Source organism: Xenophilus sp. Marseille-Q4582, assembly GCF_916700565.1.
Classification (GTDB): domain Bacteria; phylum Pseudomonadota; class Gammaproteobacteria; order Burkholderiales; family Burkholderiaceae_C; genus Xenophilus.
On record NZ_CAKAKO010000001.1, the window covers coordinates 227,070 to 283,034 of the forward strand.

General features: G+C 69.1%; 50 protein-coding genes (2 of these 50 running past the window's edge). 26 read left to right on the forward strand and 24 right to left on the reverse strand.

Annotated features, from left to right (window positions below):
* Both LG388_RS01005 and LG388_RS01010 read right to left on the reverse strand, forming a co-directional pair.
* Positions 1–126: the beginning of a ribonuclease catalytic domain-containing protein gene (locus tag LG388_RS01005; RefSeq protein WP_225780989.1), read on the reverse strand. 1,953 nt of this gene lie to the left of the window's left edge; only the first 126 of its 2,079 coding nucleotides appear in the window; it begins with the start codon at positions 124–126; its stop codon lies off the left edge, out of view.
* A gap of 48 nt (positions 127–174) precedes the next feature.
* Entirely contained in the window at positions 175–774 is a 600-nt protein-coding gene (locus LG388_RS01010) for a YqiA/YcfP family alpha/beta fold hydrolase (protein WP_225780990.1), read from the reverse strand.
* Between the two features lie 49 nt (positions 775–823).
* Between LG388_RS01010 and rodA the strand changes: the two genes are divergently transcribed.
* The 5 genes from rodA to LG388_RS01035 all read left to right on the forward strand — a co-directional run bounded on the left by rodA (position 824) and on the right by LG388_RS01035 (position 6,813).
* Entirely contained in the window at positions 824–1,978 is a 1,155-nt protein-coding gene (rodA, locus tag LG388_RS01015; protein WP_225780991.1) for a rod shape-determining protein RodA, read from the forward strand.
* A gap of 106 nt (positions 1,979–2,084) precedes the next feature.
* Entirely contained in the window at positions 2,085–3,410 is a 1,326-nt protein-coding gene (locus LG388_RS01020; RefSeq protein WP_225780992.1) for a serine hydrolase, read from the forward strand.
* A gap of 134 nt (positions 3,411–3,544) precedes the next feature.
* Positions 3,545–3,880, forward strand: a complete 336-nt coding sequence (locus LG388_RS01025; RefSeq protein ID WP_225780993.1) for a YegP family protein — start codon at positions 3,545–3,547, stop codon at positions 3,878–3,880.
* Between the two features lie 81 nt (positions 3,881–3,961).
* Positions 3,962–5,422 (forward strand): metalloprotease TldD, encoded by a 1,461-nt coding sequence (tldD, locus tag LG388_RS01030; RefSeq protein ID WP_225780994.1) that lies wholly within the window; start codon positions 3,962–3,964, stop codon positions 5,420–5,422.
* Between the two features lie 269 nt (positions 5,423–5,691).
* Positions 5,692–6,813 (forward strand): 3-deoxy-7-phosphoheptulonate synthase, encoded by a 1,122-nt coding sequence (locus LG388_RS01035; protein WP_225780995.1) that lies wholly within the window; start codon positions 5,692–5,694, stop codon positions 6,811–6,813.
* A gap of 58 nt (positions 6,814–6,871) precedes the next feature.
* Here the strand turns inward: LG388_RS01035 and mpl are convergent, their stop codons facing one another.
* A complete protein-coding gene (mpl, locus tag LG388_RS01040) occupies positions 6,872–8,302 on the reverse strand; it encodes a UDP-N-acetylmuramate:L-alanyl-gamma-D-glutamyl-meso-diaminopimelate ligase (protein WP_225780996.1) in 1,431 nt (476 codons plus the stop codon).
* Between the two features lie 114 nt (positions 8,303–8,416).
* Between mpl and LG388_RS01045 the strand changes: the two genes are divergently transcribed.
* The 7 genes from LG388_RS01045 (at position 8,417) to LG388_RS01075 (ending at position 15,143) form a co-directional block, all read left to right on the forward strand.
* Positions 8,417–9,016: a hypothetical protein gene (locus LG388_RS01045; RefSeq protein ID WP_225780997.1), complete on the forward strand. Its 600-nt coding sequence runs from the start codon at positions 8,417–8,419 to the stop codon at positions 9,014–9,016.
* Positions 9,017–9,042: 26 nt separating this feature from the next.
* Positions 9,043–9,597: a TlpA disulfide reductase family protein gene (locus LG388_RS01050; RefSeq protein WP_225780998.1), complete on the forward strand. Its 555-nt coding sequence runs from the start codon at positions 9,043–9,045 to the stop codon at positions 9,595–9,597.
* Positions 9,598–9,699: 102 nt separating this feature from the next.
* Positions 9,700–10,170 (forward strand): acetyl-CoA carboxylase biotin carboxyl carrier protein, encoded by a 471-nt coding sequence (accB, locus tag LG388_RS01055; protein WP_225780999.1) that lies wholly within the window; start codon positions 9,700–9,702, stop codon positions 10,168–10,170.
* A 74-nt stretch (positions 10,171–10,244) separates the two neighbouring features.
* Positions 10,245–11,594 carry an acetyl-CoA carboxylase biotin carboxylase subunit gene (gene accC / locus LG388_RS01060; RefSeq protein ID WP_225781000.1) on the forward strand — a complete coding sequence of 450 codons (1,350 nt, stop codon included), beginning with the start codon at positions 10,245–10,247 and terminating at the stop codon, positions 11,592–11,594.
* 137 nt (positions 11,595–11,731) lie between these two features.
* Positions 11,732–12,622 carry a 50S ribosomal protein L11 methyltransferase gene (gene prmA, locus LG388_RS01065; protein ID WP_225781001.1) on the forward strand — a complete coding sequence of 297 codons (891 nt, stop codon included), beginning with the start codon at positions 11,732–11,734 and terminating at the stop codon, positions 12,620–12,622.
* Positions 12,623–12,707: 85 nt separating this feature from the next.
* Positions 12,708–14,168 (forward strand): zinc-ribbon and DUF3426 domain-containing protein, encoded by a 1,461-nt coding sequence (locus LG388_RS01070; protein ID WP_225781002.1) that lies wholly within the window; start codon positions 12,708–12,710, stop codon positions 14,166–14,168.
* A 72-nt stretch (positions 14,169–14,240) separates the two neighbouring features.
* Positions 14,241–15,143, forward strand: a complete 903-nt coding sequence (locus tag LG388_RS01075) for a carbohydrate kinase family protein (protein ID WP_225781003.1) — start codon at positions 14,241–14,243, stop codon at positions 15,141–15,143.
* A gap of 169 nt (positions 15,144–15,312) precedes the next feature.
* Here LG388_RS01075 and LG388_RS01080 read toward each other — a convergent pair whose 3' ends face one another.
* The 8 genes from LG388_RS01080 to LG388_RS01115 form a co-directional block, all read right to left on the reverse strand.
* Positions 15,313–15,876, reverse strand: a complete 564-nt coding sequence (locus LG388_RS01080) for a hypothetical protein (protein ID WP_225781004.1) — start codon at positions 15,874–15,876, stop codon at positions 15,313–15,315.
* A gap of 183 nt (positions 15,877–16,059) precedes the next feature.
* Positions 16,060–17,271 carry a ribonucleotide-diphosphate reductase subunit beta gene (locus tag LG388_RS01085; protein WP_225781005.1) on the reverse strand — a complete coding sequence of 404 codons (1,212 nt, stop codon included), beginning with the start codon at positions 17,269–17,271 and terminating at the stop codon, positions 16,060–16,062.
* A 188-nt stretch (positions 17,272–17,459) separates the two neighbouring features.
* Positions 17,460–20,402: a ribonucleoside-diphosphate reductase subunit alpha gene (locus tag LG388_RS01090; protein ID WP_225781006.1), complete on the reverse strand. Its 2,943-nt coding sequence runs from the start codon at positions 20,400–20,402 to the stop codon at positions 17,460–17,462.
* A gap of 385 nt (positions 20,403–20,787) precedes the next feature.
* On the reverse strand, positions 20,788–21,402 hold the full coding sequence (ampD, locus tag LG388_RS01095; RefSeq protein WP_225781007.1) for a 1,6-anhydro-N-acetylmuramyl-L-alanine amidase AmpD: 615 nt from the start codon (positions 21,400–21,402) through the stop codon (positions 20,788–20,790).
* Complete coding sequence (locus tag LG388_RS01100; protein ID WP_225781008.1) at positions 21,389–22,933, reverse strand: sigma-54 dependent transcriptional regulator; 1,545 nt, start codon at positions 22,931–22,933, stop codon at positions 21,389–21,391. Before LG388_RS01100 ends, ampD begins: the two co-directional genes overlap by 14 nt.
* 4 nt (positions 22,934–22,937) lie before the next feature.
* Positions 22,938–24,650 carry a PAS domain-containing sensor histidine kinase gene (locus LG388_RS01105; RefSeq protein ID WP_225781009.1) on the reverse strand — a complete coding sequence of 571 codons (1,713 nt, stop codon included), beginning with the start codon at positions 24,648–24,650 and terminating at the stop codon, positions 22,938–22,940.
* Positions 24,651–24,655: 5 nt separating this feature from the next.
* Positions 24,656–24,889, reverse strand: coding sequence for a PP0621 family protein (locus LG388_RS01110; RefSeq protein ID WP_225781010.1), 234 nt, complete (start codon positions 24,887–24,889; stop codon positions 24,656–24,658).
* Positions 24,886–25,704, reverse strand: a complete 819-nt coding sequence (locus tag LG388_RS01115; RefSeq protein WP_225781011.1) for an inner membrane protein YpjD — start codon at positions 25,702–25,704, stop codon at positions 24,886–24,888. Before LG388_RS01115 ends, LG388_RS01110 begins: the two co-directional genes overlap by 4 nt.
* A 177-nt stretch (positions 25,705–25,881) precedes the next feature.
* Here LG388_RS01115 and ffh point away from each other — a divergent pair, with 177 nt between their 5' ends.
* On the forward strand, positions 25,882–27,282 hold the full coding sequence (ffh, locus tag LG388_RS01120; protein WP_225781012.1) for a signal recognition particle protein: 1,401 nt from the start codon (positions 25,882–25,884) through the stop codon (positions 27,280–27,282).
* Positions 27,283–27,449: 167 nt separating this feature from the next.
* Here the strand turns inward: ffh and lspA are convergent, their stop codons facing one another.
* From lspA to LG388_RS01135, 3 genes are all read right to left on the reverse strand, one after another.
* A complete protein-coding gene (gene lspA, locus LG388_RS01125; RefSeq protein ID WP_225781013.1) occupies positions 27,450–27,974 on the reverse strand; it encodes a signal peptidase II in 525 nt (174 codons plus the stop codon).
* Entirely contained in the window at positions 27,974–30,838 is a 2,865-nt protein-coding gene (ileS, locus tag LG388_RS01130; RefSeq protein WP_225781014.1) for an isoleucine--tRNA ligase, read from the reverse strand. The genes lspA and ileS overlap by 1 nt, the downstream gene beginning before the upstream one ends.
* A gap of 158 nt (positions 30,839–30,996) precedes the next feature.
* Positions 30,997–32,130 carry a bifunctional riboflavin kinase/FAD synthetase gene (locus tag LG388_RS01135; RefSeq protein WP_225781015.1) on the reverse strand — a complete coding sequence of 378 codons (1,134 nt, stop codon included), beginning with the start codon at positions 32,128–32,130 and terminating at the stop codon, positions 30,997–30,999.
* A gap of 281 nt (positions 32,131–32,411) precedes the next feature.
* On the opposite strand from LG388_RS01135, the gene LG388_RS01140 reads away from it, so the two are divergent.
* Positions 32,412–32,972 carry an HNH endonuclease gene (locus LG388_RS01140; protein WP_225781016.1) on the forward strand — a complete coding sequence of 187 codons (561 nt, stop codon included), beginning with the start codon at positions 32,412–32,414 and terminating at the stop codon, positions 32,970–32,972.
* Between the two features lie 71 nt (positions 32,973–33,043).
* On the opposite strand, the gene LG388_RS01145 is transcribed toward LG388_RS01140, so the two are convergent.
* The 4 genes from LG388_RS01145 to LG388_RS01160 all read right to left on the reverse strand — a co-directional run bounded on the left by LG388_RS01145 (position 33,044) and on the right by LG388_RS01160 (position 37,630).
* Positions 33,044–33,823, reverse strand: a complete 780-nt coding sequence (locus LG388_RS01145; RefSeq protein ID WP_225781017.1) for an enoyl-CoA hydratase — start codon at positions 33,821–33,823, stop codon at positions 33,044–33,046.
* A 14-nt stretch (positions 33,824–33,837) separates the two neighbouring features.
* A complete protein-coding gene (locus tag LG388_RS01150; protein WP_225781018.1) occupies positions 33,838–35,223 on the reverse strand; it encodes an alpha/beta fold hydrolase in 1,386 nt (461 codons plus the stop codon).
* A gap of 98 nt (positions 35,224–35,321) precedes the next feature.
* Positions 35,322–36,437 (reverse strand): acyl-CoA dehydrogenase family protein, encoded by a 1,116-nt coding sequence (locus LG388_RS01155; protein WP_225781019.1) that lies wholly within the window; start codon positions 36,435–36,437, stop codon positions 35,322–35,324.
* A gap of 11 nt (positions 36,438–36,448) precedes the next feature.
* A complete protein-coding gene (locus LG388_RS01160) occupies positions 36,449–37,630 on the reverse strand; it encodes an acyl-CoA dehydrogenase family protein (RefSeq protein ID WP_225781020.1) in 1,182 nt (393 codons plus the stop codon).
* A gap of 92 nt (positions 37,631–37,722) precedes the next feature.
* Here LG388_RS01160 and purN point away from each other — a divergent pair, with 92 nt between their 5' ends.
* Positions 37,723–38,322 carry a phosphoribosylglycinamide formyltransferase gene (gene purN / locus LG388_RS01165; RefSeq protein ID WP_225781021.1) on the forward strand — a complete coding sequence of 200 codons (600 nt, stop codon included), beginning with the start codon at positions 37,723–37,725 and terminating at the stop codon, positions 38,320–38,322.
* Between the two features lie 112 nt (positions 38,323–38,434).
* Here the strand turns inward: purN and LG388_RS01170 are convergent, their stop codons facing one another.
* A complete protein-coding gene (locus LG388_RS01170) occupies positions 38,435–38,695 on the reverse strand; it encodes a DUF1653 domain-containing protein (protein WP_225781022.1) in 261 nt (86 codons plus the stop codon).
* A 63-nt stretch (positions 38,696–38,758) separates the two neighbouring features.
* Between LG388_RS01170 and LG388_RS01175 the strand changes: the two genes are divergently transcribed.
* The 3 genes from LG388_RS01175 to LG388_RS01185 all read left to right on the forward strand — a co-directional run bounded on the left by LG388_RS01175 (position 38,759) and on the right by LG388_RS01185 (position 43,285).
* A complete protein-coding gene (locus LG388_RS01175; RefSeq protein ID WP_225781023.1) occupies positions 38,759–40,627 on the forward strand; it encodes a M48 family metallopeptidase in 1,869 nt (622 codons plus the stop codon).
* Positions 40,628–40,666: 39 nt separating this feature from the next.
* Positions 40,667–41,938, forward strand: coding sequence for an RsmB/NOP family class I SAM-dependent RNA methyltransferase (locus LG388_RS01180; RefSeq protein ID WP_225781024.1), 1,272 nt, complete (start codon positions 40,667–40,669; stop codon positions 41,936–41,938).
* 132 nt (positions 41,939–42,070) lie between these two features.
* Positions 42,071–43,285, forward strand: coding sequence for a fatty acid desaturase (locus tag LG388_RS01185; protein ID WP_225781025.1), 1,215 nt, complete (start codon positions 42,071–42,073; stop codon positions 43,283–43,285).
* 240 nt (positions 43,286–43,525) lie between these two features.
* Here LG388_RS01185 and rpmG read toward each other — a convergent pair whose 3' ends face one another.
* The 3 genes from rpmG to trxB form a co-directional block, all read right to left on the reverse strand.
* Positions 43,526–43,699 (reverse strand): 50S ribosomal protein L33, encoded by a 174-nt coding sequence (gene rpmG / locus LG388_RS01190; protein WP_007830291.1) that lies wholly within the window; start codon positions 43,697–43,699, stop codon positions 43,526–43,528.
* 28 nt (positions 43,700–43,727) lie between these two features.
* On the reverse strand, positions 43,728–43,961 hold the full coding sequence (gene rpmB, locus LG388_RS01195) for a 50S ribosomal protein L28 (protein ID WP_225781026.1): 234 nt from the start codon (positions 43,959–43,961) through the stop codon (positions 43,728–43,730).
* Positions 43,962–44,277: 316 nt separating this feature from the next.
* Positions 44,278–45,234 carry a thioredoxin-disulfide reductase gene (trxB, locus tag LG388_RS01200; protein WP_225781027.1) on the reverse strand — a complete coding sequence of 319 codons (957 nt, stop codon included), beginning with the start codon at positions 45,232–45,234 and terminating at the stop codon, positions 44,278–44,280.
* A gap of 169 nt (positions 45,235–45,403) precedes the next feature.
* Between trxB and LG388_RS01205 the strand changes: the two genes are divergently transcribed.
* From LG388_RS01205 to LG388_RS01245, 8 genes are all read left to right on the forward strand, one after another.
* Positions 45,404–46,078, forward strand: coding sequence for a Crp/Fnr family transcriptional regulator (locus tag LG388_RS01205; protein ID WP_225781028.1), 675 nt, complete (start codon positions 45,404–45,406; stop codon positions 46,076–46,078).
* Positions 46,079–46,230: 152 nt separating this feature from the next.
* On the forward strand, positions 46,231–48,678 hold the full coding sequence (locus tag LG388_RS01215) for a DNA translocase FtsK (RefSeq protein WP_304956836.1): 2,448 nt from the start codon (positions 46,231–46,233) through the stop codon (positions 48,676–48,678).
* A gap of 215 nt (positions 48,679–48,893) precedes the next feature.
* Positions 48,894–49,535 carry an outer membrane lipoprotein chaperone LolA gene (gene lolA / locus LG388_RS01220; RefSeq protein WP_225781029.1) on the forward strand — a complete coding sequence of 214 codons (642 nt, stop codon included), beginning with the start codon at positions 48,894–48,896 and terminating at the stop codon, positions 49,533–49,535.
* 159 nt (positions 49,536–49,694) lie between these two features.
* Positions 49,695–50,999 (forward strand): replication-associated recombination protein A, encoded by a 1,305-nt coding sequence (locus LG388_RS01225; RefSeq protein WP_225781030.1) that lies wholly within the window; start codon positions 49,695–49,697, stop codon positions 50,997–50,999.
* Between the two features lie 301 nt (positions 51,000–51,300).
* The gene (locus LG388_RS01230) at positions 51,301–52,230 is read left to right on the forward strand and encodes a branched-chain amino acid ABC transporter permease (RefSeq protein ID WP_225781031.1); all 930 of its coding nucleotides are present in this window, start codon (positions 51,301–51,303) and stop codon (positions 52,228–52,230) included.
* An 11-nt stretch (positions 52,231–52,241) separates the two neighbouring features.
* Positions 52,242–53,429 carry a branched-chain amino acid ABC transporter permease gene (locus tag LG388_RS01235; protein ID WP_225781032.1) on the forward strand — a complete coding sequence of 396 codons (1,188 nt, stop codon included), beginning with the start codon at positions 52,242–52,244 and terminating at the stop codon, positions 53,427–53,429.
* Between the two features lie 19 nt (positions 53,430–53,448).
* Entirely contained in the window at positions 53,449–54,219 is a 771-nt protein-coding gene (locus LG388_RS01240; RefSeq protein ID WP_225781033.1) for an ABC transporter ATP-binding protein, read from the forward strand.
* Between the two features lie 10 nt (positions 54,220–54,229).
* Positions 54,230–54,946, forward strand: a complete 717-nt coding sequence (locus LG388_RS01245) for an ABC transporter ATP-binding protein (protein ID WP_225781034.1) — start codon at positions 54,230–54,232, stop codon at positions 54,944–54,946.
* Positions 54,947–55,021: 75 nt separating this feature from the next.
* Here LG388_RS01245 and LG388_RS01250 read toward each other — a convergent pair whose 3' ends face one another.
* Positions 55,022–55,609: a YceI family protein gene (locus LG388_RS01250; RefSeq protein ID WP_225781035.1), complete on the reverse strand. Its 588-nt coding sequence runs from the start codon at positions 55,607–55,609 to the stop codon at positions 55,022–55,024.
* Positions 55,610–55,781: 172 nt separating this feature from the next.
* Positions 55,782–55,965: the 3' end of a LacI family DNA-binding transcriptional regulator gene (locus LG388_RS01255; protein WP_225781036.1), read on the reverse strand. 863 nt of this gene lie beyond the right edge of the window; the window shows 184 of its 1,047 coding nt (coding positions 864–1,047); the start codon falls outside the window, past its right edge — the gene reads right to left on this strand; it ends in the stop codon at positions 55,782–55,784.

Genomic DNA, 55,965 nt, shown 5'->3' on the forward strand with positions numbered 1-55,965 from the left:
CAGGATGTTGGCAGCCTTGACCTTGACGCGCTTGCCGCTGTCAAGCTCCACCTGGGCCGAACTTTCGGCGTCGGACAGCACGCGGCCGCCCAGGAACTTCCCGGCTTCATCGAAGAGAACATACATCCGGCAATTGTCACATGCCCCTTTGGCGCGGCCGGCGGGGCCGGCCGGTCAGCGCGGGTCCAGAAAGCCCATCACGGCGTCCAGGTGCGCGGCCGCGAAATTCGACAGCGCATGGTCGCTGCCCGGCGCGCCGCGCGGCACCACGCGCATCGGGCTGCCGGGGTAGCGCGCCTGCATTTCGCGCCCATCCAGCACCTCGTCGCCTTCGGCGATCACGGCCAGCACCCGCGCCGGGTCGGGCAGCGGGCCGACCGCGAGCGCGCGCAGCTCGTCGATGTAGCCCGGCTGGAAGAAAAAGCGCTCCGCGGGGTCGTGCCAGGACTGCTGCTCGCCGATGTGGCGCGCCAGATCGCGCGCCGGGTCCACGGCGGGGTTCAGCAGCACGGCACGGCAGCCGGTCTGCACGGCGACGTGCGTGGCATAGAAGCCGCCGAGCGAGGAGCCGATCACGGCCATCGTGTCGCGTGGCCAGCCGGCGATGCCCTGCGCCACGAGCGACATGGCCTCGCGCGGGGAGGGCGGCAGCTGCGGGCACCACCAGCTGAGCTGCGGGTGGCGCTCGGCCACGCGCTGCGCGACCAGGCGCGCCTTCATCGATTGCGGGGACGAGCGGAAGCCGTGCAGGTAGAGCAGGTGCGTGGTCGACATGCCAGCACTGTAGTGGGTTGACGCCCGCAGCCCCGATAATCGCGGGCCCATGTCCGCCGTCTTCCAGCAACCTTCCCTGGCGCGCCGCGTGGCGCCCATCTTCCAGGGCTTCGACGGCCTGCTGCTGGCCGCCATCGCTCTGCTGGCGGCCACCGGCCTGTTCGCGATGTACTCGGCCGGCTTCGACAACGGCGAGCGCTTCGGGCACCATGCGCGCAACATGCTGCTGGCCGGCGGCATCCTGTTCGTGGTGGCCCAGGTGCCGCCGCAGCGGCTCATGAACCTGGCGGTGCCGCTCTACGTGCTGGGGGTGGTGCTGCTGATCCTGGTGGAGCTGTTCGGCATCACGCGCAAGGGCGCCACGCGCTGGATCAACCTGGGCATCGTCATCCAGCCCAGCGAACTGATGAAGATCGCCATGCCGCTGATGCTGGCCTGGTGGTTCCAGCACCGCGAGGGCCAGTTGCGCACGCTGGACTTCGTGGCCGCCACCTTGCTGCTGGCGCTGCCGGTGGGGCTGATCATGAAGCAGCCTGACCTGGGCACCTCGCTGCTGGTGCTGGCGGCGGGGCTGTCGGTGATCTTCTTCGCCGGCCTGTCATGGAAGCTGGTGATCCCGCCGGTGCTGATCGGGGCCATCGCCATCGTGCTGATCGTGAGTTTCGAGCCCGCGCTGTGCGCCGACGGCGTGGACTGGCGCGTGCTGCATGAATACCAGCGCCAGCGCGTGTGCACCTTGCTCGACCCGACCAAGGACCCGCTGGGCAAGGGCTTCCACATCATCCAGGGCATGATCGCGATCGGCTCGGGCGGCCTGTCGGGCAAGGGCTTCATGCAGGGCACGCAGACGCACCTCGAATTCATCCCCGAGCGCACCACCGACTTCATCTTCGCCGCCTACTCCGAGGAATTCGGCCTGTTCGGCAACCTGTTCCTGATCGCCGGCTTCATCTTCCTGATCTTCCGCGGCCTGTTCATCGCGATGGACGCGCCCACGCTGTTCTCGCGCCTGATGGCGGGCGCGGTGGCCATGATCTTCTTCACCTACGCCTTCGTGAACATGGGCATGGTCAGCGGCATCCTGCCCGTGGTGGGCGTGCCGCTGCCCTTCATCAGCTACGGCGGCACGGCCATGGTCACGCTGGGGCTGGCGCTGGGCGTGCTGATGTCCATCGCGCGGGCGCGCAAGCTGGCGGAAAAGTAGGCGCGCTGCCGCCGCCCGCGCAGCGCGAACGGGCGAGACAGCCGCGCCGCGGCCTGCACGCCGGCCGTGCGAACATGGAACGGTCATAACGAGAAGGAGACATTCCATGGCGATCCGCCCCCTTTCCCCGGCTTCGTGGGCCTTGGCCTGCGCTGGCCTGCTGCTGGCGGCCGGCCCGGCTGGGGCACAGGCCCCGGCCAAACCCCCGCTCTCGGCCGCGGACAGTGATCCGGTCAAGCTCGGGCTGATGGTGGGATCGCCGCCGCCGGCCGACAAGCAGATCACCTTCCAGAACGCGGGGCAGTTCCCCAACCTCCGCTGGACGCTGCAGCACATGCGCGAGCTGGTGCCCAGCCGCAATGTCTGGCGTGGCACGGGCGCCGCCAGCGAGCTGCCGCGCAGCGAACGCGACTGGACCGGCTTCGCCTTCGACGATGGCGCGGGTGCCCGCCTGGACATCGACGCCTATGCCGAGCGCACCTACACCGACGCCCTCGTCGTGCTGCACAGGGGCCGCGTGGTGCTGGAGCGCTACTGGGCCGGCATGACGCCGGACACGCTGCACAGCGTGTTCTCGGTCACCAAGTCGCTCACGGGCGTGCTGGCGGCGCAGCTGATCGCCGAGGGCCGGCTGGACCCGAATGCGCGCATTTCGCAGTACCTGCCCGAACTGGCCGGCACCGCCTGGGAAGACGCCACCGTGCAGCAGACGCTGGACATGACGGCCGGTGTGCGCTTCCGCGAGGACTATGCGGACCCGACCTCCGAGGTGATCCAGTACGCGATCGCTTCGGGCCTGGTGCCCATGCCGCCGACCTGGGCCGGGCCGCGCGACACGCTGAGCTTCCTCAAGACGCTCAAGAAGGAAGGCGAGCACGGCGCCGGCTTTGCCTACAAGACCGTGCATTCCGAGGTGGTGGGCTGGCTGGTGCACCGCGTGACGGGCAAGCCCTTCTCGCAGAACCTCAGTGAACGCGTGTGGTCGCGCATGGGCGCCGAGAACGACGCGTCCATCAACATCGACCGCCTGGGTTTCGAATCGATGGGCTCGGGCTTCAGCGCCACGGCGCGCGACCTGGCGCGCTTCGGCGAAGTGCTGCGCAACGACGGGCGCGTGGGCGGGCTGTTCAGCCGGCAGGAACTGCTGGCGAAGGCGGCCGTGGAATCCCTCCGCGCCGGCGGCGACCGTGAGAAATTCAAGGCCGGCAACCAGGCGGCGCGGCCCGGCTATTCGTACCGCAACCAGTGGTGGATCACGCACAACGCCGACGGCGCTTACGAGGCGTCGGGCATCCACGGCCAGTACGTGCACATCAATCCCGCCGCCGAAGTCGTCATCGTGCGACTGGGTTCCTCGCCCGTCGCGGCCAACGGGCCGGCGCATCCGCTGCACATGCGGGCCTTCCAGGCGATCGCCGACGCGGTGCGCTGAGCGCCGTCGGGCGCTCGAGGGCGGCACTACCGCACACTCGGTGCGCCCGATGGCGCAGGCCGGACGCCGCAGGCGCCCCACGGGGGGTATGGTGGCGCACCTTCTTCGATTCACCCACTCCACCCAGAGAGATCATGGCAGGCAAATTCGCGCTCAAGAAGACGACCCACGGCAAGTTCCAGTTCAATCTGCTGGCGGGCAACGGGCAGGTCATCCTCAGCAGTGAGGTTTACGAGGCCAAGGCCAGCGCCACCGCAGGCATCGAATCGGTCCGCAAGAACGCCCCGGACGACGGGCGCTACGAGCGGCTGTCCGCCAAGGACGGGTCGCCGTACTTCACCCTGAAGGCCGCCAATGGGCAGGTGATCGGCCAGAGCCAGATGTATGCCAGCACGGCTTCGCGCGACACGGGCATCGAATCGGTCAAGACGAACGCGCCCGGCGCCGTGATCGACGACCAGACCGCCTGACGCTTCCCGCGGCCTCTTGGGCCGATGGGCATCGGCGCCGTGGCGCTGCGCAAAGGGTGGCGCCTTTCTAGAATGGTCCGCATGATCTCCCGCGAACCCACCCTGGAGCGCCTGGCCACGGCGCAGCAACTGCTTCTGACGCCCTTCGGGCTCGATGAATCGCATGTGAGCCGCGCGCTGGCCGAGATCCAGGCGCACCGCATCGACGATGCGGATCTCTACTTCCAGTACACGCGCAGCGAAGGCTGGAGCCTGGAAGAGGGCATCGTCAAGACCGGCAGCTTCAGCATCGACCAGGGCGTGGGCGTGCGCGCCGTGAGCGGCGAAAAGACGGCCTTCGCCTATTCCGATGACATTTCCGAAGCCTCGCTGCTCGACGCCGCGCGCACGGTGCGCACCATCGCCGCAGCGGGCCGCAGTGCGCGCAAGAAGGTGGCCGCGCGCAAGGTCGCGGGCAGCCGGTCGCTGTACGGCGGCGTCGACCCCATCGCCACGCTGGACAGCACGGCCAAGGTGAAGCTGCTCGAGAAGGTGGAGCAGCTGGCGCGTGCGCGCGATCCGCGCGTGTCGCAGGTGATGGCCGGCCTGGCCAGCGAGTACGACGTGGTGCTGGTGGCGCGCGCCGACGGCACGCTGGCGGCCGACGTGCGCCCGCTGGTGCGTCTGTCGGTCACGGTGATCGCCGAGCAGAACGGCCGCCGCGAGATCGGTTCCGGAGGCGGCGGTGGCCGCTTCGGCCTGGCCTACTTCAGCGATGAACAGATCGCCGAGTACGTGGAGCAGGCCGTGAGCTCGGCCCTGACCAACCTCGATTCGCGCCCCGCGCCGGCCGGTGAAATGACCGTGGTGCTCGGCCCGGGCTGGCCCGGCATCCTGCTGCACGAGGCCATCGGCCATGGCCTGGAAGGCGACTTCAACCGCAAGGGCTCCTCCGCCTTCAGCGGCCGCATCGGCCAGCGCGTGGCGGCCAAGGGCGTGACGGTGCTGGACGACGGCACCCTGGCCGACCGCCGCGGCTCGCTCAACGTGGACGACGAGGGCAACGCCAGCCAGCGCAACGTGCTGATCGAGGACGGCATCCTGAAGGGCTACATCCAGGATTCGATGAACGCGCGCCTCATGAAGGTCAAGCCCACGGGCAACGGCCGGCGCGAGAGCTACGCCCACGTGCCCATGCCGCGAATGACCAACACCTACATGCTGGGCGGTGACAAGGACCCGCAGGAAATCGTCGCCAGCATCAAGAAGGGCCTGTACGCCACCAACTTCGGTGGCGGCCAGGTCGACATCACGAGCGGCAAGTTCGTGTTCTCGGCCAGCGAGGCCTACTGGGTCGAGAACGGCAGGATCCAGTACCCGGTGAAGGGCGCCACCATCGTGGGCAACGGCCCCGATGCGCTCACGCGCGTGACCCTGATCGGCAACGACATGGCGCTCGACTCGGGCGTGGGCACCTGCGGCAAGGAAGGCCAGAGCGTGCCTGTGGGCGTGGGCCAGCCCACGCTGCGCATCGACGGCCTGACCGTCGGTGGCACGGCCTGAGCGCCGGCCGGCCCCTTCCTGGCCTCTGCGTGCGCGCACGACGACAGTCGCCAAAACAACAACGCCATTCGAAAGCCTGTGCTAGAGTCGCCTCCCATGTCCGCAGTTCGCGCCTTTTACTTTGCCTACTTTTGGTTCCCGGAATCCGGCGGACGAGTGGCGCGCGCGTAAACAGCAGACAAGCCGAACCCCTCGAAAACCGCCGGTGCGAAAGCCCCGGCGGTTTTTTTCTGCCCTGCCTTTCACCTCTCACTTTCTAAGGAAGCACCATGAGCCCCCAGAGCAGCAGCACCGCCAGCGAGTCCTGGTATCCGTCCGTCGAGAAAACCAGCCAGACCGACGACAGACGCATCCAGGACATCACCGTGCTGCCTCCGCCCGAACACCTCATCCGCTTCTTCCCGATCCGTGGGACGGCCATCGAAGCCCTGATCTCGGACACGCGCCGCAACATCCAGCAGATCATGGCGGGCAAGGACGACCGGCTGCTGGTGGTCATCGGGCCGTGCTCCATCCATGACCCGGCGGCGGCGCTCGACTACGCCAAGCGCCTGAAGGCCGCGCGCGAGAAATACGCCGATTCGCTGGAAATCGTGATGCGCGTGTACTTCGAGAAGCCGCGCACCACGGTGGGCTGGAAGGGCCTGATCAACGACCCCTACCTCGACGAGAGCTACCGCATCGACGAAGGCCTGCGCATCGCGCGCCAGCTGCTGATCGACATCAACCGCCTGGGCCTGCCCGCCGGCAGCGAATTCCTGGACGTGATCTCGCCCCAATACATCGGCGACCTGATCGCCTGGGGGGCGATCGGCGCGCGCACCACCGAAAGCCAGGTGCACCGCGAACTGGCCTCGGGCATCTCGGCGCCCATCGGCTTCAAGAACGGCACCGACGGCAACATCCGCATCGCGACGGACGCCATCCAGGCGGCGGCACGCGGCCACCACTTCCTGTCGGTGCACAAGAACGGACAGGTTGCCATCGTGCACACCCAGGGCAACAAGGACTGCCACGTGATCCTGCGCGGCGGCAAGACGCCCAACTACGACGCGGCCAGCGTCGAGGCCGCCTGCAGGGAACTGGAAGCCTCCAAGCTGCCGGCCACGCTGATGGTGGACTGCAGCCACGCCAACAGCAGCAAGCAGCACCAGAAACAGATCGACGTGGCGCAGGACATCGCGAACCAGATCGCGGGCGGCTCGCGCCGGGTCTTCGGCGTGATGGTGGAAAGCCACCTGCAGCCCGGCGCCCAGAAGTTCACGCCCGGCAAGGACGACGTGAGCGCGCTGGAGTACGGCAAGAGCATCACCGATGCCTGCCTGGGCTGGGACGACTCGGTGCGCGTGCTGGACCTGCTGTCGCAGGCCGTGAAGCAGCGCCGCGGTTGACCGTTCGCAAGGACCGGCGGGTGCCTGCCGCGCGCGTCGCGTCGCGGCCAGGGGCGGGTCAGCGGGGCGCGCGCAGGGCGGCCAGCAGCTTGTCGTGGATGCCGCCGAAGCCGCCGTTGCTCATGCACACCAGGTGATCGCCGGGCCGGGCCGCCGCGCGCACCTCCTGGACCAGCGCGTCCAGGTCGCCCGCCGCATGGGCACGCTCGCCCAGTGGCGCCAAGGCCGCGGCGGCGTCCCATTCCAGGCCGGCCGTGTGGCAGAAAGCCAGATCGGCGTCTTCCAAGCTTTCCGGCAGGAGCGCGGCCATGGTGCCGAGCTTCATGGTGTTGCTGCGCGGCTCGAAGATGGCCAGGATGCGCTCGTCCGATCGGCCCTGGCCGTCCAGCTGTCGGCGCAGCCCGTTGAGCGTGGTGCGGATGGCCGTCGGGTGGTGCGCGAAATCGTCGTACACCGTGATGGGCAGGCCTGCCGTCTGGACCTGGCCGCGCACCTCCATGCGCCGACGGACGTTGCGAAAGCGGCTCAGCGCGGCGGCTGCTTGCGCGGGCGGGACGCCCACATGCTCGGCGGCGGCAATGGCGGCCAGGGCATTGGCCTGGTTGTGGGCGCCGCTCAGGCCCCATTCCACCCGGCCCACCCGTTCGCCCCGGCACAGCACGTCGAAAGCGTCATCGGTGCCTTTTGCTTGCCAAGTGCTGTCTTCGGTGCCGAAAAGCGCCACCTCGCTCCAGGCGCCGCGCGCCAGCACCCGCTGCAGGCTGGCTTCGCCGCCCTGCACCACCAGTCGGCCCTGCCGGGGCACCGTGCGCACGAGGTGGTGGAATTGACGCTCGATGGCTGCCAGATCCTCGAAGATGTCGGCATGATCGAATTCAAGGTTATTCAGCACCGCCGTGCGTGGGCGGTAATGGACGAACTTGCTGCGTTTGTCGAAGAAAGCCGTGTCGTATTCGTCGGCCTCGATGACGAAAGGCGCCCGCCCGGCCAGCGCAGCGGCAGCCGGCGCGGCGCCGCCCAGCCGGGCGGACACGCCGAAGTCCAGTGGCACGCCACCCACCAGGAAGCCGGGGTTCAGGCCCGCCTGGTCCAGGATCCATGCCAGCATGGAGGTCGTGGTCGTCTTGCCATGCGTGCCAGCCACCGCCAGCACATGGCGGCCCTGCAGCACATGCTCGGCCAGCCATTGCGGGCCACTGGTGTAGGAGGCGCCGGCATCCAGGATGGCTTCCATCAGCGGGAACTTGGGCGTGCCATCGGCCAGGTGCGTGCGCGACACCACATTGCCGACCACGAAGACGTCGGGCTTGAGCGCCAACTGGTCGGCGCCATAGCCTTCGATGAGCGCGATGCCCAGCGCGCGCAGCTGGTCACTCATGGGGGGATAGACCCCCGCATCGCATCCGGTCACCTGATGGCCCGCCTCGCGCGCGAGAGCGGCCACGCCGCCCATGAAAGTGCCGCAGATGCCCAGAATGTGAATATGCATGGCTGGATTCTAGAGAGCGCGGCCGGCGCTTTTCCGCATGGGAAAGGCGGGTGCCCGCGGACCGGCAAAGGCCATGACGCCCGAGGACGGGACGCGCGGGCGCACAATCGCCGCATGGACAGCAGCAAGCGTGAGATCGCCGCCGCCGCCGCCCGCCTGGTGGTGGAGGAAGGGCTCGAATACGGAGCGGCCAAGCGCCGGGCCGCGCGCGATCTGCGCCTGCCCTCGCGCACACCCTTGCCGGGCAACGACGAGATCGAGGCCGAGGTGCGCGACTACATCCAGCTCTTCTGTGCTGACACGCAGCCCGCCGAATTGCGCGCGCTGCGCGAGCTGGCCTGCGAGTGGATGCAACGCATGGAGGCCTTCCGCCCCCACCTGGGGGGCGCGGTGTGGCACGGCACGGCCACGCGCCTGTCCGATATTTACATCCAGTTGTTCTGCGATGACTCCAAATCAGCGGAGATCGCCCTCATCGACCACCACGTGGACTATGAACCGCGCACGGTCAGCGGCTTCCACGGCGAATCGGTGGAAGCCTTGAGCGTGCATGCCCCCAGTCGCGCGCTGAACACGGAAGTGGGCGTGCATCTGATGATCTACGACCTGGACGACATGCGCGGTGCGTTGCGGCCCGATTCGCAGGGCCGCGTGCCGCGCGGCGATCTGGCGGCGGTGCGCCGGCTGCTGGCGCAGTCCATGGACGACGCCTGACGCCTCAGCCCGAGCCTTCCCCACCCATGGAATCCAACATTCGACGTCGATGGTTGTTCGCCGCTGTGGCCGCCGTGGCCGCTGCCGGGGGGGCCGGCGGGGCCTGGTGGCAGCAGCGCCGCGGCGCGGGTCCGGTCTCGGCGGGTGCCACCGCACTGGGCGCCGATTTCTGGGCGCAGCGCTTCGAACGCCCCGAAGGCGGCGAACTGGCGCTGGCGTCCCTGCAAGGCAGGCCGCTGCTGATCAACTTCTGGGCCACCTGGTGCCCGCCCTGCGTGGAAGAGCTGCCCATGCTGGACCGTTTCCATGCCGCGCAAGGCGAGCGGGGCATGCAGGTGGTGGGGCTGGCCATCGATCAGCCGAGTGCGGTGCGCAAGTTCCTGGCGCGCACGCCGGTGCGTTTCGCCAACGGCATGGCCGGCTTGCAAGGGACCGATCTTGCCAGGCGGCTGGGCAATGAAGCCGGCGGCCTGCCGTTCACGCTGGTGCTCAACCGGGCCGGCGCCGTGGCCGCCCGTAAAATGGGCAAGCTCGAAAGCACCGATCTGGAGGCTTGGGGGCGTGCGGAATTTCACGGCTAGAATCCGCCACCCTGTCGGCAGATGGCCTGAAAAAGCTGCAATACGCCGACGTTCAGGCGAGTTAAGCCTTATTGATCGGCGATATGCCGGCGCTGGAGGATCATGGATCTGCGCAAACTGAAGACACTCATCGACCTGGTGTCTGAATCCAATATTTCCGAACTCGAGATCACCGAAGCCGAAGGCAAGGTGCGCATCGTCAAGGGCGGCGAAGCCGCCCCCGTGCAGTACGTGCAGGCCATTCCGGCGGCCGCCGCAGCAGCCCCGGCTCCCGCCGTGACGGCCGCGGCGCCTGCCGCAGCAGCTGCCGCGACCCCGGCGCCCACTGCCGAGCCCAGCGGCCACGTCGTGAAATCGCCCATGGTGGGCACCTTCTACCGCGCCGCCAGCCCGGGCGCTCCGGCCTTCGTCGAGGTGGGCAGCCAGGTCAAGGAAGGCGACACGCTGTGCATCATCGAGGCCATGAAGATCCTCAACGAGATCGAGGCCGACAAGTCGGGCACCGTCACGAAGATCCTGGGCGAGAACGGCCAGGCGGTGGAATACGGCCAGCCGCTGTTCGTCATCGAGTAAGTCGTTGATGGGCTGGAACATCCTGGCGCCCCGCTGCGGCGCCCTTATCCCTGCGTGGACGGCCGGAGGGCGCAATGTTTAAGAAGATCCTGGTCGCGAATCGCGGCGAAATCGCCCTGCGCATCCAGCGCGCCTGTTCGGAAATGGGCGTCAAGGCCGTGATGGTGTATTCCGAGGCCGACCGAGAAGCCAAGTACGTGAAACTGGCCGAAGAGGCCGTGTGCATCGGGCCGGCGCCCTCGGGGCAGAGTTATCTCAACATGCCGGCCATCATCTCGGCCGCCGAGGTGACGGACGCCGAGGCGATCCACCCGGGCTATGGCTTCCTGTCCGAGAACGCCAACTTCGCCGAGCGCGTGGAGCAAAGCGGCTTCCAGTTCATCGGCCCCACGCCCGAATCGATCCGCATCATGGGCGACAAGGTGTCGGCCAAGCAGGCCATGATCAAGGCCGGCGTGCCCTGCGTGCCAGGCTCCGACGGGGAACTCTCCGACGATGCGGCCGCCAACAAGCGCATCGCGCGTGCCATCGGCTACCCGGTGATCATCAAGGCTGCCGGCGGCGGCGGTGGACGCGGCATGCGCGTGGTGCACACCGAGGCGGCGCTGGTCAATGCGATCCAGATGACCAAGGCCGAAGCGGCCGCGGCCTTCAACAATCCGGCCGTGTACATGGAGAAGTTCCTCCAGAATCCGCGCCACATCGAGATCCAGGTCCTGGCGGACAAGCACAAGAACGCCGTCTACCTGGGCGAGCGCGACTGCTCCATGCAGCGGCGCCACCAGAAGGTGATCGAGGAATCGCCGGCGCCGGGCATCCCGCGCAAGCTGATCGAGAAGATCGGCGAGCGCTGCGCCGCCGCGTGCAAGAAGATCGGCTACCGCGGCGCGGGCACCTTCGAGTTCCTCTACGAGAACGGCGAGTTCTACTTCATCGAGATGAACACCCGCGTGCAGGTGGAGCATCCGGTGACGGAGCTGGTGACCGGCATCGACATCGTGAAGACGCAGATCATGGTCGCCGCAGGCGAGAAGCTGCCCTTCACGCAGCGCCAGATCCAGATGCGCGGCCATGCGATCGAATGCCGCATCAATGCCGAGGACCCGTACAAGTTCACCCCCTCGCCCGGCCGCATCAGCATGTGGCACCCGCCGGGCGGGCCGGGCGTGCGCGTGGACTCGCATGTCTACACGAACTATTTCGTGCCGCCGAACTACGACTCGATGATCGGCAAGCTGATCGTCTACGGCGACACGCGCGAACAGGCCATGGCCCGCATGCGCACGGCGCTCAACGAGACGGTGGTGGAGGGCATCCAGACCAACATTCCGTTGCACCGCGAGCTGATGGTGGACGCCAAGTTCATGGCGGGCGGCACCAACATCCACTACCTGGAAGAGTGGCTGGCGGCGCACAAGCGCTGAGCGTCGCCGCGCTCTAGGCCGTCCGCCAGGCGACTGACGGGGGGCGCGGGCTGGCGCATCTTTTTCTCGGATGGGGGCCTGGGCCCCCGCGTCCATTTGCAGGGCCGCTGCGGCCCCGAACTTTCAAAGGCTGCCCGATGTTCGAGTTGCGTCTGATGGTCCCTGAGGACCGCGTCGAGGTCATGGGTGAAGCGCTCGATGAACTGGACGCCCTGAGCGTCTCGGTGGAGGACGCCGACGCCCACACCGACGCCGAGCAGGCGCTGTTCGGCGAGCCCGGCATGCCGCCGCCGCGCGAAGGCTGGCAGCGCTCGCGCCTGGTGGCGCTGTTCCAGGACGAGGCGGCCGCGCGCCATGCGGGCCAGGTGCTGGCCGCGCAGGATTTCTTCGAGGGATGCGCCTTGCTGGGCGTGAACAGGCTGCCCGAGCAGGACTGGGTGCGGCTCACGCAGTCGCAGTTTGCGCCGGTGGACATCACGCCCGAGTTCTGGATCGTGCCGAGCTGGCACGAGCCGCCCGAGGCCGCGCGGACCGTGATCCGGCTGGATCCGGGCCTGGCCTTCGGCACTGGCACGCACCCGACCACGCGCATGTGCCTGCGCTGGATCGCCACGCGCAGCGCCGGGCAACTGGGCGCGCGCGTGCTGGACTACGGCTGCGGCTCGGGCATCCTGGCCATCGGGGCCGCCAAGTTCGGCGCCACCGACATCGATGCAGTGGACATCGACCCCGCCGCGGTGCAGTCCACGCAGTTCAATGCCGAAGCCAACCACGTCCGGTTGCGTGCCGCCTTGCCCGAAGGAGCCCAGGGCCCCTACGACACCGTGCTGGCCAACATCCTGGCCACGCCGCTCAAGGTGCTGGCGCCCCTGCTGTGTGCCCATGTGCGCCCGGGCGGCGCGCTGGTGCTGGCCGGCATCCTCGAGCGCCAGGCGCAGGAACTGCAGGAAGCGTATGCGCCCTGGGTGCGGCTGTCCGTGGCCGACTGCGAGGACGGCTGGATCCTGATGACCGCGCAGAAGGCTTGAGGGCCGCCAGGGCCTGCGCCGGCCGCGCCGGGCCGCCGAGGAATGAGGCAGGACGCCGGAAAGCGGCCTCTACAATTGGAGACACATGAGTCTCGTCACGCGTTGCCCGGCCTGCACGACCACCTTCAAGGTGGTGCGCGACCAGCTCCGCATCTCGGACGGCTGGGTGCGCTGCGGCCGCTGCAGCGAGGTGTTCGACGCCACCCTGGACCTGCTGGACACCGACACCGGCGAGCCGGTGCCTGCGCATTCCTTCGTCTCGCCCAAGCCGCCGCCGCTGGACGAGGCGGCGCCGCTGCGCGACGCCTCGGGCACCGCGCAAGCCGCCGGGGAGATGGCGCCGGCCACCGGCCCTTTCGACACCCTCCCGTCCGACCTGCCGCGTTTCGGGCCGGAAGCGGCGGTCGTGTCCCCGCCTGCAGCGAACGTGCCCGCGCCTGCGCCCATGTCTGCGCCGATCGCCTCCCCGCCGACGGCCTGGCCGGCCGCCGGGCTGCTGGATCTGCCGGAGCGCCCGGCGTCACCGTCCCCTGCACCTGCACCTGCGCCTGCGCCGACGGTGCAGGTTTCCGGCAAGGCGGGCGCGGAATTGGAAGCGCCCGCGCCGGCGGGCCCGGCCTGGCGCCGCATCCAGGTGCCGCCGGCTCCGCCGTCCGCACCGTCCATCGCGGGCGTGATGGCAGACGAGCCTTGGCCCATGCGCCGCGCCTCGGCGCCGCAGGAGACGGCGCCGCCCGCTTCCTCATCGGCCATCGAGGCCGCGGTGGACGCGCAATTGCAGAAGGCGCTGCGCCGTGCACGCGTGCAGGCGCTGCGCGAGGAGCGGGCACGCCTGCACGCCGAAGATCGGCCTGGGCCGGCGAAGGCCGACAAGGCCGACAAGGCCGGCGAGCCGCCCGACGCCCTGTCGGCATCGGTGCTGCGCCGCGCCTCGACGGACAGCGTGTCTGCCACCGACGCCGAGGGCCCAGCCCCCGCCGACAGCATGCTCGACTCCACCCTGTATGCGGCCGAATTCCTGGACGCGCCGCCGGATTCGTTCGCGGCGCCGCCCGCGGCCCGGCGGCGGCTGTCAGTGGGGACGTGGGGCGTGCTGGCGCTGCTGGCGGGCGTGCTGCTCCTGGCCCAGTGGCTGCGCCACGAGCGCGATGCCCTGGCCGCCTCTCAGCCCGCGCTGCGTCCGGCGATCCAGGCGCTGTGCGAGGTCTCCGGCTGTGTGCCCGGCGCGCCGCGCCGCATCGATGCGGTGCGCATCGACGGCTCGTCGTTCACGCCCTCGCGGCAGGGCGAGCGCTACGAACTCATGTTCACGCTGCGCAATGCGGCCGCCCTGCCCGTCGCCATGCCGTCCATCGAGCTGTCGCTGCTCGACGGCAACGAGCGCCCGGTGGTGCGCCGCGTCTTCCACCCCAGGGACTTCGGCGCGCCGCCGCAGATGGGGCCGCGCGGCGAGCAGATGGCGCAGCTGCATCTGTCGCTGCAGGTGCCGCCCGAGCAGCGCGCGCAGCCGGTGATGGGCTACAGCATGCTGGCCTTCTACCCCTGAAGGCACGCGCCCGGGCGTCGCGGGCCGGTTCTCTTTTCATCCCTTCTCCCCTCCGTCACCGAATGGATTCCTATGGCAGCAGTGATTTGCGGTTCCCTGGCTTTCGACACCATCATGACTTTCGAGGGGCGTTTCGCAGACCAGATCCTGGCGGACCAGCTGCACATCCTCAACGTCTCCTTCCTGGTGCCCGGGCTGCGGCGCGACTTCGGCGGCTGCGCGGGCAACATCGCCTACAGCCTCAACGCCCTGGGCGGCCGCGCGCTGCCCATGGCGACCGTGGGCAGTGACGGCGCCGAGTACATCGCGCGGCTGGAGCGGCTGGGCATCGGCACGGATTTCGTGCGCGTGCTGGAGGACAGCTACACGGCGCAGTGCTACATCACGACCGACCTGGCCAACAACCAGATCACGGCCTTCCACCCCGGTGCCATGCAGCAGGCGCACCTGACGGCCGTCCAGGCGCGCGAGGACATCCGCCTGGGCATCATCGCGCCCGATGGCCGCGAGGCCATGGTGCAGCACGCGGCGCAGTTCAAGGCCGCGGGCATCCCCTTCGTGTTCGACCCGGGCCAGGGCCTGCCGATGTTCGACGGCGCGGAGCTCGCGCATTTCGTGGCGCAAGCCGACTGGGTGGTGGTGAACGACTACGAGGGGCGGATGCTCAGCGAGCGCACGGGCTGGAGCCTGGCCGAGCTCTCGCGCCGCGTGCAGGGGCTGTTCGTCACGCTGGGCGAGCAGGGCTGCGATCTGTGGATCGACGGCGAGCGCACGACGGTGCCGGCCGCGACGCCGGCGGCCGTGGTGGATCCCACCGGCTGTGGCGATGCCTGGCGTGGCGCCCTGCTGTACGGGCTGGAGCGCGGCTGGAGCCTGCAGCGCTGCGCGGAGGTCGGCAACCGGCTGGGCGCGCTCAAGGTGGCGCAGCGCGGGCCGCAGAACTACACGGTGGACCGGGCGCAGCTGGGCCTGTGAGCACAGGAGGCGCCGGCCGTCCCGAAGGCCCGTCGGTGCAGCGGTGCCACAGGCATGCGGAGCCTGGGCGTCGCTCGGGTCTTGCCGGGCGTGTGCCCATCGGCGTGCCCCGGACGCGAAAAAGCCCGGCACCTCGCGGCGCCGGGCTTGAAGGATCGACGGACGATCCTCAGGGCTTGGTGCTGGGGAAGGGCCAGGCGACCGGGTTGATGGTCGTCTGAGGCGCCGCAGCGGCAGGCGCAGCCGCAGCTGCTTCCTTCTTTGCAGCAGCCTTGGCGGGAGCCTTCTTGGCCGAGGCCTTCTTGGCAGGCGCCTTGGCAGGTGCAGCCGCCTTCTTCGCAGCGGCCTTCTTCGCGGCAGGCGCCTTCTTGGCGGCGGCCTTCTTCGCAGCCGGTGCCTTCTTGGCGGCCGCCTTCTTCGCAGCCGGTGCCTTCTTCGCCGCAGGCGCCTTCTTGGCCGCGACCTTCTTGGCGGCCGGTGCCTTCTTGGCGGCGACCTTCTTGGCAGCCGGCGCCTTCTTGGCGGCGACCTTCTTGGCCGTGGCCTTCTTCGCTGCCGGCGCTGCCTTCTTCGCAGCGACCTTCTTGGCGGCCGGCGCCTTCTTGGCGGCGACCTTCTTCGCTGCCGGTGCCTTCTTGGCGGCCGGCGCCTTCTTCGCAGCAGCCTTCTTGGCGGCCGGTGCCTTCTTCGCAGCCGGAGCCTTCTTGGCCGGAGCCTTCTTTGCAGTTGCCATTTCTTTCTCCTTGATCAAGTTGACAATCAACTTCTGGAAGCGCCTTGTGCATTGCAAGCCGGCACCAGGCGATTCATGGCGTTGGAGTGCACTCCAGCGCCATGAACACGGAAACCCCGGCCGCTGCACTCTGGGGTGCATGACGCGGACGGGGCGATTCTTGAATCCATTCGAATCCGGAACTCAATCCCAGGAGAGCGCACCACCCGACTGGTACTCGATCACGCGGGTTTCGAAGAAATTGCGCTCTTTCTTCAGGTCGATCATCTCGCTCATCCAGGGGAAGGGGTTTTCCTCGTTCGGGAAGAGCGCTTCGAGGCCGATCTGCGTCGCGCGTCGGTTGGCGATGTAGCGCAGGTAGCCCTTGAACATGGAGGCGTTCATGCCGAGCACGCCACGCGGCATGGTGTCTTCGGCATAGCGGTATTCGAGCTCGACGGCCTTGAGGAACAGGGCCTTGATCTCGGCCTTGAACTCGGGCGTCCACAGGTGCGGGTTCTCGAGCTTGAGCTGGTTGATCAGGTCGATGCCGAAATTGCAGTGCATCGACTCGTCGCGCAGGATGTACTGGTACTGCTCGGCCGCGCCGGTCATCTTGTTCTGGCGGCCCAGCGCGAGGATCTGCGTGAAGCCGACGTAGAAGAAGAGGCCCTCCATCAGGCAGGCGAAGACGATCAGGCTCTTGAGCAGCGTCTGGTCGTTCTCGGGCGTGCCGGTGTGGAAGTTGGGGTCCATGATCGCGTCGATGAACGGGATCAGGAACTCGTCCTTGTCGCGGATCGACGGCACCTCGTTGTAGGCGTTGAAGATCTCCGCCTCGTCCAGGCCCAGCGACTCGACGATGTACTGGTAGGCGTGCGTGTGGATCGCCTCTTCGAAGGCCTGGCGCAACAGGAACTGCCGGCACTCGGGCGCCGTGATGTGGCGGTAGGTGCCCAGCACGATGTTGTTGGCGGCCAGCGAGTCGGCCGTCACGAAGAAGCCGAGGTTGCGCTTGACGATGCGCCGCTCGTCCTCGGTCAGACCGTTCGGGTCCTTCCAGAGGGCGATGTCGCGGTTCATGTTCACTTCCTGCGGCATCCAGTGGTTGGCGCAGGTGGCGAGGTACTTCTCCCACGCCCACTTGTACTTGAACGGCACCAGCTGGTTGACGTCGGTCTGGCCGTTGATGATGCGCTTGTCGGCCGCGTTCACGCGGCGGGCGCTGGCCGTGCCGACGGCAGGCGAGGCCGGAGCTGCAGCGGGAGCAGCGAAGCTGTGCGTGGCCAGTGCGGCGGCAGGGGCCCGTGCCGCGGAAGTCGGTGCCGCCATCGAGGCACCACCGGTGCTCGATGCGGAAGGATGGGGCTGGCTCCGCGGTGCGGAGGGCTTGACTTCGTCGTCCCAGGTCAACATAGAAAAATCCAATGCTCAATTATCAGAGCAACGTTGTGTGTTGAAAAGTTGTGCGCGCGTGTGCAGGCAGAAATTTGTTGTGTGCAGGCATCGTGGAGGGCCACCGGTTCCGCGCTCGCACAAGCGGCGAATGAACTGCGGCTCGCATGCGTGCTTCGACACATGCGAGCCGCAGGTGCTTCATCGCATCACTGGCAGGCTTCGCAGCCCGGATCGTCGATCGCGCAGAACTTGATGTCGGTGGCAGGCGTCGCGGCCATCTGCGCTTGCGCGGCCGCCGCGGCGGCTTCGAGGGCGCTGGGCGCGGCGGCCTTCGGGGCTGCAGCCGCCAGGTCGCTGCCACTGCCCGAGGACACGGCGTTGAGGCGGCCCGACTGCACCGTCGACTTCTCGGCGTGGGTGGCGCTGGTCGTGCGCAGGTAGTAGGTGGTCTTCAGGCCGCGCAGCCAGGCCAGCGTGTAGGTGTCGTGCAGCTTCTTGCCCGAGGCGCCGGCCATGTAGATGTTCAGGCTCTGCGCCTGGTCGATCCACTTCTGGCGGCGCGCCGCCGCTTCGACCAGCCATTGCGGCTCGATCTCGAAGGCCGTGGCGTAGAGCTGCTTCACGTCCTGCGGCACGCGGTCGATGGGACGCAGCGAGCCGTCGAAGTGCTTCAGGTCCATGACCATCACGTCGTCCCACAGGCCCAGGCGCTTGAGGTCGCGCACCAGGTAGTGGTTGATGACCGTGAACTCGCCCGACAGGTTCGACTTGACCGACAGGTTGCCGAAGCAGGGTTCGATGGACGCGTCCACGCCGATGATGTTGGAGATGGTCGCCGTCGGGGCGATGGCCACGCAGTTGGAGTTGCGCATGCCGTCCTGCTTGATCTTGGCGCGCAGGCCGTCCCAGTCCAGCGAGGAGGAGCGGTCCACTTCCACGTAGCCGCCACGCGCCTGCTCCAGCAGGTTCAGCGAGTCGATGGGCAGGATGCCCTTGTCCCACAGCGAGCCCTTGTAGGTCGCGTAGCGGCCGCGCTCGCGCGCCAGCTCGGTGGAGGCCCAGTAGGCGTGGTAGCAGATCGCTTCCATCGAGCGGTCGGCGAACTCGACGGCCTGCTCGCTGGCGTAGGGAATGCGCAGTTCGTACAGCGCGTCCTGGAAGCCCATCAGGCCCAGGCCCACCGGGCGGTGGCGCAGGTTGGAGTCGCGCGCCTTCTTCACCGCGTAGTAGTTGATGTCGATGACGTTGTCGAGCATGCGCATCGCCGTCGAGATCGTCTTCTTCAGCTTCTCCTGGTCGATCTTGCCGTCCTTCAGGTGCTGCAGCAGGTTCACCGAACCCAGGTTGCAGACCGCGGTCTCGGTGTCGCTGGTGTTCAGCGTGATCTCGGTGCACAGGTTGGACGAGTGCACCACGCCCACGTGCTGCTGCGGCGAGCGCACGTTGCAGGCGTCCTTGAAGGTGATCCAGGGATGGCCGGTCTCGAACAGCATCGAGAGCATCTTGCGCCACAGGTCGACCGCCGGCAGCGTCTTGCTGGGCTTGATCTCGCCGCGCGCGGCCTTTTCCTCGTAGGCGACGTAGGCCTTCTCGAACTCGGTGCCGAACAGGTCGTGCAGGTCGGGCACGGAAGACGGAGAGAACAGCGTCCAGCTGCCCTTTTCCATCACGCGGCGCATGAACAGGTCGGGGATCCAGTTGGCGGTGTTCATGTCGTGCGTGCGGCGGCGGTCGTCGCCGGTGTTCTTGCGCAGCTCCAGGAACTCCTCGATGTCCAGGTGCCAGGTCTCCAGGTAGGTGCAGACCGCGCCCTTGCGCTTGCCGCCCTGGTTCACCGCCACCGCGGTGTCGTTGACCACCTTCAGGAAGGGCACGACGCCCTGCGACTCGCCGTTGGTGCCCTTGATGTGGCTGCCCAGCGCGCGCACGCGGGTCCAGTCGTTGCCCAGGCCGCCGGCGAACTTCGACAGCAGCGCGTTCTCCTTGATCGACTCGTAGATGCCGTCCAGATCGTCGGGCACTGTGGTCAGGTAGCACGAGGACAGCTGCGAGCGCAGCGTGCCGCTGTTGAACAGGGTGGGCGTGGAGGACATGAAGTCGAAGGACGACAGCACCTCGTAGAACTCGATGGCGCGCGCTTCACGGTCGATCTCGTTGAGCGCCAGGCCCATCGCCACGCGCATGAAGAAGGCCTGCGGCAGCTCGATGCGGGTCTTGCGCACGTGCAGGAAGTAGCGGTCGTACAGGGTCTGCAGGCCCAGGTAGTCGAACTTCAGGTCGCGTTCGGCCTTCAGGGCCGCGCCCAGGCGGGCCAGGTCGTACTGCAGCAGCTTCTCGTCGAGCAGCTCGTTGTCCACGCCCTTCTTGATGAACTGCGGGAAGTAGTCGGCATAGGCGGTGCCCATCTCGGCCTGCGTCACTTCGCGGCCCAGCACTTCCTTGAGGATGGTGTGCAGCAGCAGGCGTGCGGTGGCGTAGGTGTAGTCCGGGTCCTTCTCGATCAGCGTGCGGGCGGCCAGGATGGCGGCCTTGTAGACCTCGTCCAGCGGCACGCCGTCGTACAGGTTGCGCATGGTCTCGGCCACGATGGGCTCGGCGCGCACATGCTCGCCCAGGTTGGCGCAGGCCGATTGCAGCAAGGCCTGCAGCGCGTTCACGTCCAGCGGCACGCGCTCGCCGCCGTCCAGCACGTGCAGCAGCGGCTGGGCTGCCTGGGCCGCCTGCTGCTCGCCCTGGCGGGCGCGTTCCTGGGCACGGCGGTCGCGGTACAGCACGTAGGCGCGCGCCACGTCATGGTGGCCGCCGCGCATCAGGCCCAGCTCCACCTGGTCCTGCACGTCCTCGATGTGGAAGGTGCCGCCGCCCGGACGCGAGCGCACCAGCGCACGAACCACGCCATCGGTCAGGCCTTCGACGGTCTCGCGCACGCTGGCCGAAGCCGCGCCCTGCGTGCCGTGCACGGCCAGGAAGGCCTTCATCAGGGCCACGGCGATCTTGTTGGGCTCGAAGGGCACCACTGCGCCGTTGCGGCGAATGATCTGGTAATGGGCCAGGGCGGCCGGGCCTGCCGCGCCGGCCACATCGCGGCTCACAGGCGTTTGGGCGGGCGTGAAGCGGGAGGTGGTCGGCGTGTTCAGGACTTCTTGCATTCGTTTTCCTCGGTCGATGGCGGTGTGTGATCAGGTCCCAGCGCAGCGGCGGCACGCTCGCGGGCGTGCGCGGCTGGTGCGACAGCTGCACACTATATCTAGTGTGCAAAGGGCTCACAACCCACTACATCTAGCGTCGGGCCCGCGATTCTGAAGGGTTGTCCAACGGGGCTGTGGGGCCGATTCGTGCGGATGCCGCATGGGCGTTGAGGGCAGGATCTCGAAGCCAGCAACCATGCGCTTTCCCGTCCGATTTGCGCTCGCAACCCGCATGGTTGCTAGGCCTGTGACCGCTCCACCGGGCGGCGGAGGCGGGAAGGCGCCGCGCGAAAAAAATTTGCATCTGGGCGCACCGCCCCCTCGCGGCCTCCTGCGCATCGCCACCCTAGCCTGCGCACACCCCCGGCGGAAAGGCATCGAGGGGCCAGCCCAGCTGTCGGCGAAGACGCCGCCAGTCGAAGCCGGGGCCCGGGTCCTGCTTGCGGCCGGGCGCAATGTGCTCGTGGCCGGCGACATGGGCGATGGGATAGCGTTGGGCCAGGGCGGGCATCAGGCGCGCGAGGGCGGCGTACTGCGCCGGTTCGAAGGCGTCACCTTCGAGCCCCTCGAGTTCGATGCCCACCGAATCGTCGTTGCAGTTGCTGCGCCCCCGCCAGGACGACGCGCCCGCGTGCCAGGCGCGGTCGTCGGCGCTCACGAACTGCCAGATCGCGCCGTCGCGCCGCACATAGAAATGCGCCGACACCTCCAGCCCGCGGATCTGCTGAAAGTAGGGGTGGGCGTCCCAGTCGAGCCGGTTCGTGAACAGCGCCTGCACCTCGTCGCCGCCATAGCGCCCCGGCGGCAGGCTGATGGAATGCAGCACGACCAGATCGATCTGCGCGCCCGCCGGCCGCGGCCCGAAGTTGGGCGAGGGCAGCCGGTGCGCCGGCCGCCACCATCCCCCGTCCCAGGCCGCTTCGCCGCCCGGCACGGTGCCAGCGCTTTCAGCCGTCGTCATCACCGGGGGCGGCGATGCCCAGCCGTGCGATGCGGTAGCGCATCTGGCGCAGGCTCAGGCCCAGGCGCGCCGCGGCCGCCGTGCGGTTGAAACCCGTGGCCTGCAGCGCTTGCACGAGGATCTCTCGCTCCTTCTGGTCCAGGTAGTTCTGCAGGTCGGAAGGAATGGGGGGCGCCGCCCCCGGGCCGCCCTGCACGGGCCGCCCCTCGTCGCCGCTGAACGTGTCCGGCTCGAAGGCGGCTCCCGGGGGCCCGAGCGGCTCGGGCAGCGGCTCGCCGGCGACGGGGTCGAGCTGCAGTTCCTCCCCCTCGCTGAGCGCAACGGCTCGATGCAGCAGGTTCTCCAGTTCGCGCACGTTGCCGTGCAGCGGATGGGCGGCCAGCGTGCGCAGCGCCTGCGCGGACAAGGCCGGCACGGGCTGGCCGCTGTCGCGCGCGATGCGCTGCAGCAGCGCCTCGCACAGCGCGGGCAGGTCTTCGCGGCGTTCGCGCAGCGGCGGCAACGCCAGTTCGATCACGTTGAGCCGGTAGAACAGGTCCTGCCGGAAGCGGCCCGCCTGCACCTCGGCCTGCAGGTCCTTGTGGGTCGCGCTCACGATGCGCACGTCCACCGCGTCTTCCTGGGTCGAGCCGATGGGGCGCACGCTGCGTTCCTGGATGGCGCGCAACAGCTTGGACTGCATGGCCAGCGGCAGGTCGCCGATCTCGTCCAGAAAGAGCGTGCCGCCGCGCGCGGCCTGGAAATAGCCGTCGCGGTCCTGGGCCGAGCCGGTGTACGAGCCTTTGCGCGCGCCGAAGAATTCGGCCTCGAGCAGGTTCTCGGGAATGGCGCCGCAGTTCACGGCCACGAAGGGGCCTTCGCTGCGCTGGCTGCAGGCATGCACGGCGCTGGCCACCAGTTCCTTGCCGGTGCCCGACTCGCCGTGCACCAGCACCGGCGCCATGCTGCGGGCCACCTTGACGATGCGCGCCTTGACCTGGCGCATGGGCGCCGAATCGCCGACCAGCCGTTTCAGTGCCTCGGGCACGCCGGCTTGCGGCAGCGCGCCCCCCGCCGCCGAGGCCGCGAAGGCGGCCGGCGGCGCGGCCCCCGGCGGTGGCGGAACTCCGGCCGCGGCCACCGGCACCGGCGCACTGCCGCGCTGCTGCACGGCCGAGGCCACGACGGCGCGGAACTGCTTGAGGTCCACCGGCTTGGTGAGGTAGTCGAAGGCGCCGGCCTTGAGCGCTTCCACAGCGTTCTCGGCCGAGCCATAGGCGGTGATGACCACGCAGCGCTCGTTGCGCTGGCCGCGCTGCAGCCGCTGCAGCAGTTCCAGTCCCTGCCCATCGGGCAGCCGCATGTCGGTGATCACGGCGTCGAAGCCGCGGCCTTCCAGCTGCTGCCAGGCCTCGGCCACGCTGCCTGCGGCTTCCACGCGGTAGCCCTCGCGCAGCAGCGTGAGTTCGTAGAGCGTGCGCAGATCGGGCTCGTCGTCGACGACCAGGATCTGGGCCGCAGGGGCGGAAAGGGAAGGCGCGGTGCTGCTCACGCGGCTATTGTGGCAAAGGGGCGGGCGCCGACGCGCCCTGGGTCACGAAGTGCACCGAGAACAGGTTGCCCGCCGCGCCCCCGGTGCTCAGCGGCCGGCGTGCATAGCCGATCTGCGCGCCGTGGCGCTCGCACAGTTCGCGGCAGATGAACAGGCCCAGGCCGCTGGAGCGGCTTTCGGACGAGAAGAAGGGCTCGAACAGGTGGCGCTGCACGGCCGGGTCCAGCGGCGCGCCGTCGCTCCACACATGCAGGCGCGCGCGCTGGTCGGTGCCCACGCGCGTCACGACCTGGATCGCACCCTCGGCGGCGCTGGCATAGCGCGCCGCGTTGTCCAGCAGGTTGACCAGGATGCGGCGCAGGTGTTCGGCATCGAAGCGCACCTCGGCCTGCGCGCTCAGCGACAGCGCGATGCTGGTGCGCGCGTTCTGCCGCACCCATTCCTCGGTCATGTCGCGCACGGCGCGGTCCAGCACCAGCCAGGGCTGGTCCTGCAGCGGCTCGGTCTGCTGGCGCGCGCGCGCCATGTCCAGCACGTCGTCGACGATGCGCGCCAGCCGCTGCGCGTTGTTGCGCACCATGTCGTTCAGGCGCCGATGGCCCTCGTCGGCCAGGTCTTCGCCGAGCAGCGCGCTGGCCTGCGCGATGGCCGACAGCGGGTTGCGGATCTCGTGCGCCACGGCGGCCGACATGCGGCCCATGGCCGCCAGCTTCTCGGTGCGGATGCGCGCTTCCAGCTCGCGCAGGTCGTGCAGGAACATCACGCACAGGCCATCGCTGGCCGGCGCCTGCGGCGGCGTGAGCCGCGTGAGCACCCGCACCTCGCGCGGGGCGCCGCGCTGCTGCGCGACGGGCAGCTCGTCGGACTGGCTCTGCTGCCGGGCGAAGGTCTGCGCCGCCAGCGCCGCGAGCGGGCGCCAGGCCGGGAAGCTGTCCAGCGCCATGGGCAGGGCGGCCTCGGCCAGCCCATGGCCCAGGATGGCATCGGCCGCGGGGTTGGCGGCATGGATGCGGCCGTCCACGTCGATCACCAGCACCCCTTCGCCCAGCGTCTCGATGACCAGCTCGTTCACATGGGCCTGCATCTGCGCCCGGCTGCGGCTGCGCTCGCCCAGGCGTTCCTCGCGCGCCAGGCGCTGGGCCAGCTGGTGGGCGAGCAGCGACACCAGGAACAGGCCCGTGCCCGTGAGCGCGGCCTGCAGGAAGCGGTTGCTCGGATCGCCGCCCGTGCCCCATTGCTGGCGCAGCGCATCGCCCAGCAGCAGCGTGGCCACGGCGGCGGCCGTGGCCAGGCCCACGGGCAGCGTGCCCACCACGGCGCCCATCAGCACGGGCAGCGCGAACAGGGGGGTGTAGTTGATGCTGCCGGACTGCAGCATGTGCAGCAGCGCCACCGTGGCCAGGTCCACGCCCACGCTCAGCAGCCAGTGCAGGCCCAGCCGGCGGATGGGCGGTTCGGGCTGCAGGAACTGGCGCCCGATCAGCGCCACGACCAGGTAGCCGATGGACAGGCTCAGCGCCCACACGTTGAGGGGCTGGCCCAGGCCGAAGGTGACGAGCTGCAGCGCCACCAGCACGGCGCCGACGACCAGGCGTGCCGTCATGAAGGCGCGCCACAGGCGGGTCAGCGAACTGCTGTGCGAAAGCGGCGGCAACCGCTCCAGCGTGCCCCAGTCGGTGGCGGCCATGCCGTCGCGTGCAGGGCCCAGCAGGGGCACGGCGATCAGCCCTCGATCAGGTCGCGATGGGCCGTGCTGCAGTAGCTGCCGCGCCGGCCGGTCACCGCGTCGGTGGCCGGCAGGTGCGTGCCGCACTGGGCGCAGCGCACCATGGCTTCAGGGGCGCCCGGCCGCCGGGAGGCCGGGGCGGCCGGCGGCGTGCGCAGGCTGTCGCGCCGATTGCCGCGCCAGACATAGAAGGCGACCAGCAGCACGGCCAGCACCAGCAGGTATTTCATGCACCGCCCCGGTTCAGGATCACTTCGATGACGAAGCGCGAGCCCACATACGCCAGCAGCAGCAGGCCGGCGCCCACGTAGAGCACGCGCTTGGCCGTGCGGCCGCGCCAGCCGAAGCGCGCGCGGCCGATCAGCAGCACCGCGAAGCTGGCCCAGGCAAGCAGCGAAAACACGGTCTTGTGGTCCCACTTCCAGCCGCGCACCGAGGCGCCGTAGAGCTGCTCGCTGAACAGCAGGCCCGCCAGCAGCGTGGCCGACAGCAGCACGAAGCCGGCGGTGACGAAGCGGAAAGTCAGGCGCTCCAGCGTCAGCAGCGGCACGCCGGATGAGCCGGACGGCGGCTCCACCGCCAGGCGGATCTGGCGCTCGGCGCGCGTGAGCAGCCAGGCATGCACCACAGCGGCCGCGAACAGGCCATAGGAGGCGATGCCCAGCGCCAGGTGCGCCGGCAGCCAGGGCGAAGCGGTGTGCGGCAGCGGCGCGCCCGGAAAGGCCAGCGCCAGCAGCACGGCGGCGGCGCCCAGCGCGGCCAGTGCGCGCCGCACTGTCAGCCGCGGGTAGAGCCGGCTTTCGACCGCATACACGGTGAGCACCAGCCAGGCCGTGACCGAGAGCGCCGGCGCGAAGCCGAAGCGCACGGGCGCCGCGCCCAGGGCCCACAGCAGCGCCGCGCCGTGCAGCAGCCAGGCCAGGGCCAGCAGCGTGCGGGTGTGCTGGCGGCCCAGGCGGTCCGCGCCGGCGGCCGTGGCGCCATAGGCCACGGCGGTGGCGAGCCCCAGGGCCATGCCGATCGGGGAGGGGCTCGCTAAAATCATCGGGCAAGTTTAGAGCGTGTTTGCAGACTCTCCGGGAGTACGCATACACCCCGGATGGCGAAGCCGGCCCCGCGCCGTCCGCGCCTCCTCACCCGGCACGGGCCGTCTGCCCGTGGCGCCGTCCGGCCCGCCGGCATCGTCCGCTCCCGCCCCCCACGCAACCCCTCCCTACCTTTTATGGCCACCGCCCTCACCGACAAGTTCTCCCGCATCGTCAAGCAGATGAGCGGCCAGGCGCGCATCACCGAAGCCAACGTGCAGGACATGATGCGCGAGGTGCGCATGGCCCTGCTCGAAGCCGACGTGGCGCTGCCCGTGGTGCGCGATTTCGTCGCCCGCGTGAAGGACAAGGCGATGGGCGAGGAGGTGCTGGGCTCGCTCAAGCCGGGCCAGGCGCTGGTGGGCATCGTCAACCGCGAGTTGGCCGCCACCATGGGCGAGGGCGTGGCCGACATCAACCTGGCGGCCCAGCCGCCGGCCGTGATCCTGATGGCCGGCCTGCAGGGCGCGGGCAAGACCACCACCACGGCCAAGCTGGCCAAGCACCTGATCGAAAAGCGCAAGAAGAAGGTGCTGACGGTGTCGGGCGACGTGTACCGCCCGGCGGCCATCGAGCAGCTCAAGACCGTGACCAGGCAGGCCGGCGCCGAGTGGTTCCCGAGCACGGCCGACCAGAAGCCGCTGGACATCGCCGCCGCCGCGCTGGACTACGCCAGGAAGCACCACTTCGACGTGCTGCTGGTCGACACCGCGGGCCGCCTGGCCATCGACGAGCTGCTGATGAACGAGATCAAGGGCCTGCATGCGGCCCTGAAGCCGGTCGAGACGCTGTTCGTGGTCGACGCCATGCAGGGCCAGGACGCGGTGAACACCGCCAAGGCCTTCAAGGAAGCGCTGCCGCTGACCGGCATCATCCTGACCAAGATGGACGGCGACTCGCGCGGCGGGGCGGCGCTGTCGGTGCGCCAGATCACCGGCGTGCCCATCAAGTTCGCCGGCGTGTCCGAGAAGATCGACGGCCTGGAGCGCTTCGACGCCGAGCGCCATGCCGGCCGCATCCTGGGCATGGGCGACATCGTGGCGCTGGTCGAGCAGGTCTCGGCCGGCGTGGACGTGGAAGCGGCCAAGAAGCTGGCCGGCAAGGTCAAGAGCGGCCACTTCGACCTCGAGGATTTCCTGGCCCAGCTGCAGCAGATGAAGCAGATGGGCGGCCTGTCGGGCCTGATGGACAAGCTGCCCGCGCAGCTGGCGGGCAAGGCCACCGACGCCGACCTCACGCGCGCCGAGCGCGACGTGCGCCGCAAGGAAGGCATCATCCACAGCATGACGCCGCTGGAGCGCCGCAAGCCCGAACTCATCAAGGCCACGCGCAAGAAGCGCATCGCCGCCGGTGCCGGCGTGCAGGTTCAGGAGGTGAACCGCCTGCTCAACGAATTCGAGCAGATGCAGGGCATGATGAAGAAGATGAAGGGCGGCGGCCTCATGAAGATGATGAAGCGCATGGGCGGCATGGGCGGCCTCAAGGGCATGATGCCGCCGGGCATGGGCGGCCCGGGCGGCGGCAAGCTGCCGTTCTGATTGGAAGCCACTCCCCAGGCGGCTTCGCCGCTCCCTCCTTTGCTGCGCGAGGGGGGCGCACCCGGCGGCCTGGCAAAGCCAGTTCCGCGGGTGCCCTGAGGACTTCGCTGCGCTCGCCAGCTTGGATCACACCGCGCGGGTGCGGCCCGAAGCGCTGAAAACTGCCGTCAGGCCCGCTTTCGCATCCGCCGCAGCTCGTCCAGGATCAGGCAGATGGCGCCCAGCGTGATGGCGCTGTCGGCCAGGTTGAAGGCCGGGAAGTGGCGGCCGGCCCAGTGGAAGTCGAGGAAGTCGACCACGTAGCCGTGCATGAGGCGGTCGATCACGTTGCCCAGCGCGCCGCCCAGGATGCAGGCGAGCGCGAAGCAGAACAGGCGCTGGCCCGGGTGGGTGCGCAGCATCCAGACGATAAAGATGGCCGCGCCCACGCCGATGGCCGTGAAGAACCAGCGCTGCCAGCCCGAGGCCCCGGCCAGGAAGGAAAAGGCCGCGCCGGTGTTGTGCGCCCGCACGATGTTGAAGAAACCCGTGATGGGGGTGTAGTCGCCCAGCCGGTAGTGGCCCAGGATCAGCGTCTTGGTCCATTGGTCGGCGATGAAGATCAGCAGCGCCAGCGCCAGCCAGGGCCAGATGCCGAAGCGGGCCAGGGGCGGTGCGGCGCCCGGCGTGCTGGCAGAGCCGCCGGCGCTCATCAGGCGTGACTCCGGGCTTCGCCCGTGCCGTACAGGTTGCTGGTGCAGCGGCCGCACAGCGTCGGATGGGCCGGGTCATGGCCCACGTCGGCGCGCCAGTGCCAGCAGCGCTCGCATTTGGCGTCCTGGCTGGCCAGCACTTCCACCGCCAGCGCTTCACCCGCGGCCAATTCGACCACCGAAGCGATGAAGACGAACTTCAGGTCCTCGCCCAGCGAGGCCAGCAGCGCATGGTCCTCGGGCGGCGCGACCACGCGCAGGTTGGCCTGCAGCGACGAGCCCAGGATGCCTTCGGCCCGCACGGCTTCGATCTGCTTGTTCGCCACGTCGCGGATCTCGCAGATGCGCGCCCACTTGGCCAGCAGCGCGTCGTTGCCGGCTTCCAGCGTGCTGTAGGTCTCCATGAAGATGGAATCCGAGCTGCCCACCAGCTTCCAGGCCTCCTCGGCCGTGAAGGAAAGGAAGGGCGCCATCCAGCGCAGCATGGCCTGCGTGATGTGCCACAGCGCGGTCTGTGCGCTGCGGCGCGCGCGGGAACCCGGCGCCGTGGTGTAGAGCCGGTCCTTGAGCACGTCCAGGTAGAAGGCGCCCAGATCCTCGGAGCAGTAGACCTGCAGCTTGGCGACCACCGGGTGGAACTCGTAGACCTTGTAGTGCGCCAGGATCTCGGCCTGGAACTGCGCCGCGCGCGCCAGCGCGTAGCGGTCGATCTCGAACAGCTCCTCCAAGGGAACGGCGTCGCGGTCGACGTCGAAGTCGCTGGTGTTGGCCAAGAGGAAGCGCAGCGTGTTGCGGATGCGGCGGTAGGCATCGACCACGCGCGCGAGGATCTTGTCGTCGCCCGCGATGTCGCCCGAATAATCGCTGGCCGCCACCCACAGGCGCAGGATCTCGGCGCCCAGCTTCTTGCTCACCTCGTCGGGCTCGATGCCGTTGCCCAGCGACTTGCTCATCTTGCGGCCCTGGCTGTCCACCGTGAAGCCGTGGGTCAGCAGGCCTTTGTAGGGCGCGCGGCCTTCCAGCGCGCTGGCCAGCAGCAGCGAGGAGTGGAACCAGCCGCGGTGCTGATCGTGGCCTTCCAGATACAGGTCGGCTTCGGGGCCGCTGTCGTGGTGCACCTCGGGGTGTGTGCCGCGCAGCACGTGGAAGAAGGTGGAGCCGGAGTCGAACCACACTTCGAGGATGTCGGTGCTCTTGGTGTAATGCGGCGCGTCCTCGGCGCCCAGGATGTCCTCGGCCGTCACGCGGCTCCAGGCCTCGACGCCGCCCTTCTCGACGATGTCGGCCGCCTGGTCCAGGATCTCCATCGTGCGCGGGTGCAGCTCGCCCGAGTCCTTGTGCAGGAAGAAGGGAATCGGCACGCCCCAGCTGCGCTGGCGCGAGATGCACCAGTCGGGCCGGTTGGCGATCATGTCGTGCAGGCGCGCCTTGCCGTTCTCGGGGTAGAAGCTGGTGTGCTCGATGGCCGCGAGCGCGATCTGGCGCAGCGTCTGCGCGGGCTTCTCGCCGGGCTTGGTGAACACACCCTCGCCCTCGTCCATGCGCACGAACCACTGCGCCGCGGCGCGGTAGATCACCGGCGTCTTGTGGCGCCAGCAGTGCGGGTAGCTGTGGGTGATGGTCTCGGTCGCCAGCAGGCGGCCGGCGTCGCGCAGCGCCTCGATGATGTGCGGCACGGCCTTCCAGATGTGCTGGCCGCCAAAGAGCGGGAAATCGGCCGCGTAGCTGCCGTTGCCCTGCACCGGGTTCAGGATGTCGTCGTAGGCGATGCCGTTGGCGACGCAGGAGTTGAAGTCGTCCACGCCGTAGGCGGGCGAGGAATGCACGATGCCGGTGCCGTCGCTGGCCGTGGCGTAGTCGGCCACGAAGACGGGCGACAGGCGGCGGTAGCCGTAACGGCCGTCTTCGCTCTTCACGTCGTACAGCGGGTGCTCGAATTCGATGCCCGCCAGCGCCTTGCCGGGGGCCAGTGCAATGATCCTGCCGTCCAGCGCCCAGCGGTTCATGCACGACTCGACCAGCGAGTCGGCCAGGATCAGCAGGCCGCGTTCGGTGTCCACCAGCGCGTAGTTCAGCTCGGGGTTGAGGTTCAGCGCCTGGTTGGCCGGGATGGTCCACGCGGTGGTGGTCCAGATCACGGCGAAGGCGTCCTTGCTCAGCTTGTCGAGCCCGAAGGCGGCCGCCAGCTTCGCCGGGTCATGGGCCTTGAAGGCCACGTCCAGCGTCTGGCTCTTCTTGTCGGCGTACTCGATCTCGAACTCGGCCAGCGAGGAGCCGCAATCGAAGCACCAGTACACGGGCTTGAGCCCGCGGTAGACGAAGCCGCGCTCGATGACCTTCTTGAAGGCGCGGATCTCGCCGGCCTCGTTGGCGAAGTTCATCGTCTTGTAGGGGTTGTCCCATTCGCCCAACACGCCCAGGCGCTTGAAGCCGGCCATCTGGATCGCGATCTGCTCGGTGGCGAAGGCGCGGCTCTTGGCCTGCATGTCGTCGCGGCTCAGGTTGCGGCCGTGCTTCTTCTCGATCGCGTTCTCGATCGGCAGGCCGTGGCAGTCCCAGCCCGGCACGTACATGGCGTCGAAGCCCTCGAGCTGGCGCGCCTTGGTGATCATGTCCTTGAGGATCTTGTTCACCGCATGGCCCATGTGCAGCGCGCCGTTGGCATAGGGGGGGCCGTCGTGCAGGATGAACTTGGGCGCACCCTTGCGCGCCACGCGCAGGCGCTTGTACAGGCCCTCCTCGTCCCACTGCCGGACCCAGCCCGGCTCGCGCTTGGGCAGGTCGCCGCGCATGGGGAAGGGCGTGTCGGGCAGGTTCAGCGTGGCACGGTAGTCGGGGGCGGAGGAGGGGGCAGCGTCAGACATGGCGAAAGCGAAGTGGGGGCTTGGACGGGCTCGGCCCCGGAACAGGTGGGGCGGGTGGGCGGCGCGGCAGCCGGGCGGGGCCGGACTGCGCGGCAATGTTCGGAGCGTCTGCCCCGAGCCTGTCGATGGGGGGCGGCCGCACGCTGAAAGGGCGCGGGCTAAATTCGGTCGCGCGTGGTCTGGCGACGGGTCTGGGCGTGGCTGTCCGCGGCCCGCGACGCGAAGAAGGCGCGCGCGTCGTCACGGTCCTTGGCGATGCCGGCCGTGAGCGCTTCCAGGCTGGTGTAGCGCAGTTCGTCGTGCAGTTTGTGCAGCAGTTCCACGCGCACGAGTTTACCGTAGGCCCCCTCGGCCCCCAGTCCGGCGGGCCATTCCAGGCAGTGGGTTTCGAGCAGCACGCGGCCGCCGTTGACGTCGTTGGCGTCCAGCGAGGGGCGCACGCCCAGGTTGGCGACGCCGGGCAGGGGCCGGCCATAAGCCCCCACGCTCGGCACTGACGTGTCCTCGCCGTCCCCCCCGGGGGCGCCCGCCGCCTTGGGGCGGCCCGGCGGCGGCTCGGTCAGGCCGTGCACGAGCACGGCAAAGATGCCGCTGGCGGCCGGCTTCCAGTGCTTGAAGCGCAGATTGAGGGTGCGAAAGCCGTCGTCGCGCCCCGGCCGGGAGGCGCCCAGCGCGCGGCCGAGCTTGCGGCCATGCACCACGTGGCCCGAGATGGCGTAGGGGCGGCCCAGCAGCGCCTGGGCATCGTCCATGCGGCCCTCGGCCAGCGCCTCGCGCACGGCGGTGCTCGACACGCGCAAGCCCCGCACTTCATAGGCATTCATGCGTGCGACGTCGAAGCCGCGCGCCTGGCCGGCCGCATCGAGCATCGCGTAATCGCCGGCGCGCTTGGCGCCGAAACGGAAATCGTCGCCCACCAGCACGTAGCGCGCGCCCAGGCCGTCCACCAGCACCTCGTCAATGAACTGCTGGGGCGACTGCCCGGCCAGCCGCGCGTCGAAAGGCAGCACGACCACCTGGTCCACGCCGCAGGCCTGCAGCTCGCTGAGCTTGTCGCGCAGCGTGGCGATGCGCGCGGGCGCGAGTTCGGGCTGGCGCGTCACGCCCGCGAAATAGTCGCGCGGATGCGGCTCGAAAGTCATCACGCAGCTGGGCAGGCCGCGGTGGCGCGCCTCGGTCTGCAGCAGCGCCAGCATGGCCTGGTGGCCGCGATGCACGCCGTCGAAGTTGCCGATGGTCAAGGCGCAGGCCGGGGCCACGCCCGGGTGCCGGAAGCCGCGAAATATCTGCATGAGGGAGTCTTCTTCTGTCGCCGCGCCGCCCCGCGGAACGCCGCCCTTCATGGGCGGCAAGGTCGCCGGGCGGGGCGGCGAAGGGTTTCATTTCGATAGCGGCCTGCGGGCGTCCTGCCTGGCCGCCTTCGGCCTGCGGCACACCGATGTCACCGTGCCGGGTTATATTGTGGCGCGTTCGTTGCATTCATTCGCGTCCAACTTCCTGCCGAGTGTCTCGGCCTCCCGGCGCGGGGGGCCCGGTGAGGCTCCGGCGCCCTCTTCGAGAGGAGGCTTGTGTGGTGAAGGTATTGAAGCTGTCGGCCCAGGGCCTGCCGCAATCGTGGATCACGCTGGAACAGGCGGTGACCCACTATGCGGCGGACGAGGTGCGCTGGGAAGCCGGCGGCCAGGTGGCCCTGTTCCGCGGCGGGCACAACGCGCTCACGGGCGAGCAGTCGCAGATCGCCGTGGCCAGCATCATCGGCACCAAGGGCGTGCCGCGCATCAGCCCGTTCTCGATGCGGCCGGGGCTGACGAACAGCAAGCTCTTCGCGCGCGACCGCAACATCTGCGCCTACTGCGGCGGCCATTTCCACGAGGACGAACTCACGCGCGAGCACATCGTGCCCTTCGCGCAGAAGGGCGCGGACCACTGGATGAACGTGGTCACGGCCTGCCGGCCCTGCAACCACCGCAAGAGCAGCCGCACGCCCGAGCAGGCGCACATGCCGCTGCTCTACGCCCCCTACGTGCCCAGCCTGTGGGAAGACTTCATCCTGCGCAACCGCCGCATCCTGGCGGACCAGATGGAGTTCCTGATGGCGCACCTGCCGCGCAGTTCGCGGCTGCATGACGGCTGAGCGCTTCGGCGAGCGCGTGCGAAAAGGGGCGCCCGGGCGCCCCTTTCCGTCTGGCCTTTCACCGCGGCCCCTCAACGCCAGGCCGGCGGCCGCTTGTCGAGGAAGGCCTGCACGCCCTCCAGCGCCGTCTCGTGCGCCATGTTGCAGGCCATGGTGCGGCCCGCGTCGTCGAGGGCCGCGTCCAGGCCGGCCTCGAGCTGGCGGTAGAACAGCGCCTTGCCCATTTCCAGCGCGATGCGCGGCTTGTCCAGGATGCGGGCCAGCAGCGCCTGCACCTCGGCATCGATATGCTCGGGTGTCGCCACGCGGTTGACCAGCCCGCGCTCGCGCGCGGTGTCGGCATCGATGAAATCGCCCGTCACCAGCATCTCGAAAGCCGCCTTGCGGGACACGTTGCGCGACAGCGTGACGCTGGGGGTGGCGCAGAACAGGCCGACGTCGATGCCGCTGGTGGCGAAGCGCGCATCGCGCGCGGCCACCGCCAGGTCGCACAGCGCGACCAGCTGGCAGCCGGCCGCGGTGGCGATGCCGTGCACGCGCGCGATCACGGGCACGGGCAGCTGGTGCAGCGCGCGCATCATGGCGCTGCAGCGCGCGAAGAGTTCGGCGTAGTAGGCCTGGCTGGGCGTGGCGCGCATCTGCCGCAGGTCGTGGCCGGCGCAGAAGGCCTTGCCGGCGCCGGCGATGACCACGGCGCGCAGCGTTTCGTCGGCCGCCAGGCGGTCGGCCGTGCGGTGCAAGGCGTCGATCAGCGCTTCGGACAGCGCATTGAAGGCCTGCGGGCGGTTCAGGGTCAGGGTGACGACGCCGCGCGCATCGCGCGTTTCGAGCAGGACGGGGGGCTCTTCCATGGCGCGCCTGTCTTTCAGTAGGTCAGCTCGAGCACGGTGACGTGGCCCTGCGCCGCCGGCCAGCTCTGGCCGGCGATGCGTTCGCCGTTGAATTCGCCCACGATGCTGCGCGGGGCCTCGCTGGCCAGCTTGAGCCGGGCGCTGGCCACGCCGGCGCCGCGCGGCGGCACGCCCGGAAGCCGGGCCTGCCCGTTCAGCCGCATCGTGTCGCGCTCGGCATCGAAGTAGCCGCGCGGGCGCGTGAAGATCACGAGGGCCTTCGCGTCCCGGTCGGCCGCTGCGATGCGCTCGGGGCGCAGGTTGACGATGCGGCTCGAACGCGGAAAGGGGCTGCGGTAGAGGTGCGTGGTGGCGTAGCCGGGGGCGGTGATCTCGAATTCGTAGGCCACGCGCGGGTCAGCCGCGAACGGCCCCCAGCGGCCGTCGGCGCCGATGGTCTTGCGCCAGGCCGGCGCGCCCGTGCGTGCGCCCGTGGCCGGGTCGGTGGCGTACACCGCCAGCTGCGCGCCGGCCAGCGCGAGGTTGTTGGCGAAAGCGCCGCTGGAAGGGTCGGTGCCGACCAGGCCGAGGCCGGTCAGGCGGCCGTCCAGGACCACGCGCGCCTCGGGCGCAATCGCCGTGCTGCGCGGCGGCGCGCCGGTGAGGAACTCCCAGGTCGCGGCGAAGGCGGCCGGCGAGAAGGAAGTCTCGCGGTGGTCCACGCGCGGCAGCACGAGGTTGCGTGCGCCGCGCAGCGCCGGGCCGTCGAAGCCGATGCCGGTGGGCGTGCCCGGCCGTCCGATCCACACGCCGTCGGGCTGGGCGTACTTGTCGTTGGTGTCCGAGCGCAGCGTGAGCCAGCGCACGCCGGGTGTGACCTCGTCGCCGTTCGGGCCCTTGGGCGCATTGAGCTGCGCGAGGAAGTCGGAGCGCGCCGAGAACTCGTTCTGCTCCAGATGGCCGGGGATGTTCCAGATGCCATGCGCCGGGTTGCCGCCCAGCACGACATGGCTGACCTTGGCCGCGCCGCCGCCGCTCTGCACGTAGTGGCGGATGGTGTTGCCGCCGCGCGAGTTGCCGACCAGCACCACGCTGGGCGCACCGGTCTCGCGCAGCACGGCGTCCACGCGCTCGGCCAGGAAGGCCATCGACTCGGCGGTGGAGCTGCGGCCGGGCTGCGCCCGGGTGTCGTCGTCGCGCGCCAGCGGCATGGGCTGGTCGAAGGCGAAGAGCCGCTCGCGCGGCCAGCCGTTGGATTCGAAGCGCCACACGGTGGTCTGCCACAGCGCGGCCGAATCGCCGTTGCCGTGCACGAAGACGATGGGCGGGCGTTCGGCGCCAGGGGCGGCGGGCATGGTCGAGCAGGCGGCAAGGGTGAGCAGGGCAGGGGCGCCGAGCAGCAGGGTGCGGCGTTGGGTCATGGTCGGCGGTCTCCTTGCCCCGCTTTATAAAGAAAAAACCCGCCAGTGCGGCACTGGCGGGTGCGTGGGCGCGAGCCCGGCGCGGCGCAGGCCGCCGGTCAGGCGAACACGCCGGCGGTCTCTTCCATGCGCGCCGACACTTCGCCCAGGTGGTGCAGGGTGTCGCCGTAGACCATTTCCATCTGCGTGAGCTTGCGGAAGTAGTGGCTGCCCACGTATTCGTCGGTCACGCCGATGCCGCCGTGCATCTGCACCGACTGCTGCCCCACGAAGCGCAGCGACACGCCCAGCTGGTACTTGGCGCGCGCCAGCGCCTGGCGCCGCTCGGCGGCGGGCGCGTTGAGCTTGAGGCTGGCGTAGTAGCTCATCGAGCGGGCCAGCTCCAGCTGCATCTTCATGTCGGCCACGCGGTGGCGCAGGGCCTGGAAGCTGCCGATCAGCACGCCGAACTGCTTGCGCGTGTTGAGGTACTCCACCGTCAGCGCCAGCGTTTTCTCCATCGCACCCACGCCTTCGGCGCAGGTGGCGGCAATGCCGATGTCCACCGCATGCTCCAGCACCGGCAGGCCGTCGGCGGCCAGCAGCGTGGCGGCGGCCTGGTCGAACACCACTTCCGCCGCGCGGCTGCCGTCCTGCGTGCCGTAGCCGCGCGCGGCCACGCCGTCTTCGGAACGCGCGACCAGGAACAGCGCGATCTGGCCGTTCAGCTGCGCGGGCACGATGAAGGCATCGGCCTGGTCGCCGGCGGGCACCAGGCTCTTGGTGCCGCTGACGGTGTAGGCGTTGCCGGCCTGGGCCGCGGTGGCGGCGCAGACGTCCAGGCGGTAGCGCGCCTTCTTCTCCTGGTGGGCCAGCACGACCAGCGCCTCGCCGCTGGCGATGCCGGGCAGCCAGCGTTCCTTGGTGGCCGCGTCGGCATGGCCCGACAGCACGGCACCGGTGATCAGCGACTGCGCCAGCGGCTCCAGCACGATGCCGCGGCCCAGCTCCTCCATCACCACCATGCCTTCGACGGGGCCCATGCCCAGGCCGCCATCGGCCTCGGGGATGTACAGGCCGCCCAGGCCCAGCTCGGCCAGGCTGCTCCAGGCCTCGCGCGAGAAGCCGCCTTCGGCTTCGATCTTGCGGCGGCGCTCGAAGTCGTAGCTCTTTTGCACCCACTTCGCGACGGCGTCGCGCAGTTGCTGCTGATCGTCGGAAAAATTGAAGTCCATTTCTGTTCCTTTCAGCCCAGCACGGTTTGAGCCACGATGTTTCGCTGAACTTCGTTCGAGCCGCCGTAGATGGTGGTCTTGCGGTAGTTGAAGAAGGTCGACGCCAGCGGCGCCAGCGCGGGGTTGCCGCCGGGGAAGTCGCCCTGCCAGCCGGCATGCATGGCTTCGCGTACCAGCGGCAGCGAGAAGGCGCCGCCGGCCAGCATCATCAGTTCGGTGTAGCGCTGCTGGATCTCGCTGCCCTTGATCTTGAGCAGGCCGGCGATGTCCAGCGGGTTCTTGCCCGACTTCTCGGCCGACAGCACGCGCAGCACGAGCATCTCGAGCGCGACCACGTCCACCTCCAGCTTGGCGATCTCGTCGCGAAAGCGCAGGTCGTCGTACACGCCCTCGGTCTTGGCGATGCGCTTGAGGCGCTCGAGCTCGCGCTTGGCGCGGTTCACGTCCGCGATATTGGTGCGCTCATGGCTCAGCAGGTGCTTGGCATAGGTCCAGCCCTTGTTCTCCTCGCCGATCAGGTTCTCGACCGGCACCTCGACGTTGTCGAAGAACACGTCGTTGACCTCGAAGCTGCCGTCCAGCAGCTTGATCGGGCGCACCGTCACGCCGGGCGTCTTCATGTCCAGCACGATGAAGCTGATGCCGGTTTGCGGCTTGCCCTCGTTGCTGGTGCGCACGAGGTTGAACATCCAGTCGCCGTACTGGCCCAGCGTGGTCCAGGTCTTCTGGCCGTTGAGGATGTACTTGTCGCCCTTGCGTTCGGCCTTGGTGCGCAGCGAGGCCAGGTCGGAGCCCGAGCCCGGCTCGCTGTAGCCCTGGCTCCACCAGACCTCGCCGCTGGCGATGCCGGGCAAGAGGCGCTCCTGCTGCTCCTTGTTGCCATAGGCCATGATGACCGGGGCCACCATCACCGGGCCGAAAGGAATGATGCGCGGCGCGCCGGCCATGGCGCATTCCTCTTCGAACAGGTGCTTCTGCACGGCCGTCCAGCCCGGGCCGCCGAATTCCTTGGGCCAGCCGTAGCCGAGCCAGCCCTTCTTGCCCAGGATCTTGGCCCAGCCCTGCATGTCGTCGCGGGTCAGTTCCAGGGCGTTGTGCACCTTGTGCGAGATGTCCTTGGGCAGGTTCTGCGCGACCCAGGCGCGGATGTCTTCGCGGAACTTCTGTTCCTCGGGGGTAAAGGCCAAATCCATGGGAAAGTCTCCAGAGAAGCCGGGATTTTTAGCACGGTCGTTCGCATCGTCCAGTCCGCCCGGCGACAGCCTGATAATGCGCCGCCTCATCTATGCGCAACATCGTCATTCTCATTTCCGGCGGCGGCTCCAACATGACGGCGCTGGTGCGCGCCGCGCAGGCCGGGCGCTGGGCCGAGCGGCTGGATGCCCGCGTGGCTGCGGTGCTCAGCAACCGCGCCGACGCGGCCGGCCTGCGCTGGGCGCGCGAGCAGGGGCTGGCCACTGCCGTGGTGGCCCACACCGACCATGCCAGCCGCGAGGCTTTCGACGCCGCGCTGATGCAGGCCATCGATGCGCACCAGCCCGCGCTCGTGCTGCTGGCGGGCTTCATGCGCATCCTCACGCCTGGCTTCGTCGAGCACTACGCCGGCCGGCTGCTCAACATCCACCCATCCCTGCTGCCGGCCTTCCCGGGCCTGCACACGCACCGGCGCGCCATCGAGGCCGGCTGCCGCGTGGCGGGCGCCACCGTGCACGTGGTCACGCCCGAGCTGGACCATGGGCCGATCCTGGCCCAGGCCGCGGTGCCGGTGCTGGCCGGCGATACGCCGGAAGTTCTGGCCGCCCGCGTGCTGTCGCAGGAACACCGCATCTATCCGCAGGCCGTGGCCGATTGGCTGCGCACCCGGCCCACGGCCGCCCCGATTTGATTGACAATTGGTTACGTTTGCAGCGGAGGCTGCCGACGTGCGCTTCGCGTGACTCGTGGGGCGAGGGCCAAGAGGCGGGTGCCCGATCACCGCCGCGTCGCGGGCCGGCGGTTCAGTCGCCCACGCGTTCGAAGCGCGGGCGCAGCCGGCCGCCGACCTGCACCGACCCGTTGAACAGGGCGGCCGGGCGCACCCAGAGGCCGCCGGCGCCGTACAGCGCGCGGTAGAGGGTCATCGGCTCCAGCGTCTCGCTGTGGCGCACGGTGTCGAGCACCTGGTATTCGCCGCCCTTGTAGTGGCGGTAGCGTCCGGGTGCGGTGGGGACGAGCGGAGGCAGATCGGCATCGGTCGGCGAAGCGGGGGTGGAAGTCATCGGCAGGCCCTCGGCCCGTGAGGGCGGGGTGGAAAAGAGGGTGCCGCGAGGCACGGGCGAGGGATGGAAAGAGCGGATTTTGTACATCTGGTGCGCCTGAGCGAGCAGGCCAGTGCGCGGGATGGCGCGGCCTACCGCCGCGGCGTGGCGGCCTTTGCGGCGCTGGGCTACCTGTGGGTGCTGGGCTGCCTGGCGCTGGCGCTGGCGGCCCTGGGCTGGGTGTTCGGCGCCTGGAGCAGCGAGCCGGTGCGCTGGGGCGGCGCACGACTCATGGCCTTGCTCTCGGCGCTCGGCCTGCTGTGGACCACACTGCATGCGCTGTGGCTGCGGGCCGAAGCACCCGAGGGCGTGGAACTGCAGCGCGAGGACGCGCCCGCGCTTTTCGAGGCGCTGGAGCGCATCCGCCGCAAGGTCCAGGGACCGCCGATCCACCATGTCTACCTCGACGATGCCTTCAATGCCAGCATCCGCCAGTGGCCACGCTTCGGCCTGCTGGGCGGCGCCGTGAACACGCTGACCGTCGGCCTGCCCTTGCTGATGGCGCTGGAGCGGCGGCGCTTGCTGTCGGTGCTGGCGCATGAATACGGCCACCTGCGCGGCAATCACGGCCGGCTCAGCGCCTGGATCTATCGCACCCGCCTGGCCTGGCTGCGCATGGATGCGCGCCTGCAGCAGCACGACGGCCCGATGGCGCAGCTGTCGCAGGCCTTCCTGCGCTGGTACTTCCCGCGCTTTGCCGCCCGCACCTTCGCGCTGGCGCGCCAGGACGAGTACGAGGCCGATCGCCTGTCGGCCCGGCTGCTGGGGCCGCGCGTGGCCGCCTCCGCGCTCAGCGAGATCGCCGTCAAGGCGCAATGGCTGGACGAGCAGCTGATGCCCGCCCACTGGGCCCAGGCGGCGGTGCAGGCCGAGCCGGCCGGACCGTTCGCGCGCCTGCAGCAGCAGCTGTGCAGCGCGCCGCCGGCCGGACTGGCGCGCCGTGCGCTGCGCGCCGCCCTGCGCCGCGTGAGCGACGTGAGCGACACCCATCCGGGGCTGCGCGACCGCCTCGACGCCTGGGGTGAAAAGCCGCGCCTGCCGCGCTGGTCCGAAACGGGGTCGCTCGACCTGCTGGCCGTGCCGGCGCGCTGGGTGGCGCATTTCGACGCCCGATGGTGCCGTGCCCACGGCCCCGACTGGCGCCACCACCACGCCTGGCTGGAGCGCCTGCGCGAGCGGGCGGCGCTGCTGGCGGCGCGCGCCGACCGGCTGTCGGCCGACGAGTGGGTCGAATGGGCCAACCTGGAGCGCCGGCGCGACGCGCAGGCCGACGTGCGGTCGCGCTACGAACACGCCTTGCGCCTGAATCCCGCCCATCCGGGCGCCTTGCGCGGCCTGGTGCAGGCCCTGCCAGCCGCCGACCGCGCGGCCCGGCTGGCGCTGCTGGAGCGGCTGCACGACACGGGCGCCGCGCAGCACGCGTGGGCGGCGCGCGAAGCCGTGGCGCTGCTGGAAGACAGCGACGGGGGCGAGCATGACGCACCCGCGCTGCAGCGCTGGCGCGAACGCCTGCGCACCGCCGGCGAGACCGAGCGCCTCGCCTGGCAAGAGCTGGCCGAGCCGCCCTATTTGGAGCGCACCGGCCTGCATGCGCTGGACGAATTCGCACTCGGCGAACTGCGCATCGCGCTGGGCCGCTGCCAGCCCGTGGAGCGGGCCTGGCTGCTCAAGCGAGAGCTGCGCGCCATGCCCTGGCGCGCCGCGCACCTCCTCATCCTGGACCTGCCGGCGCTTGGCGACGACGACGCCTACGAACTGTGCCGGATGCTGGAGCGCCAGCTCGACGTCCCCGGCGCGCTGCTCGTGATCTGCCTGGGCGAGGACCTGCCGCTGGAAGACGTGGCGCGCCACGCCCGCACGCCGATCTGGCAGCGCGCACGGGCGCTCGGCTAGCCTGCGGGGCGCTCGCAGGTGCGATGGGACAATCGCCCCATGCACCCCAAAGCCCTGCTCGACACCTGCGCTGCCCTCGTGGCCCGGGTGCTCCAGTTCGACCATCCCGCCGACGCCATCGTCTCCCGCTTCTTCCGCGACAACCGCCAGCTGGGCCCGCGCGAGCGCGCCACCCTGGCCGAAACCGCCTATGCCGTGCTGCGCCGCAAGCTGCTGTACGAACACCTGGCCCGTTCGGGCAGCGGCCCGCGCGAACGGCGCCTGGCCATCCTGGGCTTTCATGGCCCGCGCGACTTCCTCAAGAGCGCCCTGAGCGAGCAGGAGTCGCGCTGGGTCGACGCCTGCGACGCCGTGCGGCCCACCGAACTGCTGGCGCCGCACCGCCACAACCTGCCCGAATGGCTGGCCGCGCCCCTGCAGCAGCAGCTGGGCGCGGACTTCGACGCGCTGGCCGAATCCCTGCTGCAGCCCGCGCCGCTGGACCTGCGCGTGAACACCCTCGCGGCCAAGCGCGACGAGGTGCGCGCGGGTCTCAAGAAGGCCGGTGTCGCGACCCGGCCCACGCCCTATTCGCCGTGGGGCCTGCGCGCCGAAGGCAAGCCGCCCGTCCACCGGCTGGACCTGTTCACCGGCGGCGCCATCGAGGTGCAGGACGAGGGCTCGCAGCTGCTGGCCCTGCTGCTGGACGCCAAGCGCGGCGAGATGGTGGTGGACTTCTGTGCCGGCGCCGGCGGCAAGACGCTGGCGCTCGGCGCGGCCATGCGCAACACGGGCCGGCTGTACGCCTTCGATGTTTCCGCGCACCGGCTCGACGCGCTCAAGCCGCGCCTGGCGCGCAGCGGGCTGTCGAACGTGCACCCGGCGGCCATCGCGCACGAGCGCGACGAGCGTGTGAAACGCCTGGCCGGCAAGATCGACCGCGTGCTGGTCGACGCGCCCTGCTCGGGCTTGGGCACGCTGCGCCGCAACCCCGATCTCAAATGGCGCCAGACGCCCGAGGCGGTGCGGGAACTGGTGGCCAAGCAGGGGGCGATCCTGCAGAGCGCGGCGCGGCTGGTGAAGCCGGGCGGGCGCCTCGTCTACGCCACCTGCAGCGTGCTGCCGGAAGAAAACGAGGCCATCGCCGAAGCCTTCGGCGCGGCGCATGCCGATTTCGTGCTGCAACCCGCGGCCGGGCTGCTCGAAGGCCTGAAGGTCGACGGCGCCGCGGGCTTGTGCGCGGGCGGTGAGGACGGGCACCGCTACCTGCGCCTGTGGCCCCACCGCCATGGCACGGACGGCTTCTTCGCCGCGGTGTGGAACCGACGCTAGCCGCAGGTCTCCAAGAAAGGCAAAAGCCCTTCGCAGGGTTGTCCCGGCTGCCTGAAAAATGGGCAGCGCCCTTAGAATTGTGGGAACTGTCTGACAGACCGCCGGCAGCGTCCGGCGCCGGAGTAAATCACCTTGATCCTTGCTGATTCCGCCGTTCTGAGCGCGGCCCTCGACTGGCTTGGCCACGGCCTGTGGAACCTCACGTGGTGGCAGATCGTGCTGTACACGCTGGCCACCACGCACGTCACCATCCTGGCCGTGACGATCTTCCTGCATCGCACACAGGCGCACCGGTCCATGGATCTCGGGCCCGTGCCTTCGCACTTCTTCCGCTTCTGGCTGTGGATCGGCACCGGCATGGTGACCAAGGAATGGGTCGCCATCCACCGCAAGCACCACGCCAAGTGCGAGACCGAGGACGATCCGCACAGCCCGCAGACGCGCGGCATCGACACCGTGATGTGGCGCGGCGCCGAGCTCTACCGCGCGGAGGCGAAGAACGCCGAGACGCTGAAGAAATTCGGCCACGGCACGCCCGACGACTGGATGGAGCGCAACGTCTACAGCCGCTTCGGCTGGCAGGGCGTGGGCCTGATGCTGATCCTCAACCTGGCGCTGTTCGGCGTCCTGGGGCTGACGGTGTGGGCCGTGCAGATGCTGTGGATTCCCTTCTGGGCCGCGGGCGTGGTCAACGGCCTGGGCCATTTCTGGGGCTACCGCAACTTCGAGGCGCAGGACGCCAGCACCAACCTCTCGCCCTGGGGCGTGATCATCGGCGGCGAGGAACTGCACAACAACCACCACACCTACCCGACTTCGGCCAAGTTCTCGGTCAAGAAGTACGAGTTCGACATTGCCTGGGGCTGGATCCGCGCCTTCGAGATGATCGGCTGGGCCAAGGTCAAGAAGGTGGCCCCGCGCCTGCAGATGGGCGCGGTGCGCCCGGTGGCCGACGAAAAGACGCTGGAAGCGGTGATCGCCAACCGCTACGAAGTCATGGCGGGCTACGCGCGCGAGATGCGCCGTGCCTGCAAGGACGAGATCGCGCTGCTGAAGGCCCGGGGCGGGGACCTGTCGGTGCTGCAGGCCGCCAAGCGCTGGCTGCACCGGGACGACGACAAGGTGCCGGTCGCCGCCCGCACCCACCTGGTGCAGGCCCGCGCCGCGCATCCGGTGCTCGACAAGATGGTGGTGATGCGCGAGGAACTGCGCCAGATGTGGCTCAACACCTCGCATTCCCGCGAGCAGCTGGCGGCCGACCTGGCGGCCTGGTGCCACCGCGCCGAAGCGAGCGGCATCGCCGCGCTGCGCGACTTCTCGATCCGGCTGCGCGCGGCGCACGTCTGATCGCACCTCCGGCCCGCGGGGCTTTGGCCTGGCGGGTTGTCCTGCGGAAAGCCGGCACCGAAAGGGCGCCGGCTTTTTTTGTGGGCGGGCGGTGGATGCTGAATGCTGAGGCTGGAAGGCGAGCCGGCGATCCAGGGCCAGAGCGGCGCCTGGCGCTCATGGCGTGACCGCGAGGAACGGACGGCCGGGCAATGAAAAAACCCGCTGGATCGCAGCGGGTTTTTTCGGTCTGAGGCTGAATTACTTCAGCTTGATTTCCTTGTATTCGACGTGCTTGCGCGCCTTCGGGTCGAACTTCATGATCGACATCTTCTCGGGCATCGTCTTCTTGTTCTTGCTGGTCGTGTAGAAATGGCCGGTACCCGCGGTGGATTCCAGCTTGATCTTCTCGCGTCCGCCTTTGCTCGTAGCCATGGTGCTGCGCTCCTAGTTCTAAGGCCGATCAGGCCTGGCCGCGTGCACGCATGTCGGCGAGCACGGCGTCGATGCCGTTCTTGTCGATCAGGCGCAGGGCTGCGCTGGAAACGCGCAGACGCACCCAGCGGTTCTCGCTTTCGACCCAGAAACGGCGGTGTTGCAGGTTCGGCAGGAACCGGCGCTTGGTTTTGTTGTTGGCGTGGGAGACGTTGTTCCCGACCATCGGGCCCTTGCCCGTGACTTCACATACGCGTGCCATGAGGACACTCTTTCATGAACAGCCGGCACCGCGCGAAAGGCCGCTTCGTCGCACGAAGCGCCCTGGATTCGGGGTGGATTTCGGCTTGACCTCGCCAGATGCGGGTGGCGGTAACCCGTTCTTGCCCTGCGACGGCCCGCTCCTGCAAGAAGCGGGGCAGCGAATGCGAATTCGGCAAAGCCGGCAATTCTAGCCCAGCCCGCGAGAAAGAGGCAAGCCGCCGGCCAGCGGGCAGGTCCGCAACCCGCGGCGGAGGACGCCGCAGGCCAGGCATGGGGCGCGCGCGCGTGCGTCCGGGCAACGGCGCGCCGGCCTCTCAGCTGCCTTCCTGCTCCAGGAAGCGCTGCGCATCCAGCGCGGCCATGCAGCCCGTGCCGGCGCTGGTGATGGCCTGGCGGTACACGTGGTCCTGCACGTCGCCGGCGGCGAACACGCCCGGCACACTGGTCATGGTCGCGAAACCCTGCAGGCCCGAGCGCGTGACGATGTAGTTGTCCTTCATCTCCAGCTGGCCCTGGAAGATGTCGGTGTTCGGGTGGTGGCCGATGGCGATGAAGCAGCCCTTGAGGCTCAGGTCCTCCTTAGCGCCGGTCTGGCTGTTACGGATGCGGATGCCGGTCACGCCCGTGCTGTCGCCCAGCACCTCGTCCAGCTCGCTGTGGAGCTTGAGCTCGATCTTGCCCTCGGCCACCTTCTCCTTGACCTTGTCGATCAGGATGGGCTCGGCGCGGAACTTGTCGCGGCGGTGCACCAGGGTCACTTTGCGCGCGATGTTCGACAGGTACAGCGCTTCCTCGACCGCGGTGTTGCCGCCGCCGATCACGCACACGTCCTGCTCGCGGTAGAAGAAGCCGTCGCAGGTGGCGCAGGCCGATACGCCGCGGCCCATGAAGGCTTCTTCCGAGGGCAGGCCCAGGTACTTGGCCGAGGCGCCGGTGGCAATGATCAGCGTGTCGCAGGTGTAGGTGCCGCTGTCACCGGTCAGGGTGAAGGGGCGCTGGCCGAGATCGACCTTGTTGATGTGGTCGAACACGATCTGGGTCTTGAAGCGCTCGGCATGCTCCAGGAAGCGCTGCATCAGGTCCGGCCCCTGCACGCCGTGCACGTCCGCGGGCCAGTTGTCGACTTCGGTGGTGGTCATCAATTGGCCGCCCTGGGCCATGCCCGTGATCAGCAGGGGCTGCAAATTGGCGCGCGCTGCGTAGACGGCCGCCGTGTAGCCGGCGGGGCCGGAACCCAGGATGAGAACTTTAGCGTGTTGGGTGTTTGTCATAACTACTTGCGGAGAGCCTGGATGAACAGAGGCAGGAGCGTGTACATTGTCACGATCAGATACGGAGTATCTCGCGCGCTTCAAGGCAGCGCGCCGGTTCATGCCGCTATGGGCGTGATTGCATTAATTCATTGTTTTTCACAATTCGGCCAGCGACGAGGATTCGTGCATGTCAATGTTGTCCAATCTTGAACTGCTGCGTCGGGTGCCCCTGTTCTCGGCGCTCACGCCTTCCCAATCGGCCAGCATTGCAGACGCCATTATCAAGAAGCGCTTCAAGCGGGCCGAAATCGTGGTGGAGCAGGGCAAGAAGTCGGACGCGCTCTACATCATCCTGACCGGGCGCGCGCGGGTGATGAGTGCCGACAGCCGCGGCCGCGAAGTGATCCTGGCCACGCTGCAGCCGGGCGACTACATCGGCGAGATGAGCCTGATCGACGACGAGCCGCATTCCGCGACGGTGCGCACCGAGATCCAGACCGACGTGCTGATGCTGGGCCGGGAGGCCTTCTCGCGCTGCCTGCCCGAGAACTCCTCGATGGCCTACAACATCATGCGCGGCCTGGTGCAGCGCCTGCGCCACGCCGACCGCAAGATCGAATCGCTGGCCCTGATGGACGTCTACGGCCGCGTCGCCCGCTCGCTGCTGGAGTTCGCCGTGAACGACGGCGCCGGCAACCTCAAGGTGCGCGAGAAGATCTCGCGCCAGGACCTGGCCAAGATGGTCGGCGCCTCGCGCGAGATGGTCAGCCGCGTGATGAAGGACCTGGAAGAGCGCGGTTTCGTCCAGACGCTGGACGACGGCTCGATGATCATCAAGGAACGCCTGATGAGCATGGCCTGAGGCCGCGCACGCGCCTGCTTGCCTTTTCCTTTTTTCTGCCAACGGTGCACGTGGGTGTGGGCCGGTCCGTGTTGCAAGAGGCGCCCGGACCGGCTTTCTCGTTGTAGGCTCGGGGATTGCACGCGCGGCCGGCCGCGCTGCCCTGGATAGTCATGACTTACTCTTTGCACACCCTCCATTCCGCCGATGCCGCGCCGCCCGCGCGTCAGCGCGCCTTGCGTTTCGCGCATGAGATCTCGCTGATCGTCGGTTTCATGGCCCTGCTGTTCTGGCTGCTGGCCATGCTGAGCTACACGCCTTCCGATGCGGCCTGGTCCACCTCGGGCACCGGCGGCGCCGTGAAGAACTGGGCCGGCCGCCTGGGGGCGTGGATCGCCGACGCGAGCTATTACCTCGCGGGCTACTCGGTCTGGTGGTGCCTGGGGGCGAGCCTGCGCGCGTGGCTGTCGTCGCTGGCGCGCTGGCTGCGCGGCGGAGAAGCCCTGGGTGCGGGCGGGGCGCCCGCCGCCGAACCGGCGCCGCGCGGCCGTTTCAACCGCAGCCGCCTGGCCTTCTGGGCCGGCCTGCTGCTGCTGCTGGCCGCCAGCGCGGTGCTGGAATGGTCGCGCCTGTACCGGCTCGAGTTCCGCCTGCCGGGCCATGGCGGCGGCGTGCTGGGCTATTTCGTCGGCCCGCTGGGCGTGAAATGGCTGGGCTTCACGGGCTCGGCGCTGGTCGCCATCGCGGCGGGCGTGGTCGGCTCGGCGCTGGTCTTCCGCTTCTCGTGGAGCCAGGTGGCCGAGCGCATCGGCGAGCGGCTGTATGGGCTGTTCGAGATGCGGCGCGAGAAGCGCGAGCGCGCGCAGGACATCGCGATGGGCAAGCAGGCGCGGCGCGAACGCGAGGAGGAGTCGGCGCTGGAGCGCGACTTCTCCGACCTGGACGAAGGCGCTCCCGCCGCGCCGCCGCCGGCCGATCCGCGCCAGCCCAGCCTGGAGCCCGAACTGCTGCCGCGCCCGGTGGCCAGGAAGCGCGAGAAGGCGCCGCCGGTGCAGATCGAGCCCGCCCTCACCGAAGTGCCGCGCAGCGACCGCGTGGTGAAGGAGCGCCAGAAGCCGCTGTTCAAGGAACTGCCCGACAGCAGGCTGCCGCAGGTCGACCTGCTCGATGCCGCGCCGGGCCGCCAGGAGACCGTCTCGCCCGAGACGCTGGAGATGACCTCGCGCCTGATCGAGAAGAAGCTCAAGGACTTCGGCGTGGAAGTGCGCGTGGTGCTGGCCTCGCCCGGCCCGGTCATCACGCGCTACGAGATCGAGCCGGCCACCGGCGTGAAGGGCTCGCAGATCGTCAACCTGGCCAAGGACCTGGCACGCTCGCTCTCGCTGGTGTCCATCCGTGTGATCGAGACCATCCCCGGCAAGAACTACATGGCGCTGGAACTGCCCAACGCCAAGCGCCAGACCATCAAGCTCAGCGAGATCCTGGGCTCGCAGGTCTACCACGAGGCCAAGTCCATGCTCACCATGGGCCTGGGCAAGGACATCGTGGGCAACCCGGTGGTGGCCGACCTGGCCAAGATGCCGCACGTGCTGGTGGCGGGTACCACGGGCTCGGGCAAGTCGGTGGGGATCAACGCCATGATCCTTTCGCTGCTCTACAAGGCCGAGGCGAGCGACGTGCGCCTCTTGATGATCGACCCCAAGATGCTGGAGATGTCGGTCTACGAAGGCATCCCGCACCTGCTGGCGCCGGTGGTCACCGACATGAAGCAGGCCGCCCACGGCCTGAACTGGTGCGTGGCCGAGATGGAGCGCCGCTACAAGCTGATGAGCAAGCTGGGCGTGCGCAACCTGGCCGGCTACAACACCAAGATCGACGAGGCCAAGGCGCGCGAGGAGTTCATCTACAACCCCTTCAGCCTCACGCCCGACGACCCCGAGCCGCTCAAGCGCGAGCCGCACATCGTCGTCGTCATCGACGAACTGGCCGACCTGATGATGGTGGTCGGCAAGAAGATCGAGGAACTGATCGCGCGCCTGGCGCAGAAGGCGCGCGCCGCCGGCATCCACCTCATCCTCGCGACGCAGCGCCCGAGCGTGGACGTGATCACCGGCCTCATCAAGGCCAACATCCCGACCCGCATCGCCTTCCAGGTCAGCAGCAAGATCGACAGCCGCACCATCCTCGACCAGATGGGCGCCGAGGCGCTGCTGGGCATGGGCGACATGCTCTACATGGCCAGCGGCACCGGCCTGCCCGTGCGTGTGCACGGTGCCTTCGTCTCCGATGACGAGGTGCACCGCGTGGTCGCCTACCTCAAGAGCCAGGGCGAGCCCGACTATATCGAGGGCGTGCTCGAAGGCGGCACGGTGGATGGAGAGGGCGGCGACATCTTCGGCGGCGCCGGCGAGGGCGGCGGCGAGAAGGACCCGATGTACGACATGGCCGTGGAGGTGGTGCTCAAGAACCGCAAGGCCAGCATCTCGCTGGTGCAGCGCCATCTGAAGATCGGCTACAACCGCGCCGCGCGCTTGGTCGAGGACATGGAGAACGCCGGCCTGGTCAGCGCCATGACGGCCGACGGCAAGCGCGACATCCTCGTGCCGGCGCGTGCCGAGTAGCGCATCGCGCCACGCCGCACTGCGCCGCGCGGCGCCTGTCGGACGCCACCGCATGCCGTCGCTGCGCCGCGCCTGATGGCCTGCCGGGCACGCCGCCGTGACGATTGCTTGCCCGGCTTTGCCAACGCGATACGCCCCCGATACGCAGGGCACGCAACCTTGCGGTGCGGCGAAAGTCGGATGGCTTCACCGCATCGCCGAAGAACAGGAGAACCATGAACCGATCCTCCCGCCTGCTTGCCGCCCTGCTGCTGGGCACCGCGTCCTGGGCCGCCAGCGCCGCCGGCATGGCCAGCCTGGAAGCCTTCGTGAAGAACGCCCGATCGGGCCGCGCGGAGTTCACGCAGACCGTGACGCCGCCCGCGCGCGAGGGCCAGCCCCCACGGGCCAAGACCTCCAGCGGCACCTTCGAATTCCAGCGTCCCGGCCGCTTCCGTTTCGACTATCGCAAGCCTTTCGCACAGACCATCGTGGCCGACGGCACGACGCTGTCGCTGTACGACGCCGACCTCAACCAGGTGACGCAGCGCGCCCAGGCGCAGGCGCTGGGCTCGACGCCGGCCGCGATCATCGCGTCGGCCGCCGACCTGAAGGCGCTGCAGGCCGACTTCACGCTCGAGGAGGAAGCCGCGCGCGACGGCCTGGAATGGGTCAAGGCCACGCCCAAGTCGCGTGACGCGCAGCTGCAGAGCGTGCAGATCGGCTTCCAGGGCGAGTCGCTGGCCGCCCTCGAGATCCTCGATGCCTTCGGCCAGCGCTCGGTGCTGCGCTTCACGAAGGTGGAGCTCAACCCCGCGCTGCCGGCGCAGACCTTCCAGTTCAAGGCGCCGGCCGGGGCCGACATCATCCGGCAGTAGCGCAGGGGGCACGGCCCGGCGGACCTCCCGGGGCCAGTGCCGCATCGGCCGCCTTGCGCGGCCGGGCGCTGACAATGGGGGCCGCGCGCGAGGCGACGCGGCCGTGCCTGCAGCCGGCGGCGGCCCACCCCGTCCACGCGCCCGCGCCTCCGATCCGCCATGACCCGACCCGCTTCCGTGCCCCACCAGCCCCTTCCCGAACGCCTGCGCCCGCGCCACCTCGGCGAGGTCATCGGCCAGCAGCACCTGCTGGGGCCGGGCATGCCGCTGCGCATCGCCTTCGAATCGGGCCGGCCGCATTCCTGCATCCTCTGGGGGCCGCCGGGCACGGGCAAGACGACCATCGCGCGCCTGATGGCCGATGCCTTCGACGCGCAGTTCATCGCCATCAGTGCGGTGCTGGGCGGCGTCAAGGACATCCGCGAAGCGGTGGAGCGCGCCACGCTGGCGCGCGACGGCCTCACGCAGCAGCAGACCATCGTCTTCGTCGACGAGGTGCACCGCTTCAACAAGAGCCAGCAGGACGCCTTCCTGCCGCACGTGGAAAGCGGGCTCTTCACCTTCATCGGCGCCACCACCGAAAACCCGTCCTTCGAGGTCAACTCGGCGCTGCTGTCGCGCGCGGCCGTCTATGTGCTGCAGTCGCTGACCGAAGAGGATCTGAAGCAGATCGTGGCCCGCGCGCAGGCCATCGATGCGGTGCCCGCCATCGAGGGCGCGGCGCTGGAGCGCCTGATCGCCTATGCCGACGGCGATGCGCGGCGCTTGCTCAACACGCTGGAGACGCTGGCCGTGGCGGCGGGCGCCGAGAAGCTCTCGCGCATCGACGACGCCTGGCTGCTGCGCGTGCTGGGCGAGCGCATGCGCCGCTACGACAAGGGCGGCGAACAGTTCTACGACACCATCAGCGCGCTGCACAAGTCCGTGCGCGGCAGCGACCCCGATGCGGCGCTGTACTGGTTCGTGCGCATGCTCGACGGCGGCGCCGACCCGCGCTACATGGCGCGCCGCCTGGTGCGCATGGCCAGCGAGGACATTGGCCTGGCCGACCCGCGCGCGCTGCGCCTGGCGCTCGACGCCGCCGAAACCTATGAGCGCCTGGGCTCGCCCGAAGGCGAGCTGGCGCTGGCGCAATGCGTGGTCTACCTGGCCGTCGCGCCCAAGTCCAACGCCGTCTACCAGGCCTACAACGAGATGCGCGCCTTCGTGAAGAAGGACGGCACGCGCCCCGTGCCGCTGCACCTGCGCAATGCGCCGACGAAGCTCATGAAGCAGCTGGACTACGGCAAGGACTACCGCTACGCGCACGACGAGGCGGGCGGCTTCGCGGCCGGGGAGAACTACTTCCCCGAAGGGATGACGCCGCCTGCCTTCTACCGGCCGGTGGAGCGCGGGCTGGAGATCCGCATCGCAGAGAAGATGCGCGAACTGCGCCGCCTGAACGACGAAGCACGGGGCGGCTGAACCGTCGCGCCTTGTCTTCGGCGCATCGCCCCATCGTGGTGCGTGTGGGCGGGCGCCGCGACCTCGTGCAGGCATGTGGCGCATGCATGCAGCCATGCACATGAAGCGGGCGTTCTCAGGGGAAAACCCCGGCTTCCGGCGCACCAAAGCCGCGCAAACCCGTGCCTAAAATCCCGCCCACTTCGGCCCGCGGCCACCATGCTGGCGGGTTTTTTGCTACATGCAGGCCAGGTGCCGACCCGCGCATCGACTGGCTAGAAAAGCCCCGCAACCGGGGCGTACACGGAAGGGAATCCTCTTTATGGACATCTTGCTGCAGCAGATCATCAACGGTCTGGTCCTCGGCAGCATGTACGCCTTGATAGCCCTCGGCTACACCATGGTGTACGGCATCATCAACCTCATCAATTTCGCCCATGGCGAAGTGCTCATGGTCGGCGCATTGACGAGCTGGACCGTGATCGGCTGGATGCAGACGTCCATGGCGGGCTCGCCGGGCTGGTTGATCCTGTTCCTGGCGCTGGTCATCGCCTGCGTGGTGGCCGCCACGCTGAACTTCGTGATCGAGAAGGTGGCCTACCGGCCGCTGCGCAACAGCCCCAAGCTGGCCCCGCTGATCACCGCGATCGGCATGTCCATCCTGCTGCAGACGCTGGCCATGATCATCTGGCGCCCCACCAACAAGGCTTATCCCACACTGCTGCCCAGCGAGTCGATCAAGCTGGCCGGTGCGTCCATCTCGCCCACGCAAGTCATGATCCTGGTGGTGACGGCCATCTCGCTGCTCATCCTGATGTGGCTGGTCAACTACACCAAGCTCGGCCGCGCAATGCGCGCCACGGCCGAGAATCCGCGCGTGGCGGCGCTGATGGGCATCCGTCCGGACACGGTGATTTCCGCCACCTTCATCATCGGGGCCGTGCTGGCAGCCATCGCGGGCGTCATGTATGCCTCCAACTACGGCATCGCGCAGCATGCGATGGGCTTCATCCCCGGCCTCAAGGCCTTCACGGCGGCCGTGTTCGGCGGCATCGGCAACCTGGCCGGCGCCGTGGTCGGCGGCATCCTGCTGGGCCTGATCGAGGCCATCGGCGCGGGCTACCTGAGCGACGTGACCGGCGGCATCCTGGGCAGCCAGCACAGCGACATCTTCGCGTTCATCATCCTGATCCTCACGCTGACCGTGCGGCCCTCGGGCCTGCTGGGCGAGCGCGTGGCGGACCGCGCCTGAGGAGACGAGACATGCCGGACATCAAGAAACTCGTCGTCTTCCTGGTCGCCGCGATCGCGCTGGTGGCGCTGCCGCTGGTGCTGCAGACGCAGGGCAATGCCTGGGTGCGCATCGTCGACATCGCGCTGCTGTACGTGCTGCTGGCGCTGGGCCTGAACATCGTGGTGGGCTATGCGGGCCTGCTGGACCTGGGCTACGTGGCCTTCTTCGCCATCGGCGCCTACCTGTTCGCGCTGTTGGGCTCGACGCAGCTGACCGACAACTTCGCCGCCCTCAAGGCGATGTTCCCCAACGGCTTCCACACCTCGCTGATCCTGGTCATCCCGGCGGCCCTCGGGCTGGCGGCGCTGCTGGGCATGCTGCTGGGCGCGCCCACGCTCAAGCTGCGCGGCGACTACCTGGCGATCGTGACGCTGGGCTTCGGCGAGATCATCCGCGTGTTCCTCAACACGCTGGACCATCCCTACAACATCACCAACGGCCCCAAGGGCATCACCTCGATCGACTCGATCAAGTTCTGGGGGCTGGACCTGGGCCGGCCGCTGAAGCTGGGCGACTACACCATCTCTTCGGTGTCGCTGTACTACTACCTGTTCCTGGTTCTGGTGGTGTTCACGGTCATCATTTCCTACCGCCTGCAGAATTCGCGCGTGGGCCGCGGCTGGATGGCGATCCGCGAGGACGAGATCGCCGCCAAGGCGATGGGCATCAACACCCGCAACATGAAGCTGCTGGCCTTCGGCATGGGCGCGAGCTTCGGCGGCGTGGCCGGCGCCATGTTCGCGGCCTTCCAGGGCTTCGTCTCGCCCGAGTCCTTCAGCCTGATGGAGTCGGTGATGATCGTGGCCATGGTGGTGCTGGGCGGCATCGGCCACCTGCCGGGCGTGATCCTCGGCGCCGTGCTGCTGGCCGCGCTGCCCGAGGTGCTGCGCTACGTGGCCGGCCCGCTGCAGGCCATGACGGGCGGCCGGCTGGACGCCTCCATCCTGCGCCAGCTGTTCATCGCGCTGGCCATGATCGTGATCATGCTGACGCGTCCGCGCGGCCTGTGGCCCTCGCCGGAGCACGGCAAGTCGCTCAAGAGCCGCAAGGCACCCGACCCGGTGCCCGGCTCCACCCAGGCCATCGAGCCCGGCGTGGACACGCCGGCCGACGAGATCGCCGGCGGCGCCAACCGTCCGATGTCGATCAACCCCTGAGCGGACGGAGCACGGCAACATGGCAGACACCATCCTCCACGTCAGCGGCATTTCCAAGCGTTTCGGCGGGCTGCAGGCCCTGTCGGACGTGGGCATCAAGATCGAGCGCGGCCAGGTCTATGGCCTGATCGGCCCCAACGGCGCCGGCAAGACCACCTTCTTCAACGTGATCACCGGGCTGTACACGCCCGACAGCGGGACCTTCGAGCTGGCCGGCAAACCCTACCAGCCCACGGCCGTGCATGAAGTGGCCAAGGCCGGCATCGCACGCACCTTCCAGAACATCCGCCTCTTCGCCGAAATGACGGCGCTGGAGAACGTGATGGTCGGACGCCACGTGCGCACGCATTCGGGCATCTTCGGCGCCATCTTCCGCACCGGCGCCTTCAAGGCCGAAGAGAAAGCCATCGAGGCGCGCGCGCACGAGCTGCTCGAGTACGTCGGCGTGGCCAAGTACGCCGACTACAAGGCCCGCACGCTGAGCTACGGCGACCAGCGCCGCCTGGAGATCGCCCGCGCGCTGGCCACCGACCCGCAGCTGATCGCGCTCGACGAGCCCGCCGCGGGCATGAACGCGACCGAGAAGGTGCAGCTGCGCGAGCTGATCGACCGAATCCGCCGCGACGACCGGACCATCCTGATCATCGAGCACGACGTCAAGCTCATCATGGGGCTGTGTGACCGCGTGACGGTGCTGGACTACGGCAAGCAGATCGCCGAAGGCACGCCCGCCGAGGTGCAGAAGAACGAAAAGGTGATCGAGGCCTACCTCGGCACCGGTGCCCACTGAGAGGCCGCGCATGGCACAGACACTGTTGAAAGTCAGCGGCCTGAAGGTCGCGTACGGCGGCATCCAGGCCGTCAAGGGCGTGGATTTCGAGGTCCGCGAAGGCGAGCTGGTGTCGCTGATCGGCTCCAACGGCGCCGGCAAGACGACCACCATGAAGGCGATCACGGGCACGCTGCCCGCGCTGGAGGGCCAGATCGAGTTCCTGGGCAAGAGCATCAAGGGCCGCGGGGCCTGGGACCTGGTCAAGGAAGGCCTGGTCATGGTGCCCGAAGGGCGCGGCGTGTTCACGCGCATGACCATCACCGAGAACCTGCAGATCGGCGCCTACATCCGCAGCGACAAGGCCGGAATCGCCGAGGACATCGAGAAGGTGTTCGGCATCTTTCCGCGCCTGAAGGAACGCGCCACGCAGCTGGCCGGCACCATGTCGGGCGGCGAGCAGCAGATGCTGGCCATGGGCCGCGCACTGATGGCGCGCCCCAAGGTGCTGCTGATGGACGAGCCGACGATGGGCCTGTCGCCCATCATGTGCGACAAGATCTTCGAGGTGGTGCAGAGCGTCTACGACCAGGGCGTGACGGTGCTGCTGGTGGAGCAGAACGCCAGCCGCGCGCTGCAGCTGGCCAACCGGGGCTACGTGATGGAGTCGGGCCTGATCACCATGAGCGGCGACGCCAAGGTGATGCTCAACGACCCGAAGGTGCGGGCTGCCTACCTGGGCGAATAAGCGTCCTTCTCACTTCGTCGGGCCGTGGACGCCGGAAGGCGCCCACGGCCTTTTCCATGGCGGTTGGGGTGCACCTTATTTCCGCACGGCCTCGATCTGCGCCACGATGCGCACCGACTTGCTCATGCCCATGTTCACCGCGTAGTCCAGCCCGAAGGCCGTGCGGTCGATGGTGGTCTCGAAGTCGCCGCCGCAGACTTCGGCCTTGAGGATCGGGCTCTGGTAGCAGTTGAACTGCCTGGCCGTGAAAGTGACGGGCTGGCTCTTGCCCTTGAGCGTGAGCTGGCCCGTCACGCTGCGCACCTTGTCGCCCTCGAAAGCGAACTGCTGGCCCTTGAAAGTGGCGGTCGGGAATCTTGCCGCGTCGAAGATGTCGGGTGCGAGCAGGTGCTTGTCGAACTCGGGTGTGCCGGTGTTCACCGAAGCAATGTGGAAGGTGATTTCGAAGCGGCCCGTCCGGGCCTGGCGGTCCAGCTCGATGAAACCTTCCTTGCGGTCGAAGCGGCCGCGATTCACGCTGGCGCCGAAATGGTCGATCTCGAAGGTGGCGAAGGTGTGCGTGGGTTCGACCTCGTAGCGCGCGGTCTGCGCCTGGGCGGGCAGGGCGGCGCCGATGAGGGCGGCGGTCGCGAGGGCGAGCGAGGGCGTGAAGGCAGGGGTCATGCAGGAGTGTCCGATGGGTGGGCCGTGAGGAGCCGCGGCCTGCGCTGGAAGCCGCGGCGCGATGCAGCGCGCCATGTTGCCGCCTGTTGCCGCGCCCGGGCCCAGCCTCCCCATGCAGAGCCAGGCCTTTGCGCCGGCAGGGCCCTGCGCCGGCCGCCAGCGGGCGTGCCCCTCAAGGCAGGTTCTCGCGAAAGATCACCTGGCTGCGCGTGCTTTCCACGCCCGACAGTGGCGGCCGCCCCTCGCGCACGTTGACGAAGATGCGCACCGCGCTGGCCAGCGCCGCCTGCGGGCTCTGGGTGATCACGGCATCCATGCTGCCGTCGATGAGCAGGGCGCGCGTGTCGGGCGTCAGG

Excerpts from the sequence above, each read along its gene's own strand:
- LG388_RS01010 (WP_225780990.1), bottom strand. The coding sequence starts at position 774 with ATGTCGACCACGCACCTGCTCTACCTGCACGGCTTCCGCTCGTCCCCG.
- rodA (WP_225780991.1), top strand. The coding sequence starts at position 824 with ATGTCCGCCGTCTTCCAGCAACCTTCCCTGGCGCGCCGCGTGGCGCCC.
- LG388_RS01020 (WP_225780992.1), top strand. The coding sequence starts at position 2,085 with ATGGCGATCCGCCCCCTTTCCCCGGCTTCGTGGGCCTTGGCCTGCGCT.
- LG388_RS01025 (WP_225780993.1), top strand. The coding sequence starts at position 3,545 with ATGGCAGGCAAATTCGCGCTCAAGAAGACGACCCACGGCAAGTTCCAG.
- tldD (WP_225780994.1), top strand. The coding sequence starts at position 3,962 with ATGATCTCCCGCGAACCCACCCTGGAGCGCCTGGCCACGGCGCAGCAA.
- LG388_RS01035 (WP_225780995.1), top strand. The coding sequence starts at position 5,692 with ATGAGCCCCCAGAGCAGCAGCACCGCCAGCGAGTCCTGGTATCCGTCC.
- mpl (WP_225780996.1), bottom strand. The coding sequence starts at position 8,302 with ATGCATATTCACATTCTGGGCATCTGCGGCACTTTCATGGGCGGCGTG.
- LG388_RS01045 (WP_225780997.1), top strand. The coding sequence starts at position 8,417 with ATGGACAGCAGCAAGCGTGAGATCGCCGCCGCCGCCGCCCGCCTGGTG.
- LG388_RS01050 (WP_225780998.1), top strand. The coding sequence starts at position 9,043 with ATGGAATCCAACATTCGACGTCGATGGTTGTTCGCCGCTGTGGCCGCC.
- accB (WP_225780999.1), top strand. The coding sequence starts at position 9,700 with ATGGATCTGCGCAAACTGAAGACACTCATCGACCTGGTGTCTGAATCC.
- accC (WP_225781000.1), top strand. The coding sequence starts at position 10,245 with ATGTTTAAGAAGATCCTGGTCGCGAATCGCGGCGAAATCGCCCTGCGC.
- prmA (WP_225781001.1), top strand. The coding sequence starts at position 11,732 with ATGTTCGAGTTGCGTCTGATGGTCCCTGAGGACCGCGTCGAGGTCATG.
- LG388_RS01070 (WP_225781002.1), top strand. The coding sequence starts at position 12,708 with ATGAGTCTCGTCACGCGTTGCCCGGCCTGCACGACCACCTTCAAGGTG.
- LG388_RS01075 (WP_225781003.1), top strand. The coding sequence starts at position 14,241 with ATGGCAGCAGTGATTTGCGGTTCCCTGGCTTTCGACACCATCATGACT.
- LG388_RS01080 (WP_225781004.1), bottom strand. The coding sequence starts at position 15,876 with ATGGCAACTGCAAAGAAGGCTCCGGCCAAGAAGGCTCCGGCTGCGAAG.
- LG388_RS01085 (WP_225781005.1), bottom strand. The coding sequence starts at position 17,271 with ATGTTGACCTGGGACGACGAAGTCAAGCCCTCCGCACCGCGGAGCCAG.
- LG388_RS01090 (WP_225781006.1), bottom strand. The coding sequence starts at position 20,402 with ATGCAAGAAGTCCTGAACACGCCGACCACCTCCCGCTTCACGCCCGCC.
- ampD (WP_225781007.1), bottom strand. The coding sequence starts at position 21,402 with ATGACGACGGCTGAAAGCGCTGGCACCGTGCCGGGCGGCGAAGCGGCC.
- LG388_RS01110 (WP_225781010.1), bottom strand. The coding sequence starts at position 24,889 with ATGAAATACCTGCTGGTGCTGGCCGTGCTGCTGGTCGCCTTCTATGTC.
- LG388_RS01115 (WP_225781011.1), bottom strand. The coding sequence starts at position 25,704 with ATGATTTTAGCGAGCCCCTCCCCGATCGGCATGGCCCTGGGGCTCGCC.
- ffh (WP_225781012.1), top strand. The coding sequence starts at position 25,882 with ATGGCCACCGCCCTCACCGACAAGTTCTCCCGCATCGTCAAGCAGATG.
- lspA (WP_225781013.1), bottom strand. The coding sequence starts at position 27,974 with ATGAGCGCCGGCGGCTCTGCCAGCACGCCGGGCGCCGCACCGCCCCTG.
- ileS (WP_225781014.1), bottom strand. The coding sequence starts at position 30,838 with ATGTCTGACGCTGCCCCCTCCTCCGCCCCCGACTACCGTGCCACGCTG.
- LG388_RS01135 (WP_225781015.1), bottom strand. The coding sequence starts at position 32,130 with ATGCAGATATTTCGCGGCTTCCGGCACCCGGGCGTGGCCCCGGCCTGC.
- LG388_RS01145 (WP_225781017.1), bottom strand. The coding sequence starts at position 33,823 with ATGGAAGAGCCCCCCGTCCTGCTCGAAACGCGCGATGCGCGCGGCGTC.
- LG388_RS01150 (WP_225781018.1), bottom strand. The coding sequence starts at position 35,223 with ATGACCCAACGCCGCACCCTGCTGCTCGGCGCCCCTGCCCTGCTCACC.
- LG388_RS01155 (WP_225781019.1), bottom strand. The coding sequence starts at position 36,437 with ATGGACTTCAATTTTTCCGACGATCAGCAGCAACTGCGCGACGCCGTC.
- LG388_RS01160 (WP_225781020.1), bottom strand. The coding sequence starts at position 37,630 with ATGGATTTGGCCTTTACCCCCGAGGAACAGAAGTTCCGCGAAGACATC.
- purN (WP_225781021.1), top strand. The coding sequence starts at position 37,723 with ATGCGCAACATCGTCATTCTCATTTCCGGCGGCGGCTCCAACATGACG.
- LG388_RS01170 (WP_225781022.1), bottom strand. The coding sequence starts at position 38,695 with ATGACTTCCACCCCCGCTTCGCCGACCGATGCCGATCTGCCTCCGCTC.
- LG388_RS01175 (WP_225781023.1), top strand. The coding sequence starts at position 38,759 with ATGGAAAGAGCGGATTTTGTACATCTGGTGCGCCTGAGCGAGCAGGCC.
- LG388_RS01180 (WP_225781024.1), top strand. The coding sequence starts at position 40,667 with ATGCACCCCAAAGCCCTGCTCGACACCTGCGCTGCCCTCGTGGCCCGG.
- rpmG (WP_007830291.1), bottom strand. The coding sequence starts at position 43,699 with ATGGCTACGAGCAAAGGCGGACGCGAGAAGATCAAGCTGGAATCCACC.
- rpmB (WP_225781026.1), bottom strand. The coding sequence starts at position 43,961 with ATGGCACGCGTATGTGAAGTCACGGGCAAGGGCCCGATGGTCGGGAAC.
- trxB (WP_225781027.1), bottom strand. The coding sequence starts at position 45,234 with ATGACAAACACCCAACACGCTAAAGTTCTCATCCTGGGTTCCGGCCCC.
- LG388_RS01205 (WP_225781028.1), top strand. The coding sequence starts at position 45,404 with ATGTCAATGTTGTCCAATCTTGAACTGCTGCGTCGGGTGCCCCTGTTC.
- LG388_RS01215 (WP_304956836.1), top strand. The coding sequence starts at position 46,231 with ATGACTTACTCTTTGCACACCCTCCATTCCGCCGATGCCGCGCCGCCC.
- lolA (WP_225781029.1), top strand. The coding sequence starts at position 48,894 with ATGAACCGATCCTCCCGCCTGCTTGCCGCCCTGCTGCTGGGCACCGCG.
- LG388_RS01225 (WP_225781030.1), top strand. The coding sequence starts at position 49,695 with ATGACCCGACCCGCTTCCGTGCCCCACCAGCCCCTTCCCGAACGCCTG.
- LG388_RS01230 (WP_225781031.1), top strand. The coding sequence starts at position 51,301 with ATGGACATCTTGCTGCAGCAGATCATCAACGGTCTGGTCCTCGGCAGC.
- LG388_RS01235 (WP_225781032.1), top strand. The coding sequence starts at position 52,242 with ATGCCGGACATCAAGAAACTCGTCGTCTTCCTGGTCGCCGCGATCGCG.
- LG388_RS01240 (WP_225781033.1), top strand. The coding sequence starts at position 53,449 with ATGGCAGACACCATCCTCCACGTCAGCGGCATTTCCAAGCGTTTCGGC.
- LG388_RS01245 (WP_225781034.1), top strand. The coding sequence starts at position 54,230 with ATGGCACAGACACTGTTGAAAGTCAGCGGCCTGAAGGTCGCGTACGGC.
- LG388_RS01250 (WP_225781035.1), bottom strand. The coding sequence starts at position 55,609 with ATGACCCCTGCCTTCACGCCCTCGCTCGCCCTCGCGACCGCCGCCCTC.